49 protein-coding genes, 1 pseudogene, 1 riboswitch and 1 other annotated feature (2 of these 52 running past the window's edge) are annotated in these 57,671 nt (G+C 38.2%); of the genes and pseudogenes, 16 read left to right on the top strand and 34 right to left on the bottom strand.

From position 1 onward, the window contains the following. Both QE429_RS07370 and QE429_RS07365 read right to left on the bottom strand, forming a co-directional pair. Window positions 1-3,164, bottom strand: the 5' portion of a protein-coding gene (locus tag QE429_RS07370; protein WP_307285827.1) for a winged helix-turn-helix domain-containing protein. It extends 85 nt beyond the left edge of the window; 3,164 of the gene's 3,249 nt are visible here — the first part of the coding sequence; the start codon lies at window positions 3,162-3,164; the stop codon falls past the left edge of the window. A gap of 110 nt (window positions 3,165-3,274) precedes the next feature. After that, a complete protein-coding gene (locus tag QE429_RS07365) occupies window positions 3,275-4,024 on the bottom strand; it encodes an SDR family oxidoreductase (RefSeq protein WP_307285824.1) in 750 nt (249 codons plus the stop codon). Between the two features lie 134 nt (window positions 4,025-4,158). Between QE429_RS07365 and QE429_RS07360 the strand changes: the two genes are divergently transcribed. Further along, window positions 4,159-6,696 carry a bifunctional diguanylate cyclase/phosphodiesterase gene (locus QE429_RS07360; protein ID WP_307285821.1) on the top strand — a complete coding sequence of 846 codons (2,538 nt, stop codon included), beginning with the start codon at window positions 4,159-4,161 and terminating at the stop codon, window positions 6,694-6,696. A gap of 23 nt (window positions 6,697-6,719) precedes the next feature. On the opposite strand, the gene thrB is transcribed toward QE429_RS07360, so the two are convergent. From thrB to QE429_RS07345, 3 genes are read right to left on the bottom strand one after another with little or no spacing between them, the layout of a single operon-like run. Next, entirely contained in the window at window positions 6,720-7,634 is a 915-nt protein-coding gene (thrB, locus tag QE429_RS07355) for a homoserine kinase (protein ID WP_307285820.1), read from the bottom strand. Then, window positions 7,624-8,691, bottom strand: coding sequence for a threonine synthase (gene thrC, locus QE429_RS07350; protein ID WP_307285818.1), 1,068 nt, complete (start codon window positions 8,689-8,691; stop codon window positions 7,624-7,626). Before thrC ends, thrB begins: the two co-directional genes overlap by 11 nt. After that, complete coding sequence (locus QE429_RS07345) at window positions 8,688-9,983, bottom strand: homoserine dehydrogenase (protein WP_307285816.1); 1,296 nt, start codon at window positions 9,981-9,983, stop codon at window positions 8,688-8,690. Before QE429_RS07345 ends, thrC begins: the two co-directional genes overlap by 4 nt. Before the next feature lie 289 nt (window positions 9,984-10,272). Next, window positions 10,273-10,482: a binding site (T-box leader), on the top strand. Window positions 10,483-10,745: 263 nt separating this feature from the next. Here QE429_RS07345 and serA point away from each other — a divergent pair. Next, a complete protein-coding gene (gene serA, locus QE429_RS07340) occupies window positions 10,746-12,389 on the top strand; it encodes a phosphoglycerate dehydrogenase (protein ID WP_307285813.1) in 1,644 nt (547 codons plus the stop codon). A gap of 42 nt (window positions 12,390-12,431) precedes the next feature. Here the strand turns inward: serA and QE429_RS07335 are convergent, their stop codons facing one another. Together QE429_RS07335 and QE429_RS07330 are read right to left on the bottom strand one after the other, a co-directional pair. Continuing rightward, window positions 12,432-13,559 (bottom strand): HAD family hydrolase, encoded by a 1,128-nt coding sequence (locus QE429_RS07335; RefSeq protein WP_307285811.1) that lies wholly within the window; start codon window positions 13,557-13,559, stop codon window positions 12,432-12,434. Window positions 13,560-13,708: 149 nt separating this feature from the next. Next, window positions 13,709-14,305 carry a cell wall hydrolase gene (locus QE429_RS07330; protein WP_307285809.1) on the bottom strand — a complete coding sequence of 199 codons (597 nt, stop codon included), beginning with the start codon at window positions 14,303-14,305 and terminating at the stop codon, window positions 13,709-13,711. Window positions 14,306-14,656: 351 nt separating this feature from the next. On the opposite strand from QE429_RS07330, the gene QE429_RS07325 reads away from it, so the two are divergent. The 3 genes from QE429_RS07325 (at window position 14,657) to QE429_RS07315 (ending at window position 16,453) form a co-directional block, all read left to right on the top strand. Beyond that, complete coding sequence (locus tag QE429_RS07325; RefSeq protein WP_307285807.1) at window positions 14,657-15,106, top strand: Dps family protein; 450 nt, start codon at window positions 14,657-14,659, stop codon at window positions 15,104-15,106. A gap of 113 nt (window positions 15,107-15,219) precedes the next feature. Then, the gene (locus tag QE429_RS07320; protein ID WP_307285805.1) at window positions 15,220-16,059 is read left to right on the top strand and encodes a hypothetical protein; all 840 of its coding nucleotides are present in this window, start codon (window positions 15,220-15,222) and stop codon (window positions 16,057-16,059) included. A gap of 298 nt (window positions 16,060-16,357) precedes the next feature. Next, window positions 16,358-16,453 (top strand): YjcZ family sporulation protein, encoded by a 96-nt coding sequence (locus QE429_RS07315; RefSeq protein WP_307285802.1) that lies wholly within the window; start codon window positions 16,358-16,360, stop codon window positions 16,451-16,453. A gap of 41 nt (window positions 16,454-16,494) precedes the next feature. On the opposite strand, the gene QE429_RS07310 is transcribed toward QE429_RS07315, so the two are convergent. Both QE429_RS07310 and QE429_RS07305 read right to left on the bottom strand, forming a co-directional pair. Then, window positions 16,495-16,905: a disulfide oxidoreductase gene (locus QE429_RS07310; protein ID WP_307285799.1), complete on the bottom strand. Its 411-nt coding sequence runs from the start codon at window positions 16,903-16,905 to the stop codon at window positions 16,495-16,497. A gap of 1 nt (window position 16,906) precedes the next feature. Beyond that, window positions 16,907-17,611 (bottom strand): DsbA family protein, encoded by a 705-nt coding sequence (locus QE429_RS07305; RefSeq protein WP_307285796.1) that lies wholly within the window; start codon window positions 17,609-17,611, stop codon window positions 16,907-16,909. A gap of 102 nt (window positions 17,612-17,713) precedes the next feature. Between QE429_RS07305 and QE429_RS07300 the strand changes: the two are divergent. Beyond that, window positions 17,714-18,773: pseudogene (locus QE429_RS07300) on the top strand (lactonase family protein). Window positions 18,774-18,822: 49 nt separating this feature from the next. Here the strand turns inward: QE429_RS07300 and QE429_RS07295 are convergent. The 17 genes from QE429_RS07295 to QE429_RS07215 all read right to left on the bottom strand — a co-directional run bounded on the left by QE429_RS07295 (window position 18,823) and on the right by QE429_RS07215 (window position 36,801). After that, complete coding sequence (locus QE429_RS07295; protein WP_307285793.1) at window positions 18,823-19,920, bottom strand: GNAT family N-acetyltransferase; 1,098 nt, start codon at window positions 19,918-19,920, stop codon at window positions 18,823-18,825. Window positions 19,921-20,124: 204 nt separating this feature from the next. Further along, entirely contained in the window at window positions 20,125-21,132 is a 1,008-nt protein-coding gene (locus QE429_RS07290) for an ATP-grasp domain-containing protein (protein ID WP_307285790.1), read from the bottom strand. After that, window positions 21,129-22,406, bottom strand: a complete 1,278-nt coding sequence (locus QE429_RS07285; protein WP_307285788.1) for a type III PLP-dependent enzyme domain-containing protein — start codon at window positions 22,404-22,406, stop codon at window positions 21,129-21,131. Before QE429_RS07285 ends, QE429_RS07290 begins: the two co-directional genes overlap by 4 nt. Before the next feature lie 10 nt (window positions 22,407-22,416). Next, complete coding sequence (locus QE429_RS07280) at window positions 22,417-23,283, bottom strand: hypothetical protein (RefSeq protein WP_307285785.1); 867 nt, start codon at window positions 23,281-23,283, stop codon at window positions 22,417-22,419. Between the two features lie 29 nt (window positions 23,284-23,312). Next, window positions 23,313-24,242 (bottom strand): beta-1,6-N-acetylglucosaminyltransferase, encoded by a 930-nt coding sequence (locus QE429_RS07275; RefSeq protein WP_307285782.1) that lies wholly within the window; start codon window positions 24,240-24,242, stop codon window positions 23,313-23,315. A 116-nt stretch (window positions 24,243-24,358) separates the two neighbouring features. After that, window positions 24,359-25,486 (bottom strand): glycosyltransferase family 4 protein, encoded by a 1,128-nt coding sequence (locus QE429_RS07270; protein ID WP_307285778.1) that lies wholly within the window; start codon window positions 25,484-25,486, stop codon window positions 24,359-24,361. 57 nt (window positions 25,487-25,543) lie between these two features. Then, on the bottom strand, window positions 25,544-27,085 hold the full coding sequence (gene murJ, locus QE429_RS07265) for a murein biosynthesis integral membrane protein MurJ (RefSeq protein WP_307285776.1): 1,542 nt from the start codon (window positions 27,083-27,085) through the stop codon (window positions 25,544-25,546). Window positions 27,086-27,110: 25 nt separating this feature from the next. Then, window positions 27,111-28,229 carry a phosphotransferase gene (locus QE429_RS07260; protein WP_307285773.1) on the bottom strand — a complete coding sequence of 373 codons (1,119 nt, stop codon included), beginning with the start codon at window positions 28,227-28,229 and terminating at the stop codon, window positions 27,111-27,113. Then, window positions 28,201-29,505 (bottom strand): O-antigen ligase family protein, encoded by a 1,305-nt coding sequence (locus QE429_RS07255; RefSeq protein ID WP_307285771.1) that lies wholly within the window; start codon window positions 29,503-29,505, stop codon window positions 28,201-28,203. The genes QE429_RS07260 and QE429_RS07255 overlap by 29 nt, the downstream gene beginning before the upstream one ends. 47 nt (window positions 29,506-29,552) lie before the next feature. Beyond that, a complete protein-coding gene (locus QE429_RS07250; protein ID WP_307285769.1) occupies window positions 29,553-30,317 on the bottom strand; it encodes a tyrosine-protein phosphatase in 765 nt (254 codons plus the stop codon). A gap of 57 nt (window positions 30,318-30,374) precedes the next feature. Next, entirely contained in the window at window positions 30,375-31,067 is a 693-nt protein-coding gene (locus QE429_RS07245; protein WP_307285766.1) for a CpsD/CapB family tyrosine-protein kinase, read from the bottom strand. Next, window positions 31,057-31,794: a YveK family protein gene (locus QE429_RS07240; RefSeq protein WP_307285763.1), complete on the bottom strand. Its 738-nt coding sequence runs from the start codon at window positions 31,792-31,794 to the stop codon at window positions 31,057-31,059. The genes QE429_RS07245 and QE429_RS07240 overlap by 11 nt, the downstream gene beginning before the upstream one ends. Before the next feature lie 50 nt (window positions 31,795-31,844). Beyond that, the gene (locus QE429_RS07235) at window positions 31,845-32,684 is read right to left on the bottom strand and encodes an SGNH/GDSL hydrolase family protein (protein WP_307285761.1); all 840 of its coding nucleotides are present in this window, start codon (window positions 32,682-32,684) and stop codon (window positions 31,845-31,847) included. Window positions 32,685-32,711: 27 nt separating this feature from the next. Beyond that, a complete protein-coding gene (locus tag QE429_RS07230) occupies window positions 32,712-33,065 on the bottom strand; it encodes a helix-turn-helix domain-containing protein (RefSeq protein ID WP_307285759.1) in 354 nt (117 codons plus the stop codon). A 74-nt stretch (window positions 33,066-33,139) separates the two neighbouring features. Next, window positions 33,140-34,300 (bottom strand): DegT/DnrJ/EryC1/StrS family aminotransferase, encoded by a 1,161-nt coding sequence (locus QE429_RS07225; protein WP_307285756.1) that lies wholly within the window; start codon window positions 34,298-34,300, stop codon window positions 33,140-33,142. Window positions 34,301-34,321: 21 nt separating this feature from the next. Further along, complete coding sequence (locus tag QE429_RS07220; RefSeq protein ID WP_307285753.1) at window positions 34,322-34,936, bottom strand: sugar transferase; 615 nt, start codon at window positions 34,934-34,936, stop codon at window positions 34,322-34,324. A gap of 35 nt (window positions 34,937-34,971) precedes the next feature. Continuing rightward, on the bottom strand, window positions 34,972-36,801 hold the full coding sequence (locus QE429_RS07215; RefSeq protein WP_307285750.1) for a polysaccharide biosynthesis protein: 1,830 nt from the start codon (window positions 36,799-36,801) through the stop codon (window positions 34,972-34,974). A 443-nt stretch (window positions 36,802-37,244) separates the two neighbouring features. Next, window positions 37,245-37,359: riboswitch (SAM riboswitch) on the top strand. Between the two features lie 144 nt (window positions 37,360-37,503). On the opposite strand from QE429_RS07215, the gene QE429_RS07210 reads away from it, so the two are divergent. The 7 genes from QE429_RS07210 to QE429_RS07180 all read left to right on the top strand — a co-directional run bounded on the left by QE429_RS07210 (window position 37,504) and on the right by QE429_RS07180 (window position 47,253). After that, window positions 37,504-38,616 carry a methionine biosynthesis PLP-dependent protein gene (locus QE429_RS07210; RefSeq protein ID WP_307285748.1) on the top strand — a complete coding sequence of 371 codons (1,113 nt, stop codon included), beginning with the start codon at window positions 37,504-37,506 and terminating at the stop codon, window positions 38,614-38,616. Then, window positions 38,616-39,803: a cystathionine beta-lyase gene (metC, locus tag QE429_RS07205; RefSeq protein WP_307285746.1), complete on the top strand. Its 1,188-nt coding sequence runs from the start codon at window positions 38,616-38,618 to the stop codon at window positions 39,801-39,803. Before QE429_RS07210 ends, metC begins: the two co-directional genes overlap by 1 nt. A 2-nt stretch (window positions 39,804-39,805) precedes the next feature. Continuing rightward, a complete protein-coding gene (locus tag QE429_RS07200) occupies window positions 39,806-41,671 on the top strand; it encodes a bifunctional homocysteine S-methyltransferase/methylenetetrahydrofolate reductase (RefSeq protein ID WP_307285743.1) in 1,866 nt (621 codons plus the stop codon). Then, window positions 41,649-45,098, top strand: a complete 3,450-nt coding sequence (metH, locus tag QE429_RS07195; RefSeq protein WP_307285740.1) for a methionine synthase — start codon at window positions 41,649-41,651, stop codon at window positions 45,096-45,098. Before QE429_RS07200 ends, metH begins: the two co-directional genes overlap by 23 nt. 250 nt (window positions 45,099-45,348) lie before the next feature. After that, on the top strand, window positions 45,349-45,762 hold the full coding sequence (locus QE429_RS07190; RefSeq protein WP_307285737.1) for a MarR family winged helix-turn-helix transcriptional regulator: 414 nt from the start codon (window positions 45,349-45,351) through the stop codon (window positions 45,760-45,762). Window positions 45,763-45,779: 17 nt separating this feature from the next. Then, a complete protein-coding gene (locus QE429_RS07185) occupies window positions 45,780-46,982 on the top strand; it encodes an MFS transporter (RefSeq protein WP_307285733.1) in 1,203 nt (400 codons plus the stop codon). A gap of 58 nt (window positions 46,983-47,040) precedes the next feature. Beyond that, window positions 47,041-47,253: a hypothetical protein gene (locus QE429_RS07180; protein WP_373463235.1), complete on the top strand. Its 213-nt coding sequence runs from the start codon at window positions 47,041-47,043 to the stop codon at window positions 47,251-47,253. Here QE429_RS07180 and QE429_RS07175 read toward each other — a convergent pair. From QE429_RS07175 to QE429_RS07150, 6 genes are all read right to left on the bottom strand, one after another. Then, complete coding sequence (locus tag QE429_RS07175; RefSeq protein WP_307285727.1) at window positions 47,246-47,707, bottom strand: hypothetical protein; 462 nt, start codon at window positions 47,705-47,707, stop codon at window positions 47,246-47,248. The genes QE429_RS07180 and QE429_RS07175 overlap by 8 nt on opposite strands. A gap of 19 nt (window positions 47,708-47,726) precedes the next feature. Continuing rightward, a complete protein-coding gene (locus QE429_RS07170; protein WP_307285725.1) occupies window positions 47,727-48,707 on the bottom strand; it encodes an ABC transporter ATP-binding protein in 981 nt (326 codons plus the stop codon). Beyond that, window positions 48,700-49,704 (bottom strand): ABC transporter ATP-binding protein, encoded by a 1,005-nt coding sequence (locus QE429_RS07165; protein ID WP_307285723.1) that lies wholly within the window; start codon window positions 49,702-49,704, stop codon window positions 48,700-48,702. The genes QE429_RS07170 and QE429_RS07165 overlap by 8 nt, the downstream gene beginning before the upstream one ends. A gap of 18 nt (window positions 49,705-49,722) precedes the next feature. Further along, window positions 49,723-50,577: an ABC transporter permease gene (locus QE429_RS07160; RefSeq protein WP_373463183.1), complete on the bottom strand. Its 855-nt coding sequence runs from the start codon at window positions 50,575-50,577 to the stop codon at window positions 49,723-49,725. A gap of 3 nt (window positions 50,578-50,580) precedes the next feature. Further along, complete coding sequence (locus QE429_RS07155; RefSeq protein ID WP_307285720.1) at window positions 50,581-51,537, bottom strand: ABC transporter permease; 957 nt, start codon at window positions 51,535-51,537, stop codon at window positions 50,581-50,583. Between the two features lie 272 nt (window positions 51,538-51,809). Then, the gene (locus QE429_RS07150; RefSeq protein ID WP_307285717.1) at window positions 51,810-53,387 is read right to left on the bottom strand and encodes an ABC transporter substrate-binding protein; all 1,578 of its coding nucleotides are present in this window, start codon (window positions 53,385-53,387) and stop codon (window positions 51,810-51,812) included. A gap of 216 nt (window positions 53,388-53,603) precedes the next feature. Between QE429_RS07150 and QE429_RS07145 the strand changes: the two genes are divergently transcribed. After that, a complete protein-coding gene (locus QE429_RS07145; RefSeq protein ID WP_307285714.1) occupies window positions 53,604-54,167 on the top strand; it encodes an NAD(P)/FAD-dependent oxidoreductase in 564 nt (187 codons plus the stop codon). Window positions 54,168-54,187: 20 nt separating this feature from the next. After that, on the top strand, window positions 54,188-54,571 hold the full coding sequence (locus tag QE429_RS07140; RefSeq protein ID WP_307285711.1) for a VOC family protein: 384 nt from the start codon (window positions 54,188-54,190) through the stop codon (window positions 54,569-54,571). 38 nt (window positions 54,572-54,609) lie between these two features. On the opposite strand, the gene QE429_RS07135 is transcribed toward QE429_RS07140, so the two are convergent. Further along, entirely contained in the window at window positions 54,610-55,476 is an 867-nt protein-coding gene (locus QE429_RS07135) for an aldose epimerase family protein (protein ID WP_307285707.1), read from the bottom strand. Between the two features lie 195 nt (window positions 55,477-55,671). Between QE429_RS07135 and QE429_RS07130 the strand changes: the two genes are divergently transcribed. After that, window positions 55,672-57,183 carry an MDR family MFS transporter gene (locus QE429_RS07130; RefSeq protein ID WP_307285704.1) on the top strand — a complete coding sequence of 504 codons (1,512 nt, stop codon included), beginning with the start codon at window positions 55,672-55,674 and terminating at the stop codon, window positions 57,181-57,183. Between the two features lie 47 nt (window positions 57,184-57,230). Here the strand turns inward: QE429_RS07130 and QE429_RS07125 are convergent, their stop codons facing one another. Further along, window positions 57,231-57,671, bottom strand: the 3' portion of a protein-coding gene (locus tag QE429_RS07125) for a pirin family protein (protein ID WP_307285701.1). It continues 402 nt past the right edge of the window; 441 of the gene's 843 nt are visible here — the last part of the coding sequence; its start codon lies beyond the right edge, outside the window — the gene reads right to left on this strand; its stop codon occupies window positions 57,231-57,233.

Here is a 57,671-nt window from a genome sequence, read left to right as displayed (position 1 = left end):
CCGAGTTCTTCCTCTAGCACTTCTGTACATTTTTGATACCATTTCATCGCTTGCGGACGATTGTTTTTTCGGTAATAACAATACATCAACAAACGATAGGCTTCTTCCCAGGTGCGGTCACGCTCTAGCATTTTTTCACACCAGTAAATAGCCGTATCGTATTGTTCTCTTCGAACCATTACCTGCGCCATCTTTTCGGCACCTCGTAAGAAGTATACAAGCATACTTTCTCTTTTACTTATACACCAATCATCATACCGGCGGTCTGGTAAGTATTCTCCCTGGTAAAGAGTTAATCCCTTTTCTAATAAGTACCCTACTTGATCCGGGTCCGCTTCATTTAATCCGTCTTGAATCCACGCTTGAAATTCCGTTGTATCCAATTCGATAACCGCTTGTGGGTTTACCCCATAAAACATTCCTTCCCTAATGATGAAAAAGGGAGCAGCCCTTGCTTTTCTTGCGGGTTCTAGAACGGTTTGAAGACTGTTCAATGCCACTTTGAAATCGCGATCCGCACTTTTTTTATCCTGATAGGGCCAAAGAATTTGAATGATCTCATCCTTAGCCATTGGCTCACCTACTGTAACAAATAATTGAAACAATTCCTTAGCCTTTTCCCTTTGCCACTCCTTGTCAGTCACCTCTTTTTCACCAAGCCAAAGCTTAAACTGACCAAGCGTTTGAACACGAATGGAATAACCAGGATGAGAACCAAGCGGAGCTATTCCCATATCCTGAAGAAGTTTTGCCACATACGTTTGGCGAATCTCTTCCTTAAAGGCTTCTAATAATAGCGGAACACATATTTGTAAATCCCTCGGGCTAAAAACGGATCTCTTATGAAAGAAAAATTCATACTCATTAATCTGCAAGATACGTAAAAATTCTGCCATCCTTTGCCTAAACTCTGCGGTTCTTTTCTGTATATAAAATACATGGGATAGCCAAAACGCACTTAACATCTGTCCAAAGGTATCCTCACATTGCATAAAGAGTAATTGTGTTTTTTCTAAAAAGCGATGAGCCTCTTGTAAGCGGTCATTATAAATACAGGTAATACCCATACACAGAGTAATCAGGGCTGAAAGCCATACATCATGTACCTTCTCTGTTTCCTGAAGAGCCTTTTCACCTGCCTCTATTGCACGTTCCAGCTCGCCTCTAGTTCCGTATAAAATACACAGTCCCATAAGCGGTTCTGCTTTGCCCCGATCCACATGAAGCTGATCCATAATGTCTAACGCTGTTTGATAACAGGTTTCCGCTAGATTTGAATCATATTTATTTAATACTTGTACTGCATGACCCATACGAATCCAACCGCAAGCTTCAACGAAAGGGGCATTTAGATTGATCCCTTGCTGTATGCCTGCTTGAGCCCGCTCCTTTGCTTTTATCCCTTCCCCAGTAAAAGCATCAATAAGGGAAAGCAATAGATTAGTCTCACGGTGGGCCTGAGGCAGGGTGGTTGCATTTGTTTCTTTTAAAGCTGTTTTTTTAAGGTTAAGCGCTTTCTTTGCTTGTTGAAAACGACCGGTTCGTAAAAATAATCTAGCCTCTAAATTTCCATCTAAGCTGTCAAGCATCGATTCTTTCATCTTTTGAATCCATTTTTCTGCTTCAGAGGCTTTACCTATGTTTAATAGATTCTCAGAAAGTAATTGATACAACTTTCCCTTTTCCTCTGCCGTACTCTTCGATTTCTCCCGGTGGGCGATCGCCTCATATAAAAGCTTTTCTGCTTGCTGTGGTTGAATGGTATCTAAATAAATCTTGGCTTTCCCTTCTAACGCCATGCTCATCCCTAAATTGTCCTGCTTTTGCTCAGCACCTGTAAAAGTTTTTTCATAGAATTCCTCCGCCTCTTTATACTGAGAACGGTAACGGAACACTTCTGCTTTTAAAAACCAAAGAAAATAATAGGCTTTCATTTCGGATTCTGGAATTACGGTCAACTGATCGTACAGGCTTTCTAATTTGCCGCTTTCAAGCATTTTTAGGCCGTTCTCTTGAAGAATGGATGCCACAGCTTTATAATGATTAATTTTTTTATAATGGTGAAGTGCTTCTTCCCACATTTCTCGTTTTTCATAAAATCGAGCCGCTCTTTCATGAAGCACAGCAAAATTAATAGGATTGTTTTTTTTAAAGGAATTTTCCAAGAACTCTTTAAAAAGAGCATGGTAACGGTAATGAGTTAACCCTACTTTTTGTATAAAAAGGTTTCTTTCTTTCAATTGCTCTAGCATTCCGGAAGCACCTTGAAGACCCATCACCTCATCGCAAAGGCCTTCCTCTATTTCATCAAAGATTGAGGTTTGTTCTAAAAACTGTTGAATGATCGGTGGCTGTTTTGAGAAGACTTCCATCACTAAGTATTGGAATAGATCTTGAAGTGAATGTGAGGAGTGTTCAAAAAGATCCGACATATCTTGTTTTAGCGGAATCTGCTGAGCAATCATACACAAAGCGATTACCCAGCCTTCTGTTAACTGATAAATAGTTTGTAAATGACCGGCTTCCATCTCTAATCCATAAAGATCGGTTAATAGCAGTTCCATTTCTTCCATCGTGAGAACCAGGTCTTCTCTAGTCATTTCTAGTAATTGCCCACATACCTTCATTTTCGTTAAAGGCTTCCATCCTGGTCTGCTTCTGCTGGAAATGACAATATGTAGATTGGATGGTATGTGTTCAATTAATCTCTCTATCCAACTATTGATGGTATAAGAATGCTCAATTTGGTGAAAGTCATCCAATATTAAAGTGATTTCATTTGGGATAGACAGGACTTCATTTATAAAAAGTGAACTTAACATGCCTAGTTCTTCATTGCGAATATAACGGTCCATTGTATCAATGTAATTTGATAACTCGGCCCCAAAATCAGGAACAACACGGCGAATGGAATGAATGACGTAGGAAAGGAACGGAAGGATATCATCATCCATTGGCGAGATGGAGTACCAACACCCTTGTATTGCTTCATCTCTCATAAATAAAGCAAGTGCCGTACTTTTTCCAAAACCAGCTCCTGAATGGATGATGGTTAAAGGATATTCTGGAATCTTTTTCAGTTTCTGTGTTAACTTTGCTCTTCTGATGAATTCATCCTTAACCGCAGGGATACGTAGTTTGGTTTGAATAATTGGCAGCTTCAATTTATGAGACCTCCTCTCTCTTTTTCACAATATTTACACTATTTTACCATATTGTGTTTCATAAGTGTACGAGATTGGACATAACAATTAGAAGTGCCAATCGAGGATTCTTACTCCGTGTAAATCATTTTACGTGTCATTCCACCATCAACTACTAAGTTAATCCCTGTAACAAAATCATTTTTCGAATCCGTCAAATAGAAGCAGGCACGAGAAATATCACTTGGTCTTCCTACACGCTTCGATAAATGCTGCTCATGATCCTGTTTTGTTAACTGCGACTCGTCTCCTGTGTGAATCCAGCCAGGTGAAATGGAATTGACTGTGATGCGATCATTGCTAAATGAAGCAGCCAATGCATGTGTAAGGGCTGTAATTCCCCCTTTTGTCGCAGCATATGCCTCGGAATTTGGCTCGGACATTAGTGCTCTAGTTGAAGCAATGTTTACAATTGACCCTCCACCTTCATTCTCTCGCATGTATTTAGCTGCTTCCCTTGAGCAAAGGAAAACACTTCGCAAGTTGGTGTTGATAATATCATCCCATTCTTCAATCGATAATTTATAGGGAGATTTAAACACACTCTTTCCGGCGTTATTAATTAATATATCAACCGCTCCAAATGTCTTTTTAGTTGTTTCAAATAAATCAACGATCTCCTTTTCCGATTTTACATCCGCTTTAATAAAATGTACTTCTGACCCTTTGTTTTTGAGTCCAAGAGCAGCCATGTTCCCCAGCTCAGAATCCAAATCAGCCATAACCACTTTTGCTCCCTTTTCTGCAAAGGCAGACGCAACTCCAAGACCAATTCCATTTGCAGCTCCGGTTACTACAACTACTCTATTAAGAAAATCCATATGCCACCAATCCTTCCTTTTTCTCATATTTTATATAATATACGGAAAATGCTCGTAATAAAAAAGGACATGCTTGAAAACACTAATCTGAGAATAGAGGCTAGAGACCGCTTAGCTCATTGGAGTGTTCATATTTGTCCATTAAGAAAAAGATTCCGCTGCTTTTTTGTATTTTAGTTTTCTTGATTCTACTTAGCAATAATACCTTTCATTTTTTACGATCTAAAAATCAGTTGCTAAACTATAATGAAAAAGAAATCGAAATGATTATCAAAGAGGTTTCCTTCCAGGTAGAAAAAACAAAGGAAGGATCGCTTTATGTTGAAGATATTCTTGGCAGGGATCTTAGAATTGCCTCATTAGCCATCAAGCAAAAACTCCCACCAAACTATCAAGATATAAGCAATGAACAGTTAATAACATTAGCTAAAGAAGTTGGCGTTTCTCATATCACTTTGTTAGCCAAAACACCGGATGATATTATTGGCGTCAAATCCTCAGATCCTGAAGAAATCAACATGTCTACAAAGGATTGGGGGTATTGGTACGATGCCTTCCGACAGCTATTCGCCTTAACACCTGTTTCCGTAGGTAAAGGAATTACCTTACCATTTTATTGGTCAGGTCCTATAGAAATTGCTTCCTCTGATCCCGATCACATTGATAAGTGGGGCTATTATTTTGATGGGTCTACGAACTACATCATCAATCCCTATTTTCGAGACAATGAAGTGTTAGAATACGAGGAACGATTTGGGCCTGGAAAAATCATTGAAGGCTTTATAAAAGAACGAGCTGTTTTAGAATTATCGGTTATTAACCCTAAAAACTTTGGAAAAAAGAGTGAAGTAGTTCATTTAAATGGAAACAGCTATATACGTATCTCTGCCAGACCGATTTGGTATGGATCTTACAAATACCGTAATGTAAAAACAGATTCAGCATTTGTTCAAAAGGCAATTACAGATAACCAAGTGCAATCTTATCGGGTTTGTTTAAAGGGAAAAAGTGTTATGAAAACCTTTGTTCCAGTCTTTCCAGAAAACGACCAACCCTATGTCATTGGGCTTGTCTATAATTATGGGCTGATTCAGCAAGAGTTAAGCCATGAATTATTAGTACACGTGCTCTTGTCCATTGCCATAATGATCATAGTATTGATTATCAGCTTTATCTTTTCACGTTCCATTACACAGCCGATTGGTTATATAGTGGATCAGGTGAATGAGATCGCACAAGGAAATTACGGAAAAAACATCCGTTTAAATCGTAAAGATGAATTAGGGCTGTTAACAGAGAACGTAAATGCTCTTTCTAAGCATTTGCAAACATATGTGAAGGACTTGAATCAAAGTAAAGAGCTTATTGAATATCAGGCCTATCATGACCCATTAACAGGTTTATTAAACAGAAGATATGTACTTGAAAAACTAACCCCTTTTATTAATCGAGCCAATGAAACTGGTGAGAATATTTCAGTTTTATTCATCGACTTGGATCGGTTTAAACAAGTAAATGACTCCTTTGGACATAGCAAAGGAGATGAGATTTTGAAGACTGTTGCCAGCCGTATTAAAAGCTGCCTGCCTACAAATGAGAATACTATAATTACGAGGCAAGGCGGAGATGAATTTATCATTTTTTTAGTGAATTTTGGAACGTCCGAGACGCTCATTGTTGCTGAAAAAATCGTAAGCAGTTTAAAAAAATCCTATTCTCTTGATGGCAGTGAAATCTACCTTGGTGCCAGTTGTGGTATTAGTATCTATCCTGAACAATCAAAGGATATTGATACCCTGGTCATTTATGCAGATTTAGCCATGTATGCGGCTAAGAAACTGGGTGGCAATAAGGTAATGGCTTACTCGGACAAAATTAATAATCCAAATATGAAAAGGCCAAGATTTGAAGCACGTTTGCGTCACGTAATAGAGAATGGAAAAATTGAAGTGTTTTATCAGCCTAAGATCCAAGCGGATTCTAATAAAGTGTTTGGTGCAGAAGCATTGGTTAGATGGAATGACGAAGAATTGGGGTTCGTGTCTCCTGATTTGTTTATCCCGATTGCGGAGGATACGGGCCTTATTCAACCATTGTGGGAATTTGTCATGAAGACAGCCTGTCAACAAGTGAGCAGGTGGAACATGTCCATTCCATTTCCTCTATCAGTATCGGTAAATTTCTCAGCTCGTCAATTCCAAGAGCCTGACAACATGGTGAAACGGGTTCAAGAGATTCTTTCTGACAGTAAGTTAGACCCAAAGAATTTTGAAATAGAAATTACGGAAAGCATACTCCTAAATAAATCAACTGAAATTGTCCATGCATTGCAGACCCTTCAAAATATGGGCATAGCCATTTCTATTGATGATTTTGGTACTGGTTACTCTTCCTTAAGTTATTTAAAGGATTTACCCATTGATTCTTTAAAAATTGATAAATCATTCATTCAGAATATCGATGTAGAATGGAGAAATTCAGAAATACCAGAAGCCATTATTAATTTTGCCCGCAGCTTGCATCTTAATGTTATCGCAGAAGGGGTAGAACAGGACTATCAAAAGGAATTTCTACTAGCAAAAAATTGCCTGCAAATGCAAGGGTACCTCTTCAGTAAACCATTGAACAAAGATGATTTTGAAAGGTTTATATTGGACGCAGAAAAAGGGTGACCCATCGGTCGCCCTTCTCCCTACTATTTCACTAGTCCTGCTGAACTTACAATGCTTCCCGTATTACATATGGTCAATTCCTTTACATTCATCTCTGGGAATTCAGCTTGCATTGTTTGCATAAGCAGCTTCCCCTTACCTTTTTTGATAAAACAGAGCACTGTTGGTCCAGCTCCGCTTAAGGCTACTCCGAATGCACCGCTAGCCTTGGCCAATTGTTCCATTTCTAAATAGGAGTGAATCAGCGGTTTCCGATAGGGCTGATGAAATAAGTCATTCTCCATCATTTTCCCCGCCAATGTCCAGTTTTGACTTAATAGAGCTGCCACTAATAAATTGGCCGTGGAAGAAGCTTGGATTGCCTCGTTCTGAGAATAAGTTGTAGGCAGTACTTCTCGAGATTCTTTCGTCAGTAAGATTTCTGATGGAATCATAGCTACCATTTCGAAAGGAAGATCCCTAAATGAGAGCATATCCACTTCAGTTTGACGATAGCAGCCAATCACCAATCCACCAAATAGGGATGCCCCCACATTATCAGGATGTCCTTCCCATTTAGTAGCTAGGAGAAGTTTCTCTTGGGTAGTCAATCCTAATTCTCCTACCGAGTCAGCCAGCTCAATACCAGCAACAATGGCCGCTGCACTTGAGCCAAGTCCTCGTGCTAATGGTATATCACTCAGGATGTTAATTTTGCATGGTGGGAGCGTCACCCCATAATTCGCTGCGGTTTTAATAGCTACTTGGCAAATAAAATGACTCTCATCAGATGGAAAATCCCTCAATTCTTCACATTCAGATCGACATTCCCATTTGTCATGCTTCTCAATCTCTAAGGTCAAATAGAGATTGAGTGCCAAACCAATGGAATCAAATCCTGGTCCGAGGTTTGCTGAACTTGCTGGCACTTTGATGCTTAATCGCTCATTATGTGTCACGTTGGACAACACCTTTGATATGACCTTTCACCGCTGCTTCATCATTCGGTAGCTGTACGGGCTTAACAAGACTGTTGCCAATCGCCGTATCTGGATCCTTCAATCCGTTTCCAGTAAGAACCGCAACAATTTTTGTTCCCTTTTTCACCTTACCCTGTTGGATACTTTTATAAATGCCAGCAATCGACGCACAGGATGCAGGCTCTGCAAAAACTCCTTCTGATGAAGCTAATTTTTTATAAGCAGCTACGATTTCTTCATCACTTACTTCATCAAATTGCCCATCTGATTCACGAACAGCCGAAACCGCTAAATCCCAGCTGGCCGGGTTTCCGATTCGGATGGCTGTTGCTATCGTTTCTGGATTTTCAAATACTCGGTTATACACAAGTGCAGCTGCACCTGCTGCTTCATAACCAAACATTCGCGGCAATCCTGTTCCCTTCTTATCAGCAAATTCCTTAAATCCTTTCCAATAGGCACTAATGTTTCCTGCATTTCCCACTGGGATGGCTAAAATGTCCGGAGCTTCCCCTAACTGCTCACATACCTCAAATGCAGCCGTTTTTTGCCCTTCGAGTCGGAATGGATTTACTGAATTTACTAGTGTGATGGGTTCTTCTTCGCTTATATTTCGGACCATTTGCAATGCTTGATCAAAATTCCCCTCAATAGAGATGATTTCAGCACCATACATCATTGCTTGTGCAAGCTTCCCTAAGGCAATCTTCCCTTCTGGAATAACGATTATACACTTTAAACCAGCTCTTGCTGCATATGCCGCTGCAGCAGCAGAAGTGTTACCAGTGGAGGCACAGATTACTGTTTTGCTTCCTTCCTCCACTGCTTTGGCAACTGCCATTACCATTCCTCTATCTTTAAATGAACCGGTTGGGTTTGCCCCCTCCATCTTCACATAAAGGTCCACATTCCATTCTTTAGAAAGCCGTTCGAGCTTGATTAAAGGTGTGTTCCCTTCATTTAATGTTAGTTTAGGAGTTTCATTATTTATTGGTAAAAATTCTTGATATGCTTCTAATAGTCCTGGCCATCTCATAATGATTTCCTCACAACCTTATATGCGCTTTTAATTTCTTTTACTGCAGCTAAATCATATAATTCTAGTAAAATTTTATCGTAATTGGTGACAGATGCTCTGTGTGTCACTAAAACAATTTCCGAAGTTTCATTCTTCTTAATTGGTAGTTGAAGGATTTTTTCAAAGCTTACTCCATATTTTGCAAAAATAGAGGTAATATCAGCAAACACACCTACCTCATCCTGAACATGAATTCTTAAGAAATACTTTGAAAATTTCTCATTATCCTCTTTTAATCTCTTAGGGTATTGCGGTGTTACAGCACTTCTTCCATTCACACCAAGCCTTAAATTTTTGATCACACCCACAAGGTCAGAAACAACGGCTGTAGCAGTTGGCATACTTCCTGCTCCAGGGCCATAAAACATCGTCTCTCCTACCGCTTCACCGTACACATATACCGCATTGTATTCATTTTGCACAGAGGCTAGCGGATGGTTATCTGACAAGAAAGTTGGTGCCACACTTACTTCCACTTTCTCTCCTTCACGGTGTGCGAAGCCAATTAATTTCATTGTATAACCCAATTGTTTGCCATAACGAATGTCTTCTTCTGTTACATTAGAAATTCCACTTACTTTTACATCTTCTAAATCGATATGCATAGAGAAGCCCAATGTAGCTAGAATGGTCATTTTTCGAGCCGCGTCTAAGCCTTCCACGTCTGAGGTTGGATCAGCTTCTGCAAAACCCAGCTCCTGTGCTTCCTTAAGAACTTCGTCATAAGAGCAGCCTTCGTTGCTCATTTTTGTTAAAATATAGTTAGTGGTACCATTTACGATCCCCATCATTTGTGTAATTCGGTCAGATGCCAGGCCGTCAGCGAGGCCTCGCAAAATAGGAATACCTCCAGCCACACTTGCTTCATAAAACAAATCACAACCGTGTTCGGAGGCAACAGTTAACAGTTCTGAACCATGCAAGGCCATTAAATCTTTGTTAGCTGTCACTACATGTTTTCCTTGACGAAGAGCAGTGATTAAATAATCTTTTGTTTCTTGGACTCCACCCATTACCTCGATGACAACATCAATGTCATTGTCCAAAAGAATATCATCAGCACTTGAAGTTAACATTTGCGCTTCTACTTCAACAGGTCTACTTTTATGTAGGTCTTGTACAAGAATTTTTTTGATAACAACAGGACATCCCACTTGGTGAATTAATTTATCTTGATGATTTTTAATGATTTTGACTACACCAGAACCCACTGTTCCTAAGCCTAATAATCCAATCGAGATTGCTTTCATGTGTTCGCCTCCTATACATGTGTCCGTATACCACGCACAAATGTTTTTCTGTTGTAGACATTATATGACTGTCTGAATTTTTTTACAATATATTTATTTGTGCAAAAGTCCATGTAATCGCTTACTATAGCGCCACTATTGAATAACTTTTTTACTCTATAATCTTTCTGCTAAAAAGACAAATTTTTTTCCTCTTTATCCCTTTACAATGCTGAAGGTATCGATGTAGAATAATCCCTATATTCATTTAAATTTTGAAATTTCAATCAAGTTAGTATATTCTATATTTGAAAAAGTAATGATGAAGACGGCATTAAGAGAGGACTTCAGAGAGCCGGTGGTCGCTGTGAATCGGTGCTCTTTCTTAAAACGCCTAGCCCTTCTGAACTGGCTGCTGAAATAAGTAGGCTAGCCCGGTAGAAACCGTTAATTTCTTGAGGCTGCAATTTCTTTTTATGCAGCAAAAGAGGGTGGCACCACGTGACAATACGTCCCTCATAACAAGACAAATCTGTCTGTTATGAGGGACGTTTTTTATTAGAAGGGTGTGTTAAAGAACATTGTTGGTTTTTATACCCTGTTGATTGGAGTGGAAGGCACGAAGACTCCTGTGGGAGTACGGGTCAGGGGAGACCCCGCAGGCGCTTGCGCCGAGGAGGCTCGCCGAAACGCCCACGGAAAGCGAAGTGGCTGGAGCGCAAATCAACAGACAAGTTTTACAAAGCATATAAGAAAAACCAAATTTGAGGAGGCTTGGAGAAAATGTACAAAGTACTCGTAACAGATGGAATTAGCAACACGGGATTAAAAAGTTTATTGGAGCATCCTAATTTCGTTGTCGACCGACAACCCACTCTTCCTGTAGAAGAGCTAAAAACAATTATCGCTAATTATGACGCCCTGATTGTGAGAAGCCAAACAAAAGTAACTGATGAACTTCTAGCAGCGGCTACCCGGCTTCGTGTCATTGCTCGGGCAGGTGTTGGAGTAGATAATATTGATGTCAATGCAGCGACACGCAAAGGAATTATTGTCATTAATGCACCTGGTGCCAATACCATTGCAGCAACCGAACATACTTTAGCGATGATGCTTTCATTAGCAAGAAAAATTCCCCAAGCCCACAAAAAAACCTCTAATGGCGAATGGGATCGTAACTCCTTTAAAGGTGTAGAACTTTATAAGAAAACACTAGGTGTCATCGGGATGGGAAAAATCGGAACAGAAGTGGCCAAAAGAGCTAAGAGCTTTGGCATGAACATTTTAGGTTTCGACCCTTACCTGACAGAGGAACGGGCGCAGAAACTGGGGATAACAAAGGCAAGTTTAGATTTAATTGCCCAGGAATCAGATTTTATTACTATCCATACCCCTCTAACTAACGATACTAGAGGCATTATCAATGATGAGTACTTAAGCAAAACCAAAAAAGGCGTCCGCTTTGTAAACTGTGCTCGCGGAGGCATTATTGATGAAAAGGCACTAGTTAGAGCCATTCAATCTGGCCATGTAGCAGGAGCCGCGCTTGATGTGTTTGAAAAAGAGCCAGTAGCCGATCCAGAGCTATTGGAAAATCCAAATATTATCGTGACACCACATCTTGGTGCTTCTACAGTAGAAGCACAGGAAAAAGTAGCTCAAGAAGTAAGTGCAGAAATCATTGACATTTTTGAAACACAATCCATTCAACACGCAGTCAATATGCCGCAAATGTCCGGGGAGACACAAGCAAAGCTGCAGCCATATTTACTTCTTGGAGACCAAATGGGGCAGCTTGTCATCCAACTTTTAAACAAACAAGCACCAACCAAAATTGAAATCAATTATTATGGTGATTTGGTGAACGAAGATACCGAGCTTCTCACCCGGACCTTACTGAAGGGGATCTTATCATACCATTTAAGTGACTCCGTTAACTTGATTAATGCTCTTCACCTGCTAAAGGAACAGGGTGTTTCCTATAATGTAGTAAAAAATGCAACCAACAAAGGGTTTGCGAATTATATGGAGCTTAGCGTATCACAAGGAAATGATACTGCGAAGATTGGAGCAACGGTTCTCAATGGCTATGGTGCGAGAATTCTAAAAATTAACCAATACCGGATTGATGTGAAACCGGAAAAGTACCTCCTATATATTAAGCACCGTGACGTTCCAGGTATGATTGGAAAAGTGGGCTCATTATTAGGAGACCACAATATCAACATTGGTACCATGCAAGTGGGCCGGACAGAAGTAGGCGGAGAAGCCATCATGGTACTGACTCTTGATAAAACATTAAGTCCAAATGTAATCAGGGTATTAAAGCTGATCGATGGATTAAAAGAAGCACAAGTCTTGGAGTTAACTACAGTGGATACCTTTGAACCAGGCCAGGTAGAGCCTGAAAAAGTGGAAAGCATCTAAGATATAACAAAGAAGGGATTGCATGGCTGCAATCCCTCTTCTTTATTCTAAAATCCCTTTAATATCTAACACCGAATCTAAAATATAGTCCGCTTCTTGTTTTTCAAATTCACTTCTTGCGTCTTTTCCTGAGAGACCTGTTAGGACTGCAGCAAATTGACATCCCAACTGTCTGGCAGCCAGAAGGTCTGCCAACGAATCCCCGACAACTAATACCTCTTCCCCATTTTCTATAGGTAGAACTGTATTTAAACAGTCCAGTGCAGGTGTATCTTTCCCTTTTAGACCCATGATATATGTAAACGGATGAGGCTTTGAAAGTGATTTTGTTACTGGAAGCAACTGTTCCGCCTTAAGCACCTCATCAGCGGTCACAATCCGTTTTTCCTCAAAATACTGTAACCAATTTAAATGATGAAATGGCAGAATGGTTTCTAATTCCGGTCTTCCAGTCCCTATCCCAATCGTATATCCAGATGTGGTTAGATACTGAAACAGCTTACTAATTTCCTCCTTAGAAGCTAATGTTGTTTCATTAGCAAGGAATCCCTTTTTCCCTATTTGGACAGAGGGCCTTCCCGTAGAAGCAAGCACATGCTCATCTCCTACATACCATTCCTGTGAAACATGTTCACAAACAGACCATAGCTCACCTTTTAGGAAAATTGTAGTTTCCACTCCCACCTTTTCCTTTGCAAGCTTATTTAAATAGTCCAGTAGCTCTTGCTTCGTAGCCTCTGATCGCTTAAAATCCTCCAAAAATAAGCTGAAGTTTGTTTTCACTTCATAATTACTAAGGACCTTGCCCATTTCCAGCAGTGTTTCACGAGTAATGGGTGACTGACACCATTTCTTGATTTGATCAAGTTCATGCTCTTTGATTTGAGACAGCAGGTGAATTAGCTGATGGCTGAATGACAAATAGATCATGTCCCAGTTGGCGTTTAGGCCGCGTGATTTCATAAATTTAAGGACCTTGTCATTTACAAAAACATGTTCTCTTATTTCCTTTATTTCAGATGCAGTATAGTTTGTTTTAAATTTTTCAGGAGACAGACCCAAATAATTTTTGCTAGTTAGCATCTCCCACACCGTCAAAGCTGAAGCATCAAAATAGTGTTCCTCACTTAACAAGACACCATCGACGTCAAATAATATTGTTTTAACCAACTTCCCTTCCCTCATTTCCCATTCCGCTTTTATACGTTATCGTAACACAGCAAACCTCATTTCTTAAAGACATTTGATAAAAATAAGATGCTTTATTTTTACACATAATAAAAAAAGCTAACCAAATTGGTTAGCTTTTTAGTCAAGCATTATCTTGCAAAGCGGTGATTTCCGATTGTCACCGTTACTTGGCGTGAAGTGATCCATGAGCTTGTTGAAGTTTTAGGATTATAGAAGAATAAGGATCCATTCCCTTTACCCATTAATGCAATCGCTTCATTAACCGCTCTCTTAGATGCATTATCCGCAGGCTGATTAATCTGGCCGTTTGCTACCGGAGTGAAAGCATAATGGCCATTTGAAATTTGATAAATGACACTCTTCACCGTTGATGGGAAATCCGGGCTTTTTACTCGATTTAAAATAACTGTCGCTACAGCAACTTTACCGGCATATGGTTCACCTACTGCTTCAGCATGGACTAAACGTGCCATTAATTCTTTATCTGCTGGTGTAATTGGCGAATTAGGAATTAACATGTTTTGACCAGCATAAAGTGGCTTCGAATGATTTGTAGCCATTAAAGTATTAATAGGAACACCAAAACCTTTTGCAATCTTCCAATATGTTTCACCATATTGAATTTTATGAGTAGTAGTCGCCGCTTCTGTTTTTACATTAGACGTAAAGGCTGACATGGATAAAATTAACCCGGCTGCAATTACTATTTTTTTAAGTTTTTTCATGTAAGTACCTCCCGTGTTTGTCTGTCGTTTCTCTACTCCTAAGGCTATCAGTTGTAACATACTTATTCATTGTCCAAAAAGTGGAAACTCAATATCTAGTAAAACAATGCCCTACCTAATGCTGTTTCTCTACTAAATGGAATTTTATACCACACTTAATTTTTAACCCTAAAATTGGTTTTACTGGATATTTCGGGTCAACTTATTACAATTTGTTTCAGCCTGTAACATAAAAAATAGAACACAATGACTGGTTTTCACCACTTTCACAATAAATTCCTCAATTTCATGTTAGATGTCACTGGAAACTTGGGTATTATAAAAGGGAAAATAGAATTGGAGGCTTACTAAATGAAAAAAAATCAGTTAGTCGATGTTCTTAACAAACAAATAGCCAATTGGTCTGTCTTGTATATTAAATTACACAACTATCATTGGTATGTAAAAGGAGAACAGTTCTTCACCTTACACGCTAAATTCGAGGAATTCTATAATGAAGCTGGATTACACGTCGATGAATTAGCAGAACGCTTACTAGCAATCGGCGGCAATCCTGTTGCTACAATGAAGGAGTGCCTAGAGCTTGCTTCAGTTGAGGAAGCCTCAGGTAAGGAATCCGCATCTGAAATGGTTCAATCTCTTATAAATGATTTCTCGATCGTCATTGGTGAGTTAAAAGAAGGGATGAGCACCGCAGAGGAATTAGATGATGAAACAACTGGAGATATGCTTCTAGCTATTCATTCAGGTTTAGAAAAGCATGTTTGGATGCTAACTGCTTATCTTGGTAAACGAGTTTAAAACAAAGGACACCTTTCAAGGTGTCTTTTTTCTGTTATTATTGTTCCTTGTTGTCAGAATCTGTCGTAAACTGTACAATTTATTACAATGAATGGCAACTGGGGGGAATAACCATGAAAAAATGGATGTTTTTAATAGTAACCGTCTTGATCCTGACTGCGTGCACGCCTAAAGCTTATACTGAGAGCTTGGATGCAGGAAAGACTGCATTGAAAAAAGGGAACTACACTGAGGCGATAGACAAATTTGAAAATGCATTAGAAGAAAAAGAAACTGATGAAGCAAAAAATTTCCTTTCTGCGGCTAAAAGCATGCAGGAAAGTGTCACTCTCTATCATAAAGGGGATTTTGAGGCAGCCACTTATAACTTAAACAAACTCCTTCAGAAGAAAGCCACAAAGGAACTGATCAGCAAACAAGCCAATGCACTTATAAAGGAAATCCAACAGGCAAAAGCCCTTTCAGATTCAATGAAGGAAAAAATGATTAAAGGAAAGACCCTTTTAGAACAAGATCAATATGATCAAGCGCTAGCAGTATTTAAAGAGGTAGCCGAATCCAATCAATTTATTGAGATTTCATCCATTGAAAAGATGGCTAAAGATGCCTCCGAGCTTATGACTGAGGCTGCTGACAAGAAAAAAGTTGCCGATGTGGAAAAGCAGAAGCAAGAGGAAGCCAAACAAGCAGAAGAAAAAGCTAAGAAAGAACAGGAAGAAGCAAACAAACCACTTACCCATGAACAAGCAGAGGAATTAGTAAAAAAGCATCTTAACCTTTCTGAACAAAATATTAAAGTGGTTTATGACCATGATGCAGATAATGGGGATTACATTATTCATGTCTATGAATTTGTTGTTGATAACCCGCAAACTGGCGAAGGACATACCGCAACCTGGGGTTGGTACGGTGTGAACAAACAAACAAAAACCGTATATGATGCCATGCAATAAGAAAAGTGGAAGCGCCTCGATCAGCCCCGACAGACAAACGTTCTTCTGCAAAAAAAGTCGCTCTTTGACGTTTATTGCAGAAGGTTATTTGACCCGAGGGGCTAGGCGCTGGAACTGGACAATTCTCGAAATAGTTTTTCACAATATAATTATATATTGTGAAAAAAGGCTGACTCACGTGTAGGTTGCACTTCGAGTCAGCCTTTTTATTTTTCACTTTTTTAATCAACGTTTGTCCCTTTCACATCTAATACAACCTGCATACATTGTAATAGTTTAACAGGGGAGGTGATTCTCTATGTCAGACGGCAGACACCACAACAACAACGGTTTTGCTCTAATCGTTGTGTTATTCATCCTTTTAGTTATCGTTGGTGCAGCATATCTTTACTAATAATTAGCTACACCAAGAAAAGAGCGGTAAACCATTCGGTTTTACCGCTCTTTTTGGCTTTGTGCCAATAACACTAAACTCACTGTAATAATAGTGAACGCTACAAAGGCTAATAAAGGAATGGTAATAAAACCAAGCCAATTGATGTAATCTCTTGCGCAAGGTACACCAGATGTACACATTTCAAACTGCTGTAAATATGGAATCTTTTGCAACAGGGTATGATAGCCAGAGATCAGCATCCCGACTACAGACAATGGCAGCACATATTTATGTACTCCTATATCATTTCGGTAAACGGCTATTCCTAAGATAATCGCTAATGGATACATAAAGATTCTTTGATACCAGCAAAGTGTACACGGAATGTAGTGCAACACTTCACTAAAATATAAGCTTCCAAGCGTGGCAATAAGAGCAGCAACCCATGAAAGTAATAAAGATTTATTCATCTTATTTCCCCTTAGCGGCATCATCAACCATTTTTATTAGGTCATCGATTGTTTGTCCTTCAAACAACTTACCATTAACAAAAATAGTAGGTGTTCCTGTTACACCAAGTTTTTCTGCGTAATCCATATCCTTATTCCATGCATTCTCAGATTTCTTATCACGGAAGTTTTTAACTACTTTATCCACCTCATTGCTGTCGGCTACTTCTTTTAAAGTATCAGTCAAGAAAGACTCCGTAAAGATATCCATCTTTTCTTTTTCAGGCTCGGCTGGCTGCTTCTTATATAGAAGATCATGGAATTTCCAAAACTTATCGTTTCCAAGTTCCTGGTAAACAGATTCGGCAAATTTAGCAGAACGAATGGAATCGACATTGATAAAGGAATCATTCATGAAATAAAATTTTGCCTTACCGTTATCAACAAGTTCCTTTTGGATAATTGGCACAACCTGTTCAGTAAAGTTCTTACAATTTGGGCATTTGTAATCCCCAAATTCAATAATAGAGACAGGGGCAGACTTGTCTCCAAGAAACGGCTGATTGCTATAATCAATGGCTTCTTTTGTTTTAGACTCATCTTGTTTTGAATGGTTTCCAAGAAAGATAAATCCTAGAATAAAGGCAGCGGCAATTCCTACTACCCAAAAAACAAACTTAGAAGATGATTTTGGATCATTTTTTGTGTCCTTCTTTTTTGTTGCCATATTCAAACTCCTTTAAATGAAATATATTAGAAAATACTTTATAAATAATTATAGGATATTATAATAGAGGATACTAATTTTTTTACTTAAGGAGAAAAGAAAATGACAAATACGAATCAGTATTTAGGGTATATTGGCACATACACGAAGGGTGATAGCAAAGGAATCTACTCCTTTACCTTAAATACGAATGAAGGAAAAATAGAAAATGTAAAAGTGGCGGCAGAGCTGGAAAACCCTACATATGTAAATATTAGCAACGACAATCGTTATCTTTATTCGGTTGTAAAAGAAGGAAACAATGGTGGCCTTGCGGCTTTCTCAATCCTAAACAATGGTGAATTAACATCGATTAATAGAGATGTTTCCCCTGGTTCATCTCCTTGCCATGTTAGTGTGGATAGTCAGAATCGCTTTGTGTTTGGCGCAAACTACCATAAAGGATTGGTAGAATCTCATTTAATTAACATAGAGGATGGTTCTATATTACCTGCTGCTTCTATTATGATTCATGAAGGATCTGGTCCGGATCCAAGACAAGAAAAGCCGCATACCCACTATGCTGGGCTTACTCCAGATGAAAAATATCTTGCTGTAGTGGAACTAGGAATTGATGCCTTAATTACTTATGCGGTTAACAGTGACGGAACGCTAACAAAAGTAAAGCTGCTGCCACTAAAAGCTGGAAGTGGTCCAAGACATCTTGAGTTTCATCCGAATGGAACAATCGCTTATGTAATGACAGAGTTTAGTTCAGAAGTCATTGTCTTATCCTATCATGAAGAAAAATGGCCATTTTACGGAAAAGCAGTATATCTCCACACTTCCTGAAGGCTTTACTGAGAATAATCAGGGCAGTGCGATCCATATTTCTTCTGATGGACGTTTTGTTTATGCGGGGAATCGCGGGCATAACAGTATCGCTGTATTTAGTGTAAATCCAGAAACTGGAGAGTTAAGCTTTGTTGAACATGTACCTACTGAAGGAGATTGGCCGAGGGATTTTGCTCTAGATCCGAGCGAGAAGTTTGTTGTAGCTTCGAATCAAGAGTCGGGGAATCTTGTGCTTTATTCACGGGATGAGGGGACTGGCAGGTTAACGTTGATTCAGTCAGATATTTTGGTGCCTTATCCGGTTTGTGTGAAGTTTTTGCATGTGTAATTTTTTAAACGCTACAGCCATTTGTCTACGGACAGATGGCTGATATTTTTCAAGTTAAGTTGGATACAGATTTTCGAGGTAAGGAACGATATACTGGAAAAAAATGTTCATTTGCTTGTTCTCCATAAAATCTTTCCCACTGTTGGATCAACTGGTCATATTTAAATGGTTGATGAATTTTCTTTCCAATATAAAACGGCAGAAGACCATTCGGATTAAATCGATATTTAAATTGGAATAAAGAATCTCTACCTATATGTCCACCACCCAAATGAAATTTTACTAGTCCTGCATCTTTTCCCCATAAAGCCAATTTGTGAAGCAAATAACTGTTCACACCTAAGTGTAAAAATTGCTTTTGTGAACAGCCCAAATGGTAATGCAGAGAGTCCCCTTCGTACATACATACAGATGCTGCTACCATTTGATTCTCATAAAAAACAGCACCAACCATTGAATGATGCTTAAGTTGAGATAATAAATCTTGTATATATTGGGTAGAAAAATATGAATAGGTAGATGCATTTAGTTTATCCATGGTTTCTTTATATACTTGAAAGAAATCCTCTACTACTTCAAGCGCGTCTTCATTCTTAAAAATTTTAAACTCCATACCATTCTTTATTGTCTTTTTAATGTTTCTTTGATGGTTTTTGTGATGCTCATTAAAGATTTCTTCTTTGCTCTTTGTTAAATCTATATAAATAGTTTCTCGATCAAAAGATGCTTCTACAGACTCCCCCATGAATACTTGATTCTGTAATAACGGGTGGAAACGAATAAATTCACAAATAATATTCTCTATTTGACAATACGATTCAAACTCTTCCCTAAATTGCTTAACTATCTGTTCATCTTCTCTGTCATATAGTGGCCCCCCATAACCGTATGATGGAGTAATAATGTCATATACTTCCCCATCAAACAAATCATTGGCAAATGGTAAATCATTAATCTTCCTTTTTAGAAAAACATAACCTACCTTATTTCCTCTCTCATCTTCATAGAAAAATAAATGAGGATCTCCGTCCCCCATACATTGATATAAATTTGAATAGGAGTGGTGATAAAAAATATCTTTGTTGGAAAGAGTCCTTAGCTTTTCTTCCCAAACTGACTTCTGATTATAAGAAATGACCTCGTACATAATACTCCCCTTTTTATATAAGACTCTGTTAAACTAGCCTGTTGATTTCCGCTCCAGGCACGAGCGGTTCGTGGGTGTTTCGGCGAGCCTCCTCGGCGCTCACGCCTGCGGGGTCTCCCCTGAACCATACTCCCACAGGAGTCTTCGTGCCTTCCGCTACAATCAACAGGGTGTACAAATCAACACTATTCTTTAACACAGCCTTTATATTAACTCGTGTAATTGTTGGTCGTTTAGGATTTGATCTATTCCTTTTAAAATCAGGACATCATCAAACTTGATCATGACAGACCCATTCGAATAATTCCCAATATCTACTTGATTAGGAACACCCGCTAAATTGGTAAGTATATTTATAACAAAGTTTTGCCCTTCTTCGTGTGCATGTAAATATCCCCCTCCAAACCTGGGGTTTACTTCTGAAATGATGTATCCACGCTCTGTTTTAAAACAATCAATATCTACAGGTCCGATTGCATTTAGCTTACTTAATACCTGTTCAATAAGATGTATTAGTGCTGGATCATGAACGGATATAGATTTGTCGGTTTCTCCTGCCCTCATTTTTATTTTCTTTTTGCAAAAAATATTGGTGGTTTTATCATTTACAAGATCTACATAGCAATCAACACCATATTCCGTTCCTTGGATAAATGGCTGAGCAATCCATTCATCCGTTTCTTTCCATAGAGCGTATAGCTCCTCTGTCGAGTGAATAATAGAGATTCCTAGACTTGCACTTCCTTTTCTTGGTTTAAGTATTAATGGAAATTGAAGTTCATTCTTTTCGATGTCAGCAATGATATCCTCCATCTTTATATATGTGGGGATTGCAGGAAGGTGGTGTGATGTTAGAAATGTATAGGTTAGGAATTTATCAAAACAAATGTTTATCACATCTTTGTTTGAAACAATTACTTTTATATTCTCTTTTTCAAACTCGTCAATATGTTCAGCTAGAAGGCTTAATTCAGGATCAATCAGACTTAACACTCCATGAATATTGTGCTTTTTGCAAATTTGTTTGATGTGCGAGATATACTCTGGATCGGTAATGCGGGGAACGATCTCTGCTTTGTCAGCAAGGTACAAGGCCGGTGCTGATGAATCACAATCTGCTGCTACCACCTTTCCCCCTCTCTTCTGCAACTCTTCCTTAAAATATTTGACCAATTTAACTCTTCTACCAGCACTGCATAGTAATATATTCATTTTGGCACCTCAGTCCTTGGTTTTTTAAATACATAAAGATCTTCATTAAAAAATTCTTTCATGCTTTCCTTTTTACGAATGATATAGAATTCTTCATTTTCAAAGGCCACAATTCCCGGTCTTTCTTTTATAAATGGCGGATTAAAAACAATGGTATATGCACCCACATTCTCGAAAATAACATAATCATCTTTGATTGGTAATTGCCCAACTAGTTCATATCCCAAATAATCCTTCTCCATGCAGGTATAACCGACTATATTATAAGTTGCATGGGGGGTACTATCAGGATGTTGGAACACTAAACGCATAGGAAGATTTCGTTTATGCATGGTAGGTTTAACGTTGTGGACACTGCCATCAATAAGTACAAAATATTTGTCTTGTACCTTTTTCGTCTCTATTACTTTTGAGATAAAGGTAAATGCATTGGCTACCATTGAGATGCCGGGTTCTACTATTAAATATGGTTTTCTTCCTTGCTCTTCAAATTCAATGTTCATAATATGACAAACCGTTTCAGCATAATCCTCAAAACTAGGAGCTTTCAATTTAAAGGATGCTGGAAGTTCTCCATAGATGCCTCCTCCTATGTCAATATACTCCACTGAATCGGGGATATATTGCTTTGCCAGTTCACATAGTTTCCTCGTAATTGTCCCATAGGTCTCCACTTTTCTTTCTCTCGTAGAGAAATGTCCATGTAATCCTACGATTTGGATATTTTCACATTCCTTAAGCCTTTGTACAGCAGAATGAAAGCTCCCATTTGAAACACAGAATCCAAATCTACTGACCTCGTAACCTTCCTGTAGTGGACTTTCACCATTACTTGAAAGATCAAAATTCACACGTAAACCTACTTTTACCGGCTTGAGTTTGTTCTTTAAGCAATAGTTCTTTACATACTCTATTTCATAGAATGAATCCAGGTTTAAGGTACTTTCATTTTCTAAAGCTGTTTCAATATCTTCAGACATTTTCAATGGTCCATTAAAAATAATATTTTGTGGATTCACCCCTATTTTTACCGCTAAGTCATACTCCAATCTTGAGACCACTTCAGCATATGCCCCTAGTTGGTCCAACTCTTTACATAAGTAAGGTAAATAGTTTGTTTTATACGAATATCCAATAATAAAATTCTGATATCTACTTCTAAATGCATGGTCTATCTTTTGGTAATTTCTTTTCAATTTATTTACATCTAATAAGAAAAAAGAAGACCCAAACTCTGCGTTTAAGCCTTCCATCTGTTCATATGCTAAGTCCATGTTTCCACCTCTAACATTCATGACTATCATATTTGTAGTTCATATTTTTCACTGACCCAAAGTTTTTGCTGAATTTATATTCAGAACTATTTCTCCATTTTATAAATAATGGAATAAGTCCTACCTTCCCTAAAAGGCTATTAGAGTAAAAGATCCTTGAATCAAAACCAGTAACTGGTCCGAATTCTAGTTTGAATTGATTTACGTTTTGCCCCTCATTGTCCTCTTTATTTAATATTTTTCCACCAAAGTTATACCACTTACATCCTTTTTCTTTAAAACTCAGGATATCTTTCCAGTGTAAATATCTATTGGCTCTTCCTATTAAGTTACGAAAACCTGAATCCTCGATATTATAACGTGTTGAAGCAGAGTAGATTAAATACCCTTGTTGTTCCTCTTTCTGATAAACATGATAGCAAAGGACGTTACCATTCTTATCAGTAATAAATGAAATGATTAATGCCCCTTGGTCTCTCAATGCCTTGAGTTTATTTTCATCACATGACCGAATGTTTCTTTCTTTCGCAAATGGGTTAAAAAACAGTTTGAATTCCTCAATCTCAGTATCTGATGGATTGGATCGTTCAAAGTAAAGCAATTCGTCTCTATTCATAGCTCTGTTAATTTTATACCTGGTATTTTTGTGTATTTTGCTATAAATCAGATTTTCATCTTCTTCCAAATCAATCAAGTAATTAGGAATTAAAAGTCGGAATGAAAACTTTTTTTTATTTAGTTTAGAATTCTCAAGTGGAGAAAACAAAAGCTCAAAACGGATGATTATATCCGGTTTCATCTTTTGTGTACCAATAGTTCCAGTACCAATCTCTTCACAAATTTGGAAAATACTTCTCTTATAATTCAAACTTAACATATTAAGCCTCCCATTTTCTCAAACACATATTAATAGGCTTGATTTAGACTGTCTGCTTTTCCTTTAGCAAAGCTAACCTTATTAACAAAATATTCAATAACGGAACGATCAATAGTTTCGTCAAACTTCCTTGCAAAATAATGATTTGAATTCTCTATTAAGCCAATATCCTTACTAGTTAGATATACTGGAGAATTTCTTTCACTAAGTGTTTCTCCCATTCTTAAATACAATAAATTATTATTCGCAACATCATATTTAAAGTGTGAATTCATAATCAAGGTATGGAAAAACCATTCATCAGGGGTATAAGTATTCTTAAAATATTGGAGGTACCATGTATTACTATCTAAAAATTCAACGATATAACTTGCAACAGAAGTGGGTATGGTAAACCATTGTGAGCCGCAATAAAAAGAGTATTCCTTAGGCCAATAATTTGTATTAGGAAATAAATTGATTCCTTTATCATATAAAGCTTTGATTGTTCTTCTGTACATTCTATATGGATGTGCTGTAGTATACCTTCTCCTTGTGATTTTCGGCCAATTGATTCTCATTGCCCCTTCATTTTTCCATGAAATATTCATAAAATCCATGAATATGGTTTTACTATTTTTCAACAAAAAATCTTTAAATCCATTTTTTACAAGTAAATCTTGACCACTTCTTAAGCAAACAAAATCATACTTATTATTGGTAGCTAATACTGTCCTTAACAATAGGACGGTCGTTTCAACTTGGCTTATATGCCCCCATTCACAAATGATACTTTCTTGCAAAACTTTAACATTTGGCCTTGAGATAATTTTTTTACTCACCTCTTCAAAATTCCGCTTATCAATATGAATAAATATATCAGCTTGGTCCTCTGAAATCAGTTGTTCAATAAACTTATTCACTTGCTCAGGATTTTTATGGATTTGTAAAATATAAGCAGTTCGTGGAGAAGTATTCATTTAATATCACTCCTTATAGTTTTCCATTTATATGAAAACAAACAAAACATTCATTATAATGAACGTCATACCAAAAAAATAACGGTAATGAATTACCCTTACTCCACTGTACAAAATTAGATTATATTCGAGTATATATGTTTCATTTCCTCCATAACATGTTCAAGTGAATATCTTTGAATAAGTTCCTTATTTTTCTCGGCAAATTTATCTCTTAATTTTCTTGAAAGACAAAGTTCCTCAATCGCATTCGCACATGCTAACGCATCATTACCATCGACCACAAGCCCATTTTCACCATTTGAAATTAAGTCTCTATTTCCTCTGCAGTCTGTCACGATTACTGGTAATCCTGCAGCCATCGCCTCCATAACATTAACTGGGAGCCCTTCCTGCCTTGATGTCGAAACAGCAAGATCTGACATTGCCATTAGCCTATGAATATCTTGGCGAAACCCTAAAAATTCTACATTTTTTTCCACATCTAGTTTTTGAACTAACTGTTTATAGAAATGTAATTGATCACCTTCGCCAACAAGTAATAGTCTAATATTTTTTATCTTCTTACTTACATGGCTAACTGCCTCTATTAATAAATCTTGGTGCTTTCTATAACATAGTTCTCCAACATTAATAATGATAAAATCTTCTAAATTAAAATCATATTCTCTTCGTAATTCGTTTTTTTCTTGAGGCGTATGCGGCTTAAATCTATTCAAATTGAGGCCAACACCGTGTACTTTATAAACAGAATTTCGTCTTCGTAATTTTAGTTTTTTTGCTGAGAAAAAATCTTCATCGTTCATGGTTATAATTCCATCTGTCCATTTTGCAGCAATCTTTTCTAGCGTATAATAGATCATCCAATTCATCTTCGGAGCTCCGTTAAAAAAGTGAAACCCATGTGCAGTATAAAGCATAGTGACTTCTTTCATATTTTTACATGCCCAACGTGTTATTAATGAAGCAACCGGTGCATGTACGTGGACTAATTTATACCCCTCTATAGAGATTATTTTTTTTATTTCTTGAAACGCCAAAATGTTATTCTTGTTAAATGGGTTCCGTTGAAATTTAACATGATGAGTTTTACATCCTAGTTTGATTAATTCCGGACTAATCTCTTTATCCTGATTAAATGCAATTCCCACCTCATTCCCTTGCTCGACTAAGGCTTTGATATGTGGAATTAAAAACGCATTAATCATATTGGAAATCGTGGCAACATATAAAATTTTCACCATTTGACTCCTCTTTTCAGCAAATATTTGTCCTTCCTCTGCACATGCCACTCTAATTTATTATTTAGCTGCTTCGGTTTCTTTTATTGGTCTAAACTTCTCTTTTAATTCCTTGAAAATCATTTGTACTTCCTGAATTCTCAATAAAAAGATGATTATAAAATATACTGTGGCACCCACTGCTACAGAGAGTATTAGGGAGACATCAAGACTAAACTTATTAAGTAGTAAATGATAAATAAATTTACTTAATCCCCCCATTGCTAATGATGCGATTAATATTTTTATAAAAGAAAATGACACTTTGGTTAGACCTAGACTCCCTATTCTTTTCCTAAGATTGAACAATAATAGTAGTGTACAAAATATGGTTGAGATACTGGTAGCAAGGGCTAGGCCCCCAATTCCTAAATACTTGGACAATATTAAATTAAGAATAATATTTAAAACCATAGCAATGGCAGCATTTATCATAGGAGTTCTGGTATCCTGAAGAGAATAAAAGGTATTTGCTAATGTTTCTCTATGACTTAAACCAACAATACCTATCGAAAAATAAAACAGCGCACTAGATGTCATTCTCAGTGCCTCATGGTCAAAACTCCCTCTACCATATAAAAACTCAACGATTGGTCTTGCAAAAATCATACATCCAACAACTGCAGGCAATACAAGGATATTAACAGCACTAATTGCCCCTGATAATACTGTTTTCAGCTCTGAAATATTATTTTCTGCAGATAATTTAGATAATTTTGGGTATAGCACAGAACTAATAGATAATACAAAAATTCCAATAATAACAACACTTAATGTACTTGCATAATTTAATGCGGCAATTCCACCTGGAGCGATTTTGGAAGCTAATGTACGATCAATTAATAAATTGATTTGTATAACAGAAGTGCCTAAAATTGCTGGTAATGCGAGGATGGCCATTTTCTTAATATTTTCATCTTTAAAGTTCAATCTTGGTTTATATCTATAGTTACTTTTATAACTAAAAATAAACAGAAGTAAAAATTGGGAGAAGATTGCTATTAGACTTCCCACGGCTAATAATGTATAGCTCCCCTCGCGCGAACTAGCATATATTGAAGCTACCATAATTACATTCGCCGGTAGTCCCATAAGTGTAGGAATAATAAATAAACCTTTTATTTGGAGATAGGCTAAAAAAACATAATTTAATCCAGAAAAATAAACTCCTATTAAGGTGATTTTTGTAAATTTCACTGTTAATTCTAATGTTTCTCCTTTAAATCCAGAAGCAAATAATTTGACAATAGACTCTGTAAAAATCATTCCACCAATAAAAATAATCGTACATATTAGAAATACAAAGTTAATTACATTATTGGCATAATTATTCGCTCGTTCTGTTCCATCACTACTTTCAATTCGGGTATACATAGGAATAAAACCAACAGATATCCCTTTTCCGATAAAGGAAAATATAACAATAGGTATTGTCAAGGAAATTAAATAAACATCACTGATTGATGAGGCACCATAAAAATAAGATAATACAATATCTCTTACAAATCCTAGAATTTTTGAAACAATGGTTACTAGCATTAAAATAGCAACTGTTTTTTTCATGTTCACCGCCCACTAATCCTATTCATTATACTGTCATTAATTTTCTCTCCTGTTTTTTTTCCTTTAGCTTCATCCTTTCGATTAATCTTTTACATTGTTGGGTGAAATGCTGTTGATCTGTCCTATTGAGATAAACGACACGTTCTGTAAAGAAATTGAGGAAATAAATCATAAAATAATCCAGTCTTAATTTTTCATCAAACTTTAAATTAATGAAGGAAAACAATATCTCAAAATAATGGTCGTAATCACCATCAATATACTTTTGAAAATAAAGATGATTATTATTCACATATACTTCAAGCCACATCAGATTAAATACATCATAGAAAAATAGATATTCTCTCGAATATTCCCAATCTATAAAACAAGTGTGGCGCGTATCTCCCTTTACTAGTAAGGTATTTGCTGTCCATAGATCACCATGCAACTGTATGCACGGAAATTGAACTGACCACAATACTGGGCTAATTAAATCCTTAATAATTTTGATATTTGGCTTTGTAGCCCTTGAATGTAATAATTTTTGTGGACTGGTAAATGAGTGAATTCCCTTGTCTATACAATCTTTAAAATAGGTAATATTCCGTTGAAAAACATCTTCCATTACAAACAAGTAGTCTTCTTCAACCCAAGCATGGTTTTGTGTAAAATTAACCATCTCCTCCATAATAAGGAGTTTTTCAGAATCAGAATGTAATATCTTAGGCATTGGAAAAAACTGGTTAAACCGATAATAATTATTGAGAACAGATTGATATTCTTGTTTGTTTGAGAAGATGGAAAGGACTTTATTTCTAGATATGTCAAAAATTTTACTGTCATTGTAGCCATTTGAGCTTCTTACTGGCCTATATATAGATCCTGAAAAATCCATACTTTTTTCTGGTTGTTCACTAATTGATACCTTTTTTCTAAATAGTGTATTTCTTAATAAAAATATATAAAATTTAATAGAAGGCTGATAATAATTATTTTGGAAGATTTGAAAGGCTCTATTCTTCGTGAATGAATCATTTCTAATTAGATATTTAATAGAGTTATCATATATGTATGTCCCTTCACACATATATTTTGTATGTCTATAAAACCCCTCAATTATTGCCGTCTTTCTTTTAAGATACAGGTACATCTTTTTTAGCATGTTTTTCCCCCGTCTTTTGCCAAATTTGTTTCATATCTAAAGAAGCGCCAAGTGCTCCAAATACCAACCAAAGGATCCGGGCATTGTTTAATGAAATTGCCATTGAGCCAATTAAAAGGATGATGATAATATCCCTTAAGATCAAGTTCCTATCATATTCTGCCGTATTGATCTTAATGGTGGCTTTTCCAAGCATAAAAAGAACATAACTAAAGAATAGAAAGGCTAAGGGGATTCCCCACTCAGCAGAAAGCTGTAAAAAGGTATTATGAGAGATATCACTTTCATGAAACATTTCAATTGCAATATGCCTGTAGGTCCCAATCCCAACTCCAAGTATGGGAGAAAATTGTATAATTTGTACAGCGACTTTCCATGTAACATTCCGTCCAGAACCATTTTCCGAGAATGCCCCGCTAAAATTTGTAAATAAAAGCTCAACTCTAGAAAATGATGGTATGCTTGCACTTAAGATGCCTACTAAATTATGCAAGTAACTAAAGATAAGTGGGACAACAGCAATTAATAGAACAACACCAAATAACTGTCCAACCACAGCAAGTGCGTGTTTCCTTTGTGTAAAAACATATTCGATAAATCTAAAAAACATATAGCCAGTAAAAGTAATAATGCCTGTTTTTGATCCGGATATTAGGACAGCTAATGCCACAATGAAACCTGCAGCCCATTTATATCTCATTTTAATGGATTTTTCTCTTGTTAAATAAACTAGTGCCGTGATCTGCAAGACAGAAAAATAATTGGGATCTATCATTAACCCCCTATATCTGACACCACCATAGAACAATATATCTGAAAAAACATGAATATTCAGTGTCGTGAATACAACTCCTAATCCGCCTATGAAAATGCCAAAGTAAGAGTACCATTTTACAACATCTTCCATTAGATCGTTTCTAGACAAATTATAACCAAAAATAAAGTAGACTAATATTGCGACCAATTTAGAGTAATCACTAAAAATTCCCATAGGATCTGGTGTATACATTAATTTTAAAGGTATAAAAAATACTGATGTAATAAGTACAACAATAGAAACGACAACAAAATAGATAACCGGAATTATGGGAATCGACAATCGATTATGTAAAACTAAGACAGTAAATATGAGGATGCAAAACAAATCTGCAAATGAAATATTTATACCGAATATCACTTGAGACTGATGAAGCAAAATAGCCATGCAAAAGATGGCTATCGTAAACAATATATGACTATTCTTCGGGCTATCAATTGCTTCAAGTGAATAGTTCACCCCTCAACTACACCTTCCTTCTAGTTTTATATAAAAATATATTATTGTTAAAAGATACCTAAATATTTCTTCCTTATTGGCACGGGTTTCTCTATTTGAGGGTGTTGACCTCGTAGGAGATATTCTGCGTTTTCTTGAAAATAGAAGGAGCGATCGACACCAAAAGATTTTGAGATGGCATCATATGCCTCCTTAAGAGAAAAACTTCTTGTAGAAATATTATGAGCATCAGAAGCAATGAAATGAATTAAATGATGTTCAATAAGCTGCTCAGAAAATAGTTTCACTTTTTTCCCAAAACGCCCCAGAATACTACCAGCTGTAAGCTGAGTTAATGCCCCCTCTTGTACTAAATCTTGTAGGAGATGTTTGTTCTCTAAAAATCCCTTATTTCTCTCAGGATGAACAATGATTGGTATAATTCCCCTTAATAACAACTCATAGACGATCTCTTGTGTGTAGCTTGGAACTTCACCAAATGGAAGTTCAACTAATAAATATGATCCATTATTGTCAAGAGTCAATATCTCGTCACTTTTAATGGATTGAATTAACATACGATGGATCCGTAATTCCTGAGCAGAATGCACGATAAGCGGAATCTGTTCCTGCTCAAGTTGTTGATTGAATGCCTGAATAGCATTCAAGATATTATTTTTTGTATTTTCATAACGTCCATCCAAGTGATGTGGTGCAGCAAAAAGATGGGTAATTCCTAAACTAACTGCTTGCCTCGCCATTTCTATGCTGCTAATTAAATCAGGAGGACCATCATCGACACCTGGAAGAATATGACAATGTAAATCGATCAAACTAGAAGTCCTCCCATATTAATAGATTTATAATGATTCATGGTTGAGCTTTTTCAACTACACGTAGTTATAAATGTAACCACCATTTTTGGAATCGACACCGTTTATTACCACACCAAGCATGTTGGCGTTTGCTTTTTCTAACAGGTACTTAGATTTCATCGCCGCTTCCTTACGGGTTTTCCCACTGGACACCACCAAGATTGCCCCATCACACTTATTTGCCATAATTTGTGAATCCGGTACGGCAAGTATGGGTGGTGTATCAAAAATGACAAAATCAAAAGTAACTTTAAGCTCGTTGATCATCGTTTCCATTGCATTCGAATCCAAAAGTTCAGATGGGTTTGGGGGGATGACCCCACATGGTAATACATCTAAATTTGGAATATTAGTCCTTGATATCACGTCTTTAATACTCTTTTCTTTTGTTAGGACGCTGGTTAAGCCTTCCAAATTGCTGATGTAAAAAGCGTAATGAACAGAAGGTTTTCTTAAATCAGCGTCAACCAATAACACCCTTTTCCCTTGTTGAGCCAAAACGATGGCCAGATTTGCTGATGTGGTAGACTTTCCATCGGCTGGTTCAGGTGAAGTTACTACTATAGATTTGATTTCTTTATCAACAGAGGCGAAATTAATATTATTTCGAATTTGTCGATATTGTTCAGTAATAGGAGATTTGGTATTGAAATAGGCAATAAGATTTACTGAACCTTTCCCTTTACTGTTTTTTTCTTTACGAGGCAACAGTTTCACTTCCCATCTCTTTATTGATTGAAGACATATTACCTTTGTTTTCACTTTTAGACATTTTAGGAATCGATCCTAGTACTGGCATTCCTAATAACTCTATGACGTCTTGATCATCCTTTAATGTGTTATCCAAGTAATCGACTAAAATCGCTATTCCTACACCCAACAATAAGCCAATTACTACAGCAATCGTAATATTTAATAATGGTTTAGGTTTTACGGGAACAGGGTCCTTCTTTGGACTTGCCTTCGCAATTATACTCACGTTGTCAACCTTCATAAGCTTCTGAACTTCCACTAGAAATGTTTTTGACACGGTATTAGCAATTAAAGCTGCCATAACTGGATCAGAATCTTCAATCGTCAACGAAAAAACCTGTGAATTTTCTTGACTGGTTACTGTAATATTTTTAGTAAGTTGCTCGACACTTTGAGAAAGCTTTAACTTTTCTATTACTTTGTCTAAGATGACTGGACTTTTCACAATCACACTATAGGTATTAATTAAATCGACATTGCTTTGTAATAAAGATGTATCCATTTGGTCCTGAGCATTTCTCTGGTTAACAAGAATTTGTGTAGATGCCTGGTATACAGGTGTGAGTACAAAATAAGAAATGACCCCACTAAGCGTGGTAGCCGCCAATGTAACGAGTACAATTAACTTCCAGCGTTTTTGCAGCGTTTTAAACATATCAGTTAATCTGATTGTTTTATCCATAATAGCCTCCGATAAAGTAATTCCAACGAAAAACTCTAAGACATTGGAGATTACTGACTTTTTAAGTAGGCATACAAAAACTCAGCCCACAACGCATTGCCTTTATTATTAGGATTCACATAATCATTGGTTAGTGTGTCTACTAATAGTAAATTATCTTCCGTTAGTTTCTTTTCAATACCGGAAATACTATCAATATACGGCCAATTATTCTTTACAATTAATTCCTTTGATGCGTTAATATAATCCATATAAGTGAGTCCTAAACTATTTTTAGTGTCTTTGTTGACGATAGGATTAGGCGACATCATAAAAATCCTGGCATTAGGTATTCCTGTTTTTAATGCAGCCATGATATTTTGCAAGTCTAGTAGAGTCTGTTCCAAAGGCACTGATCGTAAATGATTATTAATAAGTGAGTTTTCAAAAATTACTAAATCAGGCGCATCTTTGATCACTTTATCGACTTTTTTACTTATTAATAAGTCTGATGTGGTATATCCTTCATAACCGTGGTTAGTTAGTCTTAGTGATTGTAGATCTGGATTAGATGTTTGCAATTTTGTTTGTAAAATTTCTGCCCAACTATAGGAGGAATCTGTTGCACCAGTCCCTGCAGTAACATTGCTGCCCACAACTGCGACTATTACCTGCTCTTTTGTAAGAGCCCTATAATGCAGAAAGTCTATCGTCGATTGGTGTATATTGTTTTCAGGCCTTAATTTATTCATTAGTTCTTCTTTCTTTAAATCTTCCTTCTCCTCTATTATTTCAGCTACCTTTTTCCCTTCAATTCCAGCCGCATTAATCTTATCTTTCCAATACAAATGACCAGATACCAATACACCTATACAAGCGATTGTTATTAAAAGAAACAGAAACTTTTTCATTTTTCCTCCAACCTACCTGTCATATCTTCAACCATTATTTGTTTCAGCTTGTTCATTTTGCCATTTAATAAATTCAATCACTGATTTATATTGTTGAATGTGTGCTTTTTCTAGTCCTGATTCCTTTAATTCACGGACAAAGTCTATCCACTCTTTTTCTATATAGAGGTTTGCATCTTCGTCACTTCCTGTTTTTAATAATGTTACAAGATCAACTTTTAGAACAGTGGCTATCTTGATCATGATTTGGAGCGATGGATTTCTGTTTAAATTACGCTCAATATTACTTAAATACGACTTTGAGATATCAGTTAATTCCGCCAGCTCCGATAAGGAGTAACCACGTTGTTTTCGAATTTTAGCTACATTATTTCCAAACATATATTTACCTCTTTATTTTTTATTTTTTGCTATTCAGTTTGACATTGCCCTTTCCTCCAACAAAAAGAATTACTTCATATCCTACGAAACTGCTTCTTTATACATTCAATTACTCGCATTTGATCCTGACTGGTCATATTGGAACCTGAAGGTAAACAAACCCCTGTTAGAAAAAGTTCTTCCGATACACTTTCCTTCTCGGAATGCTGATAATATTTATAGTTTTGAAAAAGTGGCTGTAGTTGAAGAGGTTTCCAAACAGGTCTTGCTTCTATATTTTCTTTTTCTAAAGCAGTGATTAACTCCATTGGTGACACATTGGTACTATTTTGGTTAATCGTCATCACAGACAGCCATCGTGTAGAAAATGTCTGGTTAAGCTCTGGCATAAAAGAAATAGCAGTAATTGCCGAAAGCTCCTGTAGATAGGTATGAAAGATCCTCCTTCTTGCATGGACTCTCTCTTCTAACACTTCTAATTGACTTCTGCCAATTCCTGCTAAAATATTACTCAATCGATAGTTATATCCTAACTGGCTATGTTGGTAATGAGGAGCTTCATCTCTTGCTTGAGTTGCAAGGAAACGTGCTTTCCTTAATGCCTCTGTATTATTGGATACCAGCATGCCGCCACCAGATGTCGTAATAATCTTATTGCCATTGAATGAGAAAACACCATATTCACCAAAGGTACCACTTGGTTTCTCTTTAAACTTAGCTCCAAGGGATTCTGCCGCATCCTCTATTATCGGAACATGAAATTTTCTACATAGAGATACTAATTCATCCATTTTTGCTGACTGTCCATAAAGATTTACAATGATTACTGCCTTAGGAAGTTTATTTGTTGCTGCAGCTTCCTCTAATGCTTCATTTAATGCGTTAGGTGACATATTCCACGTATCTCTTTCCGAATCAATGAACACAGGCTCAGCGCCTAGATATAGGATTGGATTTGCACTTGCTACAAATGTAAGACTTGAGCAAAAAACAATATCTCCTTTTTGAACATTTAAGAGAGAAAGTGCCAAATGGATTGCTGCGGTTCCTGAACTAACTGCTACGGCCCCATTTATTCCTATATAGTTTGCCATTTCCATTTCAAATGCATCTACATTGGGACCGAGTGGAGCAACCCAATTGGATTCAAATGCTTCATTAATAAATTTCATTTCCCTGCCGCTCATATGAGGTGAGGAAAGAAAAATTCTGCGCTCCGTGGTTGTATGCAACAATTCATACACCCCCTATATTTTTCAGCCATGCCCCTCTTTATCCTTTATGCTTGTTCCTGTAAATCGAGAAACAGTAACATGATTAGCCTCAGATATACCTTCAGGGCGGATTACTTTTTTTATGGTTAATAGTAAAATCTTGATATCTAGTAATACGGTATGATGTTTTACATACCAAACATCCAGCTTAAATTTTTCTTCCCAGGTGATTGCATTACGCCCATGAACTTGCGCCCAACCTGTTATACCAGGCCTAACCAAGTGCCTTTTCGCTTGCTCTTCAGTGTAAAGAGGGAGATATTCCATTAATAATGGCCTGGGACCTACTAAGCTGAGATCTCCTTTTAACACATTCAATAACTGTGGCAGCTCATCTAGGCTGAACTTTCTTAAAAATAGTCCAACTGAAGTTAATCTCTGCTCATCAGGAAGTAACACGCCCTTTTTGTCCTTCCTATCATTCATCGTTCTAAACTTATATAAAAAAAAAGGTCTCCCATTCAATCCAGGGCGTTGTTGTCTGAAAAGAATTGGAGAACCAAGTCTATATTTGACTAAAATAGCCACCATTAAAAAAATGGGAGAAAACAAAACTAACAATAACAAAGAAATAAGTAGATCTAACATTCTCTTCACATACTCACTTCCCCATAATTAATTCATAACATTTTTTAAATCGATATTTTCTTCAATGTACTTGGATGCATAACCTTATGATTTGAAAGCTCTATGAGTTTCTTCTTTAGTTCGTACTTATTTAGATGGGCATAGGTTGAAATAAGCTCCTCGATTTCACTTATATATAGGTCAGATGTTTTACCAATATATATCTTCGGATAGATTTGATCTTCATTGACTTCTTCATCTTTCAATAGCTCTTCAAATAATTTTTCACCCGGCCTCATCCCTGTGTACTCAATACCTATATCATCAATTAAATTACCGGAAAGCTTAATTAAGTTTTTGGCCAAATCAACAATTTTTACAGGCTCTCCCATGTCTAAGACGAAGATTTCACCTCCTTTTGCTAGAGCCCCTGCCTGTAGTACAAGCCTTGAAGCTTCTGGAATTGTCATAAAGTACCGAACCATATCAGGGTGTGTAATCGTAACAGGTCCCCCTTTTTCAATTTGGCTTTTAAAGAGTGGAATTACGCTCCCTCTGCTCCCAAGAACATTTCCAAAACGAACAGCAACAAATTTTGTAGTGCTTTCTCTGTTCAAGTGCTGGATAATCATTTCAGCAAGCCTTTTGGTTGCTCCCATCACACTAGTTGGGTTAACGGCTTTATCAGTAGAAATCATGACAAATGTTTTAATTCCATGCCAGCTTGCTGCTTTAGCTACATTCATTGTGCCAATGATGTTATTTTTCACTGCTTCTTCAGGGTTATTTTCCATAAGTGGGACATGTTTGTGTGCGGCAGCGTGATAAACAACTTCCGGTTGATATTCCTCCATGACTGCCATCATTTTCTTTTCATCCTGTAGCTCCGCAATAACGGGAATAAAATCTATTGTTGAATTTTTATAAGTTTCTTTTAACTCCATTTCAATTGTATAAATACTATTTTCACCATGCCCTACTAATATCAACTTTTCCGGGGTGAAGCTAGATAATTGCCGGCAAATTTCAGAACCTATTGATCCACCAGCTCCTGTAACCAGGACAACTTTATCTGTAATATTCTCTGCAATACTATTAATATCTAACTCCACTGGATCTCTACCTAATAAATCTTCCACTAAAACGTCACGAAATTGTTGAACCGACACCTTCCCTGTCATTAAGTCCTCTAGAAGAGGGAGGATTTGTGTCTTAGCACTTGTCTTAGCACATTCTAAAAATATCTTATTTAACTGCTGTTTATTTAATGATGGGATAGCAATAACAATATTTTCGATCTTTTGTCGTTTTACTATTTCTTCAATTTTTTCCACCCCACCAAGGACTGGTATTCCCAAAATATCCAGCTTATACTTTTTTTCGTCATCATCAATAAAGCCTACCGGTAATAAGTTGCATTCATTATTCTTTTTCAGTTGTCTTGCTACCATCATTCCTGCAGATCCTGCCCCTACAATGAGTGTTCTCTTTTGATTATCATGTTTTTGCATGAAAGTATCTTGAAGGGCTCTCCAACAAAAACGGATACCTCCTATAAATGTCAAGTTAAGCAGCCATGTAACAATTAGCAACCTAGTAAATGTTTCATGAAATATTAGTTGTTGTACTAGTGCAGCAATCATAATCGTGATAGTTTCCACCTTCACTATACTGATTAATTCTCCCACACTCGCATACACCCAGGCTTTTTTATATAACTTGAATTTAAATGAAAGATAATGATGACAAAATAAAATAACAATAGAGCTAAACACAGCTGGGAGGGTTATCACTTCGAGGGTAGCGTTTACTAGAAAGTAACTAAAGAAAATTGCGGTAAGAACAATACAAGAATCTACACTTACAAATAGTGGTAATCTTTGTTTATAGGTCATTCGTTTCCTCCCCTTTATTTGAAAAAAGATTTAAGTATATACTCTTTAAAAGGGTATATACTTAAGTCTTTTTTTCAGGCATCTAACCTGCCCTCACATCACACTACCGACGACTTGCGTCTAAGGCTTTAGGCCCACAGCATGACCGAGTGCCTCCATTGATATTGGATAGGAGACATCACCATAAAGGAGAACACCTTTAAATTTGTTCTTAATATAGAACAAATGTTGTAAAATTTTTTCTGAAATTTTATTGAAATAACTTATCTATTCGAAACGTTCTCAAAATGAGTCTATATCAATTATAATAGTTCTTTATACAGAACATGTCAATTCAATAATTTTTAATTTTTACTGGTAAAACCATTCTTAAACTTACCAAAAAAAAGTTTGACACCCCCGCTAAACTGTAGTAAATTTTATAAATAATCTAAATAATTGATTTCTTATCAAGAGAGGTTGAGGGAATGGCCCTGCGACGCCTCAGCAACCTTCAATGGACCCATGTTCATTGAAAAGGTGCTAAGTCCTGCAAATTACTAATTTGCAAGATAAGAAGAATGACAAGTGTGTCGTACATACCAAAGTCTTCTTCTTATAAGAAGGCTTTTTTGTTTACCTATAAGCTTTAGTACCTTATAGCACTAAATCACCAAAGCGAAAACCATTCCCCCTCAACCATTAATAAAAGGAGTGAACGTTATGTACAAAATTGATACAAAATTAGCCCAAATTGGAAACCGTAGTGAGACTGCAACAGGTACTGTAAACCCGCCTGTATATTTTTCCACTGCTTATCGACACGAAGGCATTGGGCAATCAACAGGGTTTGATTACAGTCGGACCGGTAATCCAACACGTCAGCTCCTAGAAAAAACGATTGCTGATTTAGAAGCTGGGGATCAAGGATTTGCCTGCAGTTCAGGAATGGCTGCTATATTCACGATTCTTTCTCTGTTTCAATCAGGCGATGAATGGTTGGTAAGCGAAGATTTATACGGGGGAACTTACCGCTTATTAGAGCAAGGCTTTAAAAAGTGGGGATTACAAACTCAATATGTTAATACCTGTTGTCCGGAAGAAATCGAGGGTAAGATTACGCCTCAAACGAAAGCTATTTTTTTGGAGACACCTACTAATCCACTAATGCAGCAATCGGACATTGCCGAGGTTTCAAGAATTGCCAAGAAGCACGGAATTCTATTGATTGTTGATAATACCTTCTATACTCCCCTATTACAGCAGCCGATTCAGCTTGGTGCTGATATCGTCATTCATAGTGCAACCAAATATTTAGGTGGTCATAATGATGTACTTGCAGGGTTAATTGTCGCTAAAGGGAAGGAACTATGTGAAGCACTGGCATTTCATCATAACGGAGCAGGAGGCGTACTCAGCCCGTTCGACTCTTGGCTGTTAATGCGCGGAATGAAAACCTTGTCTCTTCGAATGGAACGGCACGAAAAAAATGCAAAAACCGTGGTCGAGTTTCTTTCTAACCATGAAGATGTGACAGATGTTCTTTATCCTGGACGCGGTGGAATGGTTTCTTTCCGTGTGAAAGATGAAGCTTGGGTGAATCCATTCCTGCAAGGATTATCGCTCATTACTTTTGCAGAAAGTCTCGGTGGAACAGAAAGCTTTATAACGTATCCTGCCACACAAACACATGCCGACATCCCTGAAGAGGTTCGAATCCAAGCTGGTGTTTGCAATCGATTATTGCGTTTTTCCGTAGGGATTGAAGATGCAGAAGATTTAATTGAAGACTTAACCAGGGCTTTTGCCAATGTGAAACAAGGGGTGACTGCATAATGGCTCACGAAGACTATACCTTTGAAACGAGGCTTCTTCATAATCAGCATAAAGTGGATCCGACTACAGGCGCAGTAAGTGTCCCCATTCAGCATGCTTCCACCTTCCACCAATTTGATTTCGATCAATTCGGTAAATACGATTATGGTCGAAGCTTAAATCCAACAAGGGAAGCCTTGGAAGATGTGATTGCTGAACTGGAAGGCGGTGTAAAAGGATTTGCTTTTTCATCTGGTATGGCAGCCATTTCAACAGCCTTCCTCCTGCTTTCTGCTGGTGACCATGTCGTCATTACTGAGGATGTATATGGTGGTACTTTCCGGATGGTTACACAGGTACTTACCCGCTTCGGCATTGAACATACATTTGTGGATATGACCAATTTAGAGGAAGTAAAGCAAGCGGTGAGACCGAATACTAAAGCATTTTACATTGAAACACCTTCCAATCCGTTGATGAAAGTAACCGATATTAAGGACATTAGCAGTCTTGCAAAGGAATTGGGTGCCTTAACTTTTGTCGACAACACTTTTCTTACCCCTTCTCACCAAAAGCCATTGGAATTAGGGGCTGATGTTGTCCTCCATAGCGCAACGAAGTTTTTATCAGGACATAGTGATGTCGTTGCCGGACTCGCTGTAGTTAAGGATGAAGACTTGGCGAAAAGATTAGGCTTCTTACAGAATGGATTTGGTGCCATATTGGGTGTCCAAGATGCCTGGCTCGTACTAAGAGGGATAAAAACACTTCATGTTCGTTTGGAGCAATCACAGAAATCAGCTATTAAACTTGCAGAGTTTTTAAATCAATATCCGCTTGTCAAAAAGGTCCATTATCCAGGGCTTGAAAGTCATCCACAATACCACATTCAGAAAAAACAAGCAGTGGGGCCTGGAGCCGTCCTATCTTTTGAATTAGAGAGTGAAGATGCACTTCGAACCTTCCTCGCCAATGTGGAAATCCCTGTTTTCGCTGTCAGCCTTGGTGCAGTCGAATCCATTCTTTCTTACCCGGCAAAAATGTCTCATGCCGCTATGCCACAAGAAGAAAGAGAAAAACGCGGGATTACCAATAGCCTAGTTCGTCTTTCGGTAGGTTTGGAAAATCCAGATGATTTAATTAAAGATTTTTCACAGGCGTTTGAGAAAGTAAGAAGTAGTCATCTAGTATTCGAGCGGGGAGAATAGCAATGAGTTTTTTAGAGAAATTAAAAAATCAAATCCTAATAGCCGATGGAGCCATGGGTACTTTATTGCATTCATATGGAAAGGATAGCTGTTTAGAAGAGCTAAATCTTTCTCAGGCAGAGCATATCCAAACGATTCATCAAGCTTATATCGACGCGGGTGCTGATGTTATTCAGACCAACACGTATGCGGCCAATTATTTAAAGCTGCAGCGATATGGTTTGGAGGATTCTGTGAAGGAGATTAATAGTGCGGCAGTCGCGATTGCAAAAAAAGCAGCCGTCCAAAGTCATTCGTACGTACTCGGAACTATTGGCGGGAACCGAGGAATTAAGCCGGATTCTATTACCATTGAAGAATTAAAGCGGAGCTTCCGTGAACAATTATATTGCCTTCTTCTTGAGGGAGTAGACGGTTTGATACTTGAAACCTTTTACGATCTAGAGGAACTCGAAACAGTTTTAACCATTGCGAGAAAGGAAACCAACCTGCCGATTATCGCTCAAGTCTCTCATCAGGAGCCAGGATTTTTGCAGAATCGAACGCCTGTCAATGACGCATTAAAACGACTTGAAGGACTCGGTGCTGATGTAGTTGGCCTTAATTGCCGGCTTGGACCACATCACATGCTCTTAGCATTGGAACAGATTGAAATACCTGACCATGCTTTTCTCTCTGCCTATCCAAACGCCAGCCTCCCTGCTTACACGGACGGTAAATTTCACTATGAGGGAGATGCAGACTATTTCCGAAGCTCAGCAAAAGCCTTCAGGGACCAGGGGGTACGGTTGCTGGGTGGCTGCTGTGGAACCACGCCAGACCATATTCGAGGCTTTGCGGTAGAATTAAAGAACAGTATTCCAGTTACTGAAAAAATAGTAAAATTAAAACCAAAGCAGATCATCTTGGATCCTCCTGTGGTAAAACGAGAGCTTGCTCCCCTGCAGGAAATCGTCAAGGAAAGGCCGTCGGTAATCGTAGAATTAGATCCTCCTAGAAAGCTGGATACAACGAAGTTTTTCGAAGGAGCAAAAGTGTTAAAAGAAGCTGGGATTGATTCCATAACTCTAGCGGATAATTCACTTGCAACGGTTCGGATATCCAATGAATCGCTGGGATATTTAGTGAAAGAAAAACTAGGAATGCGTCCGCTCATTCATATTGCCTGTCGTGACCGAAATATTATCGGCTTGCAATCACACTTAATGGGTCTGCATACACTTGGACTACATGATGTGCTTGCGATTACTGGAGACCCTGCAAGAGTAGGTGATTTCCCGGGAGCGTCATCCGTATATGATGTGTCATCCTTCGAATTAATCCAAATGATTAAGCAATTAAACGAAGGATTGTCTTTTTCAGGGAAGGACTTAGGGCAAAAAACGGCATTTAGTGTAGCTGCTGCCTTTAATCCTAATGTTCGCTCGCTGGAGAAAGCTGTGAAGCGGTTAGAGAAGAAAATCCAATTCGGTGCCGATTATTTCATCTCTCAACCTGTTTTTTCAGAAGAGAAGCTGATAGAAATCTATGAAAATACGAAACATCTTGAAGCACCTATTTATATTGGGCTCATGCCGCTAACAAGTAGTAAAAATGCCGAATTCCTTCATAATGAAGTGCCGGGAATTAAAATTGCCGATTCGATACGTGAACGCATGGCACGGTTGAACGATCAACCGTTGCAAGCGGCACGTGAAGGGATTGCCATAACAAAATCACTTATTGACACAGCTTTAGATTTATTTAATGGAATTTATTTAATTACACCATTTTTACGATACGAATTAACTGCAGAGCTGGCCCATTATGCCCGTCAGCGTGCAGGTGAAATGAGGGGGAACAACATTGCTGAAAACATCATTTACTGATCAGTTGAAGAAACGAATCCTCGTAATGGACGGCGCAATGGGAACCATGCTGCAACGAGCCGATCTTTCCGCAGAAGACTTTGGCGGAGAAGAGTACGAGGGCTGTAATGAACATCTAAATCTAACCGCTCCCTCTGTGATTGCGAATATCCACCGGGAATACCTGGAGGCTGGCGCAGACATCATTGAAACGAATACATTCGGAGCAACCAGCCTGGTGCTAGATGAATATGGTCTTGGTTACAAGGCCTATGAAATCAATAAAATTGCCGCTATGATTGCGATTGGCGAAGTGCAGAAGGTTTATTCTGAGGAATGGCCTCGTTTCGTTGCTGGTTCGATGGGTCCGACGACGAAAACTCTTAGTGTAACCGGAGGAACAACCTTTGATGAACTCGCGGCAAGCTATGAGGAGCAAGCTATCGGCTTAATCGATGGCGGCGTTGACTTGCTGCTACTTGAAACAAGTCAGGATATGTTAAATGTAAAAGCTGGCTTTGCAGGTATTCAAAGTGCTTTTTCAAAAACAGGAACGACTCTTCCAATTGTGCTTTCAGGTACGATTGAACCAATGGGTACCACGCTTGCCGGACAATCGATCGAAGCGTTTTATATTTCTGTAGAGCATATGAAACCTGCTGCAGTAGGATTGAACTGTGCTACGGGTCCAGAATTTATGCAGGACCATATTCGTTCACTTTCCAATTTGGCGACAACAGCCGTCAGCTGTTATCCCAATGCAGGTTTGCCTGATGAAGAAGGCCATTATCATGAAACACCAGAGATCCTTGCGAAAAAGCTGTCTGATTTTGCTGCGCATGGCTGGCTGAATATTGTGGGCGGCTGCTGCGGAACGACTCCAGAACATATTCTTGCCATTTCAGAAGCGATGAAAAAATACGAGCCTCGTATTTTTGAGCCATCATCCGTTCATATGGTATCAGGTATTGAACCATTTGTTTATGATGACCCGACACTACGTCCAATCATGGTTGGGGAACGTACGAATGTTATTGGCTCTCGGAAATTCAAACGGTTAATCACGGAAGGGAAATTTGAAGAAGCATCAGAAGTTGCTCGTGCTCAAGTTAAGGGTGGAGCTCATGTTATTGATATCTGCCTAGCAGACCCTGACCGCGATGAGATCGTGGACATGGAGAATTTTATTAAAGAGGTCGTTAAAAAGGTTAAGGTACCTCTTGTAATCGATTCAACCGATGAGAAAGTCATCGAAAAAGCACTTAAATATTCACAAGGAAAAGCCATTATCAATTCAATAAACCTTGAAGATGGGGAAGAACGCTTCGAGGCAGTTGTCCCCTTGATTCACCGTTATGGCGCTGCTGTTGTGGTCGGAACAATCGATGAAGAAGGAATGGGCGTAACCGCTGAACGGAAGCTGGAGATTGCCAAACGTTCCTATGATTTATTGGTAAACAAATATGGACTCAAGCCGCAGGACTTAATTTTTGACCCCTTAGTTTTTCCAGTAGGAACTGGTGATGAGCAGTATATTGGATCCGCGAAGGCAACGGTTGAAGGAATCAGGTTAATTAAAGAACAGCTACCAGAAGTGCAAACGATTCTAGGAATCAGTAATGTTTCCTTCGGTTTACCACCAGTTGGTAGAGAAATCCTAAATTCGGTATTCCTTTATCACTGTACACAGGCTGGTCTGGACTATGCGATTGTAAATACCGAAAAGCTTGAGCGCTTTGCTTCTATTTCAAAGGAAGAAGTGCAGCTTGCAGATGCACTCCTTTTTGAAACAACCGATCAAACCTTAGCTACCTTCACGGAGTTTTACCGTGGCAAGAAGAAAGAGGCCAAGAGCACTGTACCAAATATGACGTTGGAAGAGCGTCTCGCCTATTATGTGGTGGAAGGAACTAAGGAAGGTTTGCTACCGGATTTGGATTTAGCGCTTGAAAGCTATCCTGCCCCTCTCGATATCATTAATGGACCATTAATGGATGGAATGAAAGAGGTCGGCCGTCTATTTAATGATAATCAACTCATTGTTGCTGAGGTTTTACAGAGTGCAGAAGTGATGAAAGCCGCGGTATCGCATTTAGAGCCGCATATGGAAAAAGGCGATGTGTCTGCCTCTAAAGGAAAAGTTATTTTAGCTACCGTTAAAGGTGATGTCCATGACATTGGTAAAAACCTTGTGGATATTATTTTGAGCAATAATGGCTATGATGTGATAGACCTTGGGATTAAAGTGAATCCCACTGATTTAGTTCAAGCTATTCTTAAGGAAAAACCTGACATGGTTGGATTATCAGGTTTACTTGTTAAGTCTGCACAGCAAATGGTTCTAACGGCTCAAGATATGAAGGATGCTGGCATCTCACTCCCTATCTTAGTTGGCGGTGCCGCTCTTTCTCGTAAGTTTACCGATACAAAGATTGCAAAGGAATACGATGGCCTGGTTCTATATGCGAAGGATGCGATGACGGGATTATCATTGGCCAATCAGTTGCAATCACCAGAGGAACATCAAAAGCTGCTTGATGAAAAAGTCGAAAAGTTGGCTGCATTAGATGTGCCTAGAGAATTACCTGCCCGTTCAACAGGATCTGTCGCTGTAAAAGTGAAGCCTGCTGTTTCGACTGAAGTTCCTGTTTTTACACCGATGGATACAAAAAGGCACATTCTAAAAACCTACTCACTCTCTCACATTGAGCCATATATCAATATGCAAATGCTAATTGGGCATCATCTTGGAGTGAAAGGCAAGGTTGCTAATTTGCTGGCTGAAAAGAATGAAAAGGCAGTAAAAGTAAAAGAGGTAGTGGACCAATTGTTGGCAAATGCAAGCCGCGAGAACTGGATCACACCAAATGCTGTTTATCAATTTTTCCCGGCACAATCGGATGGAAACAAAATTCATATTTTTGATCCAGAAAATCACGATGCGATCATTGAGACCTTTGATTTTCCACGTCAGGATAGCGCTCCACATCTTTGCCTAGCAGATTTCATTAAATCTGTTGATAGTGGTGTAATGGATTATGTTGGCTTTTTTACCGTAACAGCAGGTAAAGGGATTCGCGAGAAAGCGGATGAATTTAAGGCTGCTGGTCGTTTCCTTGAAAGCCACGCACTCCAGTCATTGGCACTCGAGACCGCGGAAGGCTTTGCAGAATTAATCCACCGTCAGATGCGCGACCGTTGGGGCTTCCCGGATCCGCTTGATTTCTCCATGCAGGACCGGTTTGCTGCTAAATATCAGGGACAACGATTCTCGTTCGGCTATCCGGCATGCCCTGATTTAGAGGACCAGAAGAAATTATTTAAATTGATTAACCCGGAGGAAATCGGTATTCAGCTGACAGATGGGTGTATGATGGAACCAGAAGCTTCAGTATCAGCAATGGTGTTTGCCCATCCTGAGGCAAGGTATTTTAATGTATTAAGATAATTTTTGGGATTTCCCGCGGGATCTTGGGTTGATGGATTCCGCGGGATTTTGTATTTATTCCGCGAGTTTTCCTGTTTATTCCGAGCAATTTTTTCAGAATTCCGCGACTTTACACGTTTTTCCGCGTATATCACCATTTATTCGGCCACCCCTCTAATCGGGCTCCAAATTATGAACATTCCTTGACAATATTACATATATGCACTATAGTTACCTAGGTAACTATTTATATAAAAATCGGAGTGTCCTTATGATAACCCACGAATTATTCCATACCCTTCACCAGCTTTCACGTCATCTCACCAACAAACTTAATGAAGCTTTAACGCCAATGGGCTTGTACGGTTCGCAATGGGCCGTTATTTTTGTGTTAAAAAACAAAGGCTCGTTAACACAGAGAGAACTTTGTGATTATCTATTTGTTGAGGCACCGCCTATGACACGAAATATCCAACGTCTTGTTAAACAAGGCTATGTGAGACAGGTGTCAGGTAAGGATAAACGGGCTAAGTACATTGAATTAACAGAAGAAGCATTAAAGTTATATCCCGAATGGGAAAGTGTTGTAAATGAGGTCAACCAAACATTATTGAAGCATTTTCCACAAACATCTCAGGAGGAATTACTGACATTGCAATCTAGCTGGTTAAAGCAGCTTTTATAAAGGAGTGCATCACATCTATGAACAAACCCAAACTTTGGACAAAGGATTTTATTAGTGTATCCTTAAGTAACTTTTTTCTATTTTTAACCTTTTATATCTTACTAGTCACTCTCCCTACCTATGCACTTGATGAATTACATAGCAGTGCATCTGTCGCTGGATTGATGACAACTGTCTTTTTACTTTCTGCAATAATCTCGCGTCCGCTTGCTGGACAGTGGCTGGAACGCACGAGTAATAAAAAAGTGCTCTTAACAGCCCTTATTATTTTCACAGCCGCTTCCCTACTTTATTTTATTCCTAAAACAGTGCCTGGATTTCTTTTCATCCGCCTGCTTCATGGTATTGGATTTGGAATGGCAACAACCGCAGTGGGTACAATCGTAGCTAATATCATTCCCGCTTCACGTAGGGGTGAAGGAATGGGATACTTTGTCATGTCCACCAACATGGCAATGGTTTTAGGACCATTTGTTGGATTAATGGCTATTCAACAATGGGGTGCGAACACCCTTTTCATTCTTAGTGTCATTGTTGCAGCAGGGTCTCTCCTCACAGGACTTAGTGTGAAATTATCTGATTCAGAACAACCGAATCAGGCGAAAGCGGCTTCGGCCTTTTCTTTTAAAAGTTTATTCGAAGCATCCGCTGTACCGATCTCGATTGTCGGAAGCTTCTTAGCGATTGTCTATTCTGCTCTTCTTTCATTTGTCTCGATTTATGCAACAGAAATACATTTAGCAAGTGTTTCAAGCCTCTTCTTTGTTGTCTATGCAATAATCCTGCTACTTTCAAGACCATTCACAGGAAAATGGCTCGATCAGTATGGTGCAAACGTGATTTCGTATCCTTCTATTTTGCTCTTTGCTGTTGGGATGTTTATCTTAAGTCAAAGTAATGGGGCATTCATGTTCCTCTTTTCAGCAGGAATGATTGGCCTAGGATGGGGAACACTATTCCCTACCTTCCAAACCATTGCCATCCAAGATGCCGAACCTAGAAAAAGAGGTCTTGCAACAGCAACCTTTTTATCCATCTATGATACCGGTATTGCACTTGGTTCGTTTGTAGTAGGCTTACTCGCATCGAACATGGACTATAGTTCGTTATATTTCATGTGTTCCTTCTATATTTTAATTGGTGCGGTGATTTTTTACTTCCTTCATACAAAGAAAAGCAAAAGCATTACCCAACAACAATCAAAAGTTCAAGAAATTTAATTTTTTCTCTTCACAACTCCTCTAATTGTTATATAATGGAATGAAACGATTTAGAGGAGTGATTACTTTGGCAAAATCAAAAGCCAAGAAGCTGCGTGAAAAGCTGACACGTGAGGGAAAAATGAATCCGGAAGCTAAGAGAAGCCCATTTGTATTTACGGATATGAGAACAAGAGCGACCAAAACGAAAAAAGATCATTTATACCAATTTAAACACAAGAACCATCAATCCCAGGACGGACATGATGGTTCTTTTTGTTTGGTTAGTTAATATTAAATTTGGGTTTGTAGGTGAGCTCAATCTTTAGCAAATGCTTGTCTTGTACACTGCTTTCTTGTTCCACGATCGTCCAGTTTTTAGAAATCATGTCTTGAAGTACTTGAAGGTTTTCACTGGTCATACTAACCTGATCTAGGAATTCTCCTTTGTCAATGAAATCTTCGCCTTCCTTCATGCCAAATTTAATGGCTAACAAAGATTTCAATGAGCCTTTCGTCATAAAAGAAAATTCATACCCAGACGTGATAGCCTGATGGCATTTTTCTTTATTTCCTTGATAGAAGTCAACCATTGTCTTCCATGAAGGGATTCCTTCTCCAATACTCTCTAGTTTTTCTTCATTTCCTTCATTTAAAAGATCAACAATAGTAGGATTGTCGAAGCCTTTTGCTTTCATCATTTCAAGCATCAATGCATAATTTAACGCTAATTTTACCTTTTCCATGTTATCCATCCACCTTTTTCTAATATAAATGGCAGGCAACGAAATGCTCACTATCTACTTCTCTCAACTCGGGATCTACTTCTGCACAAATCGGCTTAGCAAATGGACAGCGAGTTCGGAATCGACAACTTGTTTCCATCTCAATGGGGCTTGGCAGTTCTCCTTTAATAATCTCACGCTTACTATTCTGAGCCTTGATAGGATCCGGAATAGGAATAGCAGATAATAACGCTTGTGTATATGGATGCAGCGGTTTGTTGTATAACTCATCGCTTTTGGATATCTCGACCATTTTACCGAGATACATTACACCAATCCGATCGGAGATATGGCGAACCATTGATAAATCATGTGCGACAAATAAATAAGTTAGATTCATCTCATGCTGTAAATCTTCTAACATATTTATGACTTGCGCTTGAATAGAAACATCTAAAGCAGAAATTGCTTCATCGCATAAAATAAAGTCAGGATTAATGGCTAATGCACGGGCAATACCAATTCTTTGACGCTGACCGCCACTGAATTCATGTGGAAATTTTTCTAAATCGTCCTTTTTCAGCCCTACTTTTTCAAGCATATCGATAATGACATCTCTTCTTTCATCTTTCGATAGAGAGGTATGAATTTCTAGTGGTTCATCAATGATTTCTTCCACATTCATATAGGGATTAAGGGATGAATAGGGATCCTGAAAAATCATCTGCATTCTTTTTCGATAGGGCTGAAGGTCTTTGTTCTTTAAGTTGGCAATATCTTTTCCATCAAAAAGAATCTCACCTTCAGTCGGGTCGTACAAACGATTAAGGGTTCTTCCTAAAGTAGACTTACCACAGCCCGATTCTCCTACCAGTCCAAAGGTTTCCCCTTTATAAATGTGAAAGGATACATCATCCACTGCCTTAACAACTTGTTTACTCTTGCCAAACATCGACGATTTTAATGGGAAGTATTTTTTAAGATTTTTTACCTCAATTAGCTTTTGTTGTGTCTCAGTCATCTAAATGATCCTCCTTCCCTGCTAAGAAGCACATGACTCTCTGTGTTGTAGAGAAATTTTTATACTCAGGTATTTCTTTAAAACATTGATCCATTGCATATTCACAGCGTTCGGCAAAAGAACAACCGCTCGTCTTTTTCTCAAGTGATGGAGCTGCACCTTTGATCGGCTTTAATCTTGTTTTTTCTCCATCCACCCTTGGAATGGAATTCAATAAGGCTTTAGTGTAGGGATGCTTAGGTGAATAAAAGATTTCATTCACAAGGCCCTCTTCCATTACTTTCCCTGCATACATAACCATAATACGGCTGCAAATAGTTGCCACAACTCCAAGGTCATGGGTAATGAAAACAACTGACATGTCATTCTCTTGTTGGAGCTTTTTTAACAGTTCTAAAATTTGCGCCTGTATAGTCACATCCAGTGCAGTCGTCGGCTCATCAGCAATCAACAGTTTGGGCTTACAAGCTAACGCCATTGCGATTAGTACTCTTTGTCGCATTCCACCTGAAAATTCATGAGGATACTGATTTACTCTTGTCTCAGGAGAAGGAATTCCAACCATTTTTAGTAATTCAATCGCCTCGATCATCGCTTCTTTCTTTTTCATCCCTCTAACTCTTACTAATAATTCAATCAAATGGTCTCCAGCTTTTTTTAAGGGATTAAGAGCAGTCATTGGGTCTTGGAAGATCATCGCAATATCTCGACCCCTAATGGCCCTTTTTTCTTTTTTTGAGAGGCTTTCGAAGCGCTTCCCATCTAAAATGATTTCCCCATCATCGACTTTTGCATTACTTGGAATAATACCGAGAATCGATTTCACCAAAATACTTTTTCCGCTCCCCGACTCACCAACAATCCCAAGGATTTCACCTTTTTGCACTGAAAGGTCTATCCCACGAATCACCTCTGTCTTCGATTTGCCGTTATAAAAGCTAGTACGGAGGTTTTTAACTTCTAGTAAACTATTTTTATCTATTTTATTATTTTCCATATCATCTAAACCTCCCTTTTACTTCCCACTCGTCTTTGGCTCAACAACCGCTCGAAGGATATCACCAAGTCTATTAAATGAATAAACGGTTAGTACTATGAGAAGTCCAGGTAATATGGCCATATATGGTGCATTCCCTAAGTTTCCTTGTGCATTTTGCAGCATGCTCCCCCATGATGAAAGGGGCTGTTGAATGCCTAAGCCAAGAAAGCTTAATGCTGATTCCATTAATATGGCATTAGCAATACTCACGGTGGATGCCACAATAAATGTAGGAAAAACTGCTGGAATGATATGCTTTAATATGACTTTTTTTAATGATTGTCCTGAAGATTTTGCATACAATACATATTCCCTTTCTTTGATCGATAGGGTCTCTGCACGAACTAAACGAGCCGTACTCATCCATGTAAATAAACCAATAACAAGGATAATGGCTTTTAAACCTGGGGTAAGATAAATACTTACAACGGTTACGAGAATCATCCATGGAATGGATGAGATTACATCAACGGTTCTCATTAAAAAGTTATCCACTCGGCCGCCAAAATAGCCACTAATCGTACCAATTAATACTCCTATGCTAGTAGAAATAAGCATAGCTAATATGCCCACTGTGAGGGAAATTCGCCCGCCATATAAAGCCCTTGTTAAATAATCTCTTCCCAGCTCATCTGTACCAAACCAATGCTTTGCACTCGGTCCTTCTAGGGCATTTGTTACATCTACCTTATCAGGTGGATAGGGTGATAAAAAGGCAAAAATAGAGATTAATAGGATAAAGGTAAGGAAAATAAGGGCAATGGCCGCTGTTTTATTCCGTTTAAGCTCTTTTTTAAACTGCTCTATTCTTCTACTTTTCTTACCGGCCAACTTTTATTCCTCCATTCCCTTTATTCGAGGATCGACAATGCTATATAAAATATCAGATACTAGGTTGCCAATGATGACGAGGCTTGCCGCAAGCAACATGATCGCCATGACAACTGGATAATCAAATCCTTGAATTGCTTTTACAAAATACGTTCCAATCCCTGGCCAGCCGAAAACCGTTTCAGTGACAACCGCCCCGGTTACTAACATAGGAAGGCTCATACCCACAATCGTTATTATTGGTAGCAGAACATTCCTAAGAACATGCTTATATAAAATCCACGTTGAATTAGCACCATATGCCTGTTGAACCATCACATAATCCTCAGAAAGCTGGCCGATGGTAGATGAACGGACATAGCGAACAAGCTCAGGCATGAACGAAAGCATTAAAACCGTACACGGTAAAATCATGTGACTTAATAGATCTGAAAATGATTCTTCATTTCCGATGGTATGCATCCCTAATATGGGAAGTAAATTTAGACGATGACCAAAAATAAAGACAAGAATCATGGCCATCCAAAAACTAGGAATGGCAATTCCAAATGAACTTAATCCATCAATAATTTTATCTGCTAATTTCCCTTTTTTAGCACCGGCAATTAATCCAAGAATAATAGAAAAAAGCAAAGCAAGTATGTACGCGGGAAAAACGAGTAGAATCGTATTTGGTATTCTGGCTGAAAGATCATTGGTTATACTTTCATGCGTGACGATAGAATAGCCCCATTCTCCACTCAAAATCCCTTTCACCCAATAAAAATATTGCATGTATGCAGGCTGATCTAATCCGTATCTTGCTTTTATCAGCTCAATCGTTTTCTGCGTCATATTCGGTGTCGTCATGGCATCCACCGCATCATATGGAGCTAATTGAATGAGGGTAAAGCAGATGATTGAAATAATAAACAATAAGGGGATCGCCTGTAAGATTCTTTTAAAAATATACTTTAACAAAAATAACCCCACTCCTTTCACTTCTTCTATTCTAGTACTAGTTTTATTAAAAGGCTGTGTTAAAGAACAGTGTTGAATTATACACCCTGTTGATTGGAGCGGAAGGCACAAAGACTCCTGTGGAGTACCCGCAGACGCAAGCGAGGAGGAGGCTCGCCGAAACACCCACGAACCCCTCGTGCCTGAGCGGAAATCAACAGGCAAGTTTAACAGAGCCTATTAAAAAATAAAGATAAACAGCGGACTGTTTATCTTTATCTCCTTAAGAATTATTAATAGGACAATTTCGACATATCCTCGAATGTGTAAACAGGTACTAAACCAGCTTCTTCAATCCCTTTAATTCTTGAATCGATAGCAAGAATTCGCTTGTTCTCAGTTAGAGGATAGAAGGCTGCGTCTTCGATAATAAGCTTTTGAATTTCTTCATAAATCGCTTTACGCTTAGCATCGTCTTTTTCTACACGACCTTGATTAAATAATTCATCTACTTTTGAATTACTGTAATGCATGTAGTTCGCTTCGCCGTTCGTTACAAATAATGAATTAAATGTATCTGGGTCAATTCCCATGATGTAGCCGCTTAAGTACATATCAAAGTCAGTTTGTACGCTTTGAAGCTTCTTGCTTAACGCGGTAGCATCCATTCCCACTAATTCAACGGAAACGCCTGCAGCCTTTAAGTTTTGTTGGATAACAGCGGCTTGCTTTTGTTGGATTGGGTTATTGGCAATAAACGCAAGTTTTAATTTTAAGTCCGAAGCACCTGCCTTACTTAATAGGTCCTTCGCCTTTTTAGTATCAAATGAATGTTTTTCTACTTTGTCTGTAAAATAAGTCGCTTTCTTTGGTAAGAATGAATAAGCAGGCTTTGAATACTCGGTAGAAACATAACCTGCCGTATTAATTTCATCGCGATTTAATCCGTAAACAATTGCCTGTCTTACCTCTTTATTCTGTACTGCTTTTGAACTTAAGTTAAACGCTAAGTACCCAATTCGTCCTTCATCATAAGGTTTAATTGTTACATTCGAATCTTTAAACTTCCCAGCATCTGAAGGCTGAATAGCTAAAGCATTAACTTCTCCTTTTTGAAGAGCCATTGTAGCAGTATTCGGATCCATAATGATACGGTAAACTACCTTTGCAATTTTAGGTGCGCCTAAGAAATAATCATCATTTTTTTCGAAGGTAACACTTTCACCAGCTTTATATTCTTTTAATTTATAAGGACCAGTACCCACTGGAGTAGCATTCTTTGTGCTATTCGCAATGTTTGTTTCACCTTCATAAACATGCTTAGGCATAATGAAAATGTTCCCTAATGCTTCCATTGCCCCCATGCTCACAGTTGGCAATGTGAACTTGACTGTATAGTCATCTACTTTTTCGACTTTAACTGGTTGATTATTAAACAATAACTGGCTTCTTGCCCACCCGCCATTTTCTTCTTTTAACATTTGCTCATAAGTGAATACAACGTCATCTGCTGTGAATGGTTGACCGTCATGCCACTTAACGTCTTTTCTTAATTTAGCTGTATATGTTAGGAAATCTTCAGATGGTGTCATGCTTTCCGCTAAGAAATACTTCACATTATCCTTCCCATTATACATATACAATGGTGAATAAATCGTTTTAATTTCCATTAAACCGTAACGGTCACCAGTTGTGATGACGTTAACCGCGTTTCCAGGATCTCCGTCAATTCCATAAATGAAAGTATCTGGTTTGTTTTTTCCTTCATTTTTCGTGCTTGCTTTATCTGTCGACTTTGAAGAACAGCCTGCAAGTGCTAGAAAAATAGTTAATAAGATGGCAACTAGAATATTTACATTTTTACGAACCATTTTGTCTTTCCCCCTTATTTACATTCTTAATTCCTACTAAACTTATATGTATTACAAAAATCAATTTTACATGATAGGTATAATATAGTAAATATAAAATCTGTGAATCTTATTTCGCCTTTCAAAATTCTTGAAACGAGCAATTCATTTTACATTCCCAGATGAGTAAGCTACATTAATTATATTAGAATTTTTATAATATTGGAGGTTTTGGAAATGTTTGATGTTTTAATAGTCGGAGCTGGACCTACTGGTGCTAGTGCAGCTATTTTCACTGCAAAAGCTGGAAAGAAAACGTTGGTAATTGATAACGATAAGAGCGTGACTAAGCGTGCTTGGATTGAAAACCATTATGGTGTAACAGAAATAACAGGACCTGACCTTGTAGAAACAGGTAAGAAACAAGCAAGTAAATCTGGCGCAGAATTCGTTCAAGCTACTGTTTCAACGATCAGCAAAACTGAAAGCGGTTTTAAAGTAGAAACCGATCAAGGTGAATATGAAGCGAAACATGTCATTTTAGCAACAGGAATGTCTGTTGACCTTGCAGAAGCAGTTGGGTTAACAACCAAGCCGGGAACTGAACCAAGAATTAAAACGATTCTTGATGTTGACACGGCTGGAAAAACTAATATCGATGGCATCTGGGCAGCAGGTACTGTTGCAGGCGTAAGCATGCATACGATTATTACTGCTGGGGACGGCGCAAAGGTAGCGATTAATGTAATTAGCGAACTAAACGGTGAACGTTATGTTGACCACGATGTGTTAAAAGCCTAATACAGATAGGTGGGTGCCAAATGGCAGTTAAAAAAATGGACCATGTTGGTTTGTACGTAAGCAACTTAGAAACCTCACTTGCATTTTATCAAGAAGTAGTTGGGTTGGATTTAAAAGACAGATTCACCATTGCAGATGGCGCTGTCACCTTAGCCTTCCTTGGATTTAATGGCTCAGATGAGACAGAGCTGGAATTAGTCCTAGGTGGAAAGCCTAATCTCCCTAATGAAGGAATCGTCAATCATATTGCCTTTTTAGTGGATGACATTGACGAAGAATTCGAGCGTTTAAAAGGATTGAAGGTTCCCTTTATTAGTGAAGAGATTAGCACTCTTCAAAACGGTTATCGTAACTTTTTTGTACAAGGACCTGATGGTGAGAAGGTTGAATTTTTCCAACGATAAATGCTGTGGAATAGGAAAAGGGACTCAAGTCCCTTTTTCTATTTTACTGAGATCGTTAAGGTTGTCTGGAGCGTTTCCTCTGGACCTATCATCACTAATTCTTCCTTCCGGTTCAGCTCGTCGGTCATTGCCATCCATGGTTCAACACAAACAAATTCTTGATCCTGCTCCGTCCATAAAACGACATATGGGAATTCCCCACCATAAGACATAGTAACAGTCATTTGCCGATCTGGAAGCTCGAATGAGATTTCGTTTTGGACAGCATCCAATAGGACGAGAGACTCTTTTTTATTCGTTAAATCTAAAGAGTTTTTTACGGACTTTGTTTTCATATCGTTATAATCTAAATAGGTTTTTGCATCCGTATGATAGGTTAAATTTTTACTAGCCGTTTTGAAATAGGGATGAAATCCTGCATAAATCGGCATGGCTTCTCCAGAGATATTTTTATAGGACTGATCAATAGTAAGTCCATCTGGAGTCATTGTATAGGTGAACACCACTTCAAAATCAAACGGAAATTCTCTTCGTGTTTCTTCATTACTTTTTAAACGTAAAGTCATAGAGGCTTTCGTGTCTTCTGTTTGGGTGGAGATTACTTCCCAAGGTTGATTCCTTGCTACTCCATGGTTTTTCATTTGATAAACAGTACCATTCCACTCATATTCTCCGTTTTCTAACTGACCAGAAATAGGAAATAGAATGGGTATTCCACCTCTAATATTTTTATTTGAATCATAAAGTGTATTCTCATTTAAAAAGAGGACTTCCTCACCATTTACCCCATAGCTAGTAATAATTCCACCGCGCTCTGGCACTACTTTTAGCCAACTGCCCTGCTCGTCGTTCCTGAGTTCATACACAATTAGTTGCTGTTCTTTCGTTTCTTTTAGCTGATACATGGACTCGTCTTCCTTTCATTTACAATTGGACATTCTATTTATTCTAGTTATAATTTGACAATTTTTCAACCAGCCTTATAGAATAACTTTATCTAGCTTTTCTATTAGCTTGAATAAGTCTAAATAAGCGTAAAGGAGCGATTTGCTGATTTAACCAGTCTACTTACATTTCGAAAATTAAAGGGTGATTTTTTTATGATCAAAAAAGACAATAATCTTAATTTGGTTGTCGCTGGCCTTCTGCTTGCGATTTTGATGGCTGCTATGGACAACACGATTGTCGCGACAGCCATGGGTACGATTGTTTCAGACCTTGGCGGCTTTGACAAATTTGTTTGGGTTACATCCGCCTACATGGTAGCGGTCATGGCAGGGATGCCAATCTTCGGAAAGCTCTCCGATATGTATGGCCGGAAACGCTTTTTTATTTTTGGATTGGTGGTCTTCCTAATTGGCTCTGCCCTTTGTGGGATCGCTCAGTCGATTGTTCAACTAAGTATTTACCGGGCCATTCAAGGAATTGGCGGTGGAGCCCTCATGCCAATTGCCTTTACAATCGTTTTTGATATTTTCCCACCTGAAAATCGTGGAAAAATGACGGGGCTCCTTGGTGCTGTATTCGGTGCCTCTAGCGTACTTGGACCACTACTTGGTGCGTATATCACCGACTATATTAGCTGGCACTGGGTATTTTATGTAAATGTTCCAATTGGTATTGTTTCTATTATTTTAATCGTTCGGTATTATCATGAATCATTACAGCATTCTAAGCAAAAAATTGATTACCTAGGTGCAATTACCCTTATAATCTCCGTGGTTAGCTTGATGTTCGCTCTGGAATTGGGTGGCAAAGAATATGATTGGAATTCTGTTCCCATCATTAGTTTATTTGTCAGCTTCGGCGTTTTCTTTATTGCTTTTTTCATTGCAGAAGTGAAGGCAGCCGAACCGATTCTGCCGTTGTGGCTATTTAAACGAAGGTTGTTTGCAACATCACAGATTCTCTCCTTTTTATATGGCGGGACGTTTATTATTCTGACTGTCTTTATTCCCATCTTCGTTCAGGCCGTTTATGGCGGCTCTGCTAAGAATGCCGGATTGATTTTAACACCTATGATGCTAGGTTCTGTTGCAGGAAGCTCTATTGGAGGTATATTCTTAACGAAGACTTCATATCGGAATTTGATGTTTCTATCGATCATCTCTTATGTTCTTGGCATGTACTTCCTAGGAACGCTGACTGTTGATACAGCTCGCTATTTATTGACATTGTATATGATTCTTGTTGGATTCGGAGTTGGCTTTTCATTCTCCTTATTGCCAACGGCATCGATGCACAATTTGGAGCCACAGTATCGCGGAACAGCAAACTCCACAAACTCCTTTTTACGTTCGTTTGGTATGACTCTTGGCGTAACGATTTACGGAACACTACAAACCAACCTATTTACTGACAAGTTGAAGGAAGCGTTCAAAGGAATGCAGGGTGCTGGAAATTTCAAGATGGGCGATCCTCGTCAAATTTTCCAACCGGAACAACGCGCGAAGATTCCTGATTTTGTGTTAGATAAAATCGTTCACGCTATGTCTGATTCGATTACACATACTTTCTTGCTTACACTGATTCCGATTGCAATAGCAGCTGTTACCATCTTTTTCATGGGTAATGCACGGGTGAAGGTCAGCCAGAAACCTGCGAAAGGATAAAAAGAAAACACTGGATCATCGACTGTCGGGCTGATCCAGTGCTTTTTTTATTCTGTGAATTTGCCAGCCATATAATCGCGATAGGCCTGACGAATTTCTTCTTCTGTATTCATGACAAATGGCCCTCTGGCAACGATAGGCTCGTTTAGCGGTTTACCTGCATATAACAAGACCCTGAGATTTTCGACTGCCTTTATGGTAATTTCACTTTCATCTTCTGGGTTGGCTTTTTCCAGTAATAGAACATGTCCCTTCCCAGCCTCTGTCTGATTTTTTCCGAAGAGCCCTTTTCCCTCTAAAATATACATAAAGCCGTTGTAATCACCCGGCAGGTCTTGGGTAACGGATGCTCCTGGTTCCACATTGATTTCAACCATTGTCACGGGAACATAGTTTTTTGTAGCTGATTGAATGCCGCCAGATGAACCGGAGAAAATCCGAATGGATGATCCGTCTTCCTGTCGGACAGGCATGTCTTGGGCACGGAG

The organism is Bacillus sp. SORGH_AS_0510, assembly GCF_030818775.1.
Classification (GTDB): Bacteria; Bacillota; Bacilli; order Bacillales; family Cytobacillaceae; genus Neobacillus.
The sequence above is the reverse complement of the archived record's forward strand: the minus strand, read 5'-3'. Positions and strand labels throughout refer to the sequence as shown.

Coding starts and splice junctions, on each gene's coding strand:
- QE429_RS07320 (WP_307285805.1), top strand. CDS start 15,220: ATGAAAAAATGGATGTTTTTAATAGTAACCGTCTTGATCCTGACTGCG.
- QE429_RS07215 (WP_307285750.1), bottom strand. CDS start 36,801: ATGACCTATAAACAAAGATTACCACTATTTGTAAGTGTAGATTCTTGT.
- QE429_RS07190 (WP_307285737.1), top strand. CDS start 45,349: ATGATAACCCACGAATTATTCCATACCCTTCACCAGCTTTCACGTCAT.
- QE429_RS07275 (WP_307285782.1), bottom strand. CDS start 24,242: ATGAATACTTCTCCACGAACTGCTTATATTTTACAAATCCATAAAAAT.
- QE429_RS07325 (WP_307285807.1), top strand. CDS start 14,657: ATGAAAAAAAATCAGTTAGTCGATGTTCTTAACAAACAAATAGCCAAT.
- QE429_RS07305 (WP_307285796.1), bottom strand. CDS start 17,611: ATGGCAACAAAAAAGAAGGACACAAAAAATGATCCAAAATCATCTTCT.
- QE429_RS07290 (WP_307285790.1), bottom strand. CDS start 21,132: ATGAATATATTACTATGCAGTGCTGGTAGAAGAGTTAAATTGGTCAAA.
- QE429_RS07175 (WP_307285727.1), bottom strand. CDS start 47,707: ATGGAAAAGGTAAAATTAGCGTTAAATTATGCATTGATGCTTGAAATG.
- QE429_RS07210 (WP_307285748.1), top strand. CDS start 37,504: ATGTACAAAATTGATACAAAATTAGCCCAAATTGGAAACCGTAGTGAG.
- QE429_RS07200 (WP_307285743.1), top strand. CDS start 39,806: ATGAGTTTTTTAGAGAAATTAAAAAATCAAATCCTAATAGCCGATGGA.
- murJ (WP_307285776.1), bottom strand. CDS start 27,085: ATGAAAAAAACAGTTGCTATTTTAATGCTAGTAACCATTGTTTCAAAA.
- serA (WP_307285813.1), top strand. CDS start 10,746: ATGTACAAAGTACTCGTAACAGATGGAATTAGCAACACGGGATTAAAA.
- thrC (WP_307285818.1), bottom strand. CDS start 8,691: ATGAGATGGCCAGGACTATTAGAAGCATATCAAGAATTTTTACCAATA.
- QE429_RS07315 (WP_307285802.1), top strand. CDS start 16,358: ATGTCAGACGGCAGACACCACAACAACAACGGTTTTGCTCTAATCGTT.
- QE429_RS07185 (WP_307285733.1), top strand. CDS start 45,780: ATGAACAAACCCAAACTTTGGACAAAGGATTTTATTAGTGTATCCTTA.
- QE429_RS07345 (WP_307285816.1), bottom strand. CDS start 9,983: ATGAAAGCAATCTCGATTGGATTATTAGGCTTAGGAACAGTGGGTTCT.
- QE429_RS07280 (WP_307285785.1), bottom strand. CDS start 23,283: ATGTTAAGTTTGAATTATAAGAGAAGTATTTTCCAAATTTGTGAAGAG.
- QE429_RS07330 (WP_307285809.1), bottom strand. CDS start 14,305: ATGAAAAAACTTAAAAAAATAGTAATTGCAGCCGGGTTAATTTTATCC.
- QE429_RS07310 (WP_307285799.1), bottom strand. CDS start 16,905: ATGAATAAATCTTTATTACTTTCATGGGTTGCTGCTCTTATTGCCACG.
- QE429_RS07285 (WP_307285788.1), bottom strand. CDS start 22,406: ATGGACTTAGCATATGAACAGATGGAAGGCTTAAACGCAGAGTTTGGG.
- QE429_RS07365 (WP_307285824.1), bottom strand. CDS start 4,024: ATGGATTTTCTTAATAGAGTAGTTGTAGTAACCGGAGCTGCAAATGGA.
- QE429_RS07260 (WP_307285773.1), bottom strand. CDS start 28,229: ATGCTAAAAAAGATGTACCTGTATCTTAAAAGAAAGACGGCAATAATT.
- QE429_RS07295 (WP_307285793.1), bottom strand. CDS start 19,920: ATGTACGAGGTCATTTCTTATAATCAGAAGTCAGTTTGGGAAGAAAAG.
- QE429_RS07165 (WP_307285723.1), bottom strand. CDS start 49,704: ATGGAAAATAATAAAATAGATAAAAATAGTTTACTAGAAGTTAAAAAC.
- QE429_RS07150 (WP_307285717.1), bottom strand. CDS start 53,387: ATGGTTCGTAAAAATGTAAATATTCTAGTTGCCATCTTATTAACTATT.
- QE429_RS07235 (WP_307285761.1), bottom strand. CDS start 32,684: ATGAAAAAGTTTCTGTTTCTTTTAATAACAATCGCTTGTATAGGTGTA.
- QE429_RS07145 (WP_307285714.1), top strand. CDS start 53,604: ATGTTTGATGTTTTAATAGTCGGAGCTGGACCTACTGGTGCTAGTGCA.
- QE429_RS07140 (WP_307285711.1), top strand. CDS start 54,188: ATGGCAGTTAAAAAAATGGACCATGTTGGTTTGTACGTAAGCAACTTA.
- QE429_RS07135 (WP_307285707.1), bottom strand. CDS start 55,476: ATGTATCAGCTAAAAGAAACGAAAGAACAGCAACTAATTGTGTATGAA.
- QE429_RS07240 (WP_307285763.1), bottom strand. CDS start 31,794: ATGGATAAAACAATCAGATTAACTGATATGTTTAAAACGCTGCAAAAA.
- QE429_RS07170 (WP_307285725.1), bottom strand. CDS start 48,707: ATGACTGAGACACAACAAAAGCTAATTGAGGTAAAAAATCTTAAAAAA.
- metC (WP_307285746.1), top strand. CDS start 38,616: ATGGCTCACGAAGACTATACCTTTGAAACGAGGCTTCTTCATAATCAG.
- QE429_RS07230 (WP_307285759.1), bottom strand. CDS start 33,065: ATGTTTGGAAATAATGTAGCTAAAATTCGAAAACAACGTGGTTACTCC.
- QE429_RS07270 (WP_307285778.1), bottom strand. CDS start 25,486: ATGGTGAAAATTTTATATGTTGCCACGATTTCCAATATGATTAATGCG.
- QE429_RS07130 (WP_307285704.1), top strand. CDS start 55,672: ATGATCAAAAAAGACAATAATCTTAATTTGGTTGTCGCTGGCCTTCTG.